The following is a 54,392-nucleotide window of genomic DNA, read 5'->3' as shown; positions in this document are numbered from 1 at the left end:
GCACCAGCCAAACATGAAGCGCCTGGCCCGCGAGCCGGACGACGCCAAGGTGTTCGACGCAGCGCTCAAGATCATCAACCGGGTGTGCGACCTGCTCGACATCGGGCCGGGCACCACCTTCGTGCGCAATGGAGGCGATGATGGCTCTGACGCAGCAGCAGCGTGATGAGAAACGCAGGGCCAAAGAATCGCGCGCCAAGGTTGAAGATCTGCGGATGAAGGCCGGCCAGGGCACCCGCCAGGCCCTGGCCGAGATCATGAAGTGGGCCGAAGTCGAGGAAAACGGCGAGGCCATGACCCTGCTGATCCACCGCATCCATGAATTAGGGCCTGAAGCGGCCCGACACTTCCTCAGTGCGCCGCGCCACGAAATCGTTGTGTCTGATTTTGTGGCGCGCCGGCTCGATCAGTTCCGCATTGGTCGTGAGCTGCGAGCGGCTGACCTGCTCCTGGGCGATGACCCTGACGATACAGGCGTGCTGCTTCTCTCAAGTCGGAGTGAATATGCAGGGCATCGGCGCCGGAGAGTTTAGCACCGTCTAGTCGCTCCTTAGATTCGGTCGGACCTGTTCATTGTATTTTCTTGAACATCAAAAACTCCAACCACGGACATGGCCATTGCATGATGATGACGAAGCTGATCTAGCGTTCTAGCAAGCTCTAGCTTTTTTTTAACATCCCGCAAATAGTAATCACAAACTCTCTTGGCATACTCTGCGCCCGCCTTGAGCTCGTTAATCATTATTAGATTGCAACGAGCCTGCTCGACAACAGAGAAATCATTAAAAGTGTATAAATTGCTCTCCCAATGCAGGTTAAGCCCTAGTGAAAAATATTCCCTCATAGGCTCAGGACTGCCAGTAACTTCAGTAATTTGCATTTTTTCACAAAGAAATTTTAGCTGATTGCATTGGCTTTCTGCGGCCTTTCTGAATATAGCCCTAATGCGCGCAACGTGCTCGGCCTCCTCTTTCTCTTTAGCCAATCGCTCGTGCACTCTCTGAGAGTGGCTAACATACAACGCACCCAAGATAGCCGCTATCGAGCCAAAGGCTTGAATCCATGAAGCAAATTCTGAGCTGCTAGTTGGAACCACTCCTTTAACACTCGTCATTAGCACCCATGCGGTCGGGGCAATGATTAAGCATAACCAAAGTACCTTGATTGCAAACGGAGCGCTTTCCCTCACCAGTCGCGAAATATCCATCCATAACCCCGAGAATAAAGCTCGGAAATTTACTCGCAAATAAACCAAATTGCCACCATGCCGCATCCGGCCACGGAGGGCGGCGCATGCTAGGGAGATAATCCATGCATCCAGAATGGAGGCCGATTCCCGGCTTCGAGTCAGCCTACCTGGTCAGCTCCGAAGGCCAGGTCAAATCGGTGGCCCAGGGCGCAGGGCGAGTGCCTGAGCGTCTGCTGAAGCAGTTTGCCGACCGGGGCGGATACATGAAGTTGGTGCTCTGCACCAAGGGCCAAAGGACCAATGTCTATGTCCACCGCCTCGTGGCAGAGGCGTTCCTGCCAAACCCTGATGGCCTTGCTCACGTCAACCACATTGATGGCGCCAAGGACAACAACTGCCGTGAGAACCTCGAATGGACCTCATCCGGCGAGAACAACATCCATGCTTGCCGAGTGCTGCTGAAGCGCGTGCGCCCAGTGGTGGCTGAAAGCACCAGCGGCCCGGTATCGCTCTGCTACCCGAGCATTCGCCAGGCCCTGGAAGATGGCTTCCATCGCGGCTCAATTCAGCGATGCATTGAAGGTCGGCGCCGCCGTCATGGCGGGTACCGCTGGCATGACTGCCTGCCATTCAGGCCTGAACAAGGAATGATCATGAGCAACTACAACTGCGACTACGTTCGCCGACACTACGACGTGCCTGCGGAGATCGGGCGCCGCGTGATCGCCAACGGTGAGCCAGGCGTCATCATGGCCGACCGTGGACACTACATCGGCGTCATCCTCAACAGCGACCCGAAGAAGCGCATTCGCAACTACCACCCAACTTGGGAGATGCAGTACGGCGAAATGGCCGAGAAACTGCCGCTCAAGCAGTGGGAAGTGCTCACCAACGGCATGTATGACTGGGATGACGTCCGGTACATGCTGGGCGATGCGCGCCATTACGTGCAGCGCGTGTGGGCGGCCACTCGAAGCCAGGCCAAGTACCGGGCCTATCAAGAGCTGGCCGAGTGCTTCAACGACGACGCCACCGCCATGCTGTCGTTCAAGGTCCGAGCTGCCGCCTGACCCTCCGGCGCTGCCCGCTAGCGCCTTCCCCTATTCAACGATAACGACTCACGCCACCCCGGCGAGGACCGCCCATGTCTGCATTCCAGAAAAAGAACCCGCTCGACTTCAAAACCCAGTACGGCCTTGGCTTCGATCCGCAAGACGATGAGATCGTGGTGGACTTCTTCTGCGGTGGCGGCGGCGCCGGTACCGGGCTGGAAATGGGCCTGGGCCGCCCAGTGACCGTGGCCAAGAACCACAGCCCGGCGGCAATCAGCATGCACACCGCCAATCACCCAGCGGCGCGCCACTTCACCACCGACGTGTTCGAGGGTGATCCGGATGAAGAGTGCCAGGGCCGGGCCGTGGGCTGGTTCCACATGAGCCCCGACTGCACGCATCACAGCCAGGCAGCCGGCGGACAGCCGCGCAAGCGCGAGATCCGCAACCTGTCGTGGATCGGCCTCAAGTGGGCCGGCAAGAAGAAGCCTCGGGTCATCAGCCTGGAGAACGTGAAGCAGATTTTGCAGTGGGGCCCGCTGATCGCGAAGCGCGACAAGGCCACTGGCCGGGTGATAAAGCTGGATGGCACCGTGGCCACCGCCGGCGAGCGCGTGCCAGTGCAGCAGCAGTTCCTGGTGCCCGACCCGAAACGCCGCGGCATCACCTGGCGCCGGTTCGTGCACCTGCTGGAGGACATGGGCTACCAGGTGGAATGGCAGATCATCAAGGCCTGTGACTTCGGAGCTCCAACCAGCCGGGAGCGCCTGTTCATGATCGCCCGCTGCGACGGGCAGCCTATCGTGTGGCCAGAGCCGACCCACGCCAAACACCCAGCCAAGGGCCAGCAGAAGTGGCGCACCGCCGCCGACTGCATCGACTGGAGCGTGCCGAGCAAGAGCATATTCGGTCGCAAGAAGGCGTTGGCTGATGCCACGCTGCGCCGTGTAGCAAAGGGCATGAAGAAGTTCGTGCTGGACAACCCGCAGCCCTTCATCGTCCCGATCGCGAACTGGTCGGGCGAGCTGGCCCAGTCGGCGCACGAGCCACTTCGCACGGTGACCTCCTGGCCGCGCGGCGGATCCTTCGCCATGGCAAGCCCGGTGATTCTTCCAGCAACGCACCAAGGCGCCGACCGAGTGAATAACCCGGGCGATCCCCTGCCAACAGTAACTGCCGCCAACCGCGGCGAATTGATGATGGCCAGCCCAGTAATGGTTGGGGCCGGCGGCCCGGTGTATGCCGGTAAGCCAGTAGCAGCTGACCAGCCAATGGGTACCCTGATGACCCAGAGCCACCGGGCGCTGGCATCGGCGCATCTGGTCAAGTTCAGGTTCAACAGCGAGGGAGCAGCTATCACCGATCCGGTGCCGACCATCACGAGCGGCGGCAACTACAAGCGCCCTGCGGGTGCAGCCCATGCCATGGGCGTGTGCACAGCCTTCATTGAGCAGGCGAACGGCGGGTTCAACACCACACCAGCCAAGGGCGCGGATGAGCCACTGACCACGGTCACCAACACTGGCAGCCAGCAGCGCCTAGTGACGGCCAGCTTGGCCACGTTGCGTCGCAATTGCGTAGGGCGTGCGGTAGATGAGCAGGTGCCAACCATGACCGCCGGCGCAGAGCACCACGCCCTGGTCGAATACAAGCTATCGCCGGAGCACGAGGAAGGCGCCCTGCGCGTCGCCGCGTTCCTGATCAGCTACTACGGGACGGAGAACATCAGCGGCTGCGACTCGCCAGCGCCTACGGTGACCACCAAGGACCGCCTGGGCCTGGTCACGGTCTTCGTGAAGGGTACGCCCTACGTCATCGTCGACATCTGCCTGCGTATGCTGCAGCCGCATGAGCTCTACCGCGCCCAAGGCTTCCCGGCCAGCTACATCATCGACAAAGGTGCCGACGGTAAGCCGTTCACCAAGACCGAGCAGGTGCACATGTGCGGCAACAGTGTGAGTCCACCACCTATGGCTGCATTGGCGAGAGCCAATGATCCCTGGCTGCGTCAGCGCTATCAGTCCGCAGCAGCTTAAGTCCTGTAACTAAATCTAAAATTGAAGCATTATGCTTTCGCCAACAAACCTTGCAGGACTAGAGCATGGACAACTCTCTTGATTCATTTTTGAGTTCCCAGAACATCAGTACGAACGATTGGGGTATGGCTCGTATTGATTGGGATTTACTCTACGCCATCGCTATCGACCACATTGATCGCTCTGAGGATCTGCGAGCAACAGCGAGTTACTTCGCATCTGCATTCCAAGCAACGCCAGGGGTGCATTCCGTACGCTGGCGCATTAAAGACCCTGAGCACCTTCTGGCAAAAATCATTAGAAAACGAATTGAAAAGTCAGAAAAGTACGAGAATATCAGCCTAGAAAATTATAACAGCATCATAACCGACCTAATCGGAGTCCGCGTACTACATTTGTTCAAGCATGAATATGAGGGCATAGACCAGGCAATTCGTGCAAAATGGAACCTGCATGAATCTCCGCCTATCCACTACATCCGCACCGGAGACACAACTCCAGATAATTTCAAAAAAGACTTATTTGACGAAAAGCCCCATCCAGCTGGCTACAGGTCCATTCACTATGTCTTGAGGACGCAACCAACAATTCGTGAAAACCTGGTAGAGGTTCAGGTACGAACTATATTTGAAGAAGGCTGGAGCGAAATAGACCACAAGATCAGATACCCTAATTTTTCAGACAATCCGTTAGTTGTATATTTTCTGACTATATTTAACAGAATGGCTGGAAGCGCTGATGAGATGGGAACCTTCGTAAAAAATCTATCTGTAGCCATGAGCATCAACGATCTGCAGGTCGTAAAGCTCACTGAAGAGCGCGATCAGACCCTTCTGAAGATGAGCCTTCTAGTCGAAGAGCTTGCTCAAGCCAAAGACACAGGCGAAAGCTACAAAGAAACAATTGCAAAACTTCAAAGCGATTTACAACAACTCAAAACAAACTCGGACCGAGATGCCACCTCTAAGTCATCAAAATGGTCCTCCAGCCTTATCGACATAAACTCGATGGCCGAGGATATTCGGAAAAGCACGATGTTATTCCCCTCTCTGTCAGACATACAACTTAGTTCTAACGAGGAACTTGTTAAGCTTGCGCAAGAGTTCAGCAAAAGCACCAAACATCACAATGAAATAATAGCCAACACACTTAAGCATACCAAAAATTATACTGTTAAAAAAACCTCCAAAGAAGATGATTCCGAGGATAAAGACAGCTGATCAAGTTATAGCTTACCATACAATTTTAACTGACCGACCAGTTCAGAAACTTATCATGAATGGCGACCCGCAGTGGTGCGGGTCGCCGAAGCGTGAATTAATCAAAATCCCTGGAGTCACTCCGATTTCACTTTGACACCATAGTTAAGCGGGCACTCTCCTCAATATCGGCCCGGCTACAGCGACGTCCTCCCTTCTCAGCTAACAAAACCTCACTATTCACTGCCGCGATATGGCGGCCAAGGACGAAGTCATGTCTGAAGGAAAGCAACTGATTCAGCCGGTAGCCATTGAGCGTGATGAGCACGGCTTCTGGACTGACCCTGCGTGGCCATCCACGGACGAGGAGTTGATTCCCTATGCCTGGTTCTATGATCGCGGCATGGACGTAAAGCAGGTTGAGTTTGAGTACGACGCCTCGGAAACCCTGCAGGCAACCTGGCACCACGACGGTATCGCAGACTGCACCAGCTGGAACCCAAGCAAGCCGGCAGGTGATGGCTGGTTCATCTTCTCCATCCATGACACAGAGGACGGCCCAATCTGCGTTTGGGTACGTCAGAAGGTGCAGTCATGAGGCTGAAAAAGTATCCGCTCGACGTTCAGAGCGTGGGCAGCAACACCTATATCGCCATGAGCAAAGGCCATCACGACCTCGAGGTATTCATGGCTGAAGCCGTGAAGGAATGTCCGGGCTGGTTCCTGGGTGGGCCGCAGCACAAATGGTGCAAGACCGTGCCGTATCGCTCGGGCGAGTTTGCGCACCGATACGTGTTCGTGGAGGAAGGTACACCAGGCGCCTGGCCGGCGACCTACTGCTGTGAGTTCGGCGAGGATTACAAGCGCTACAACGCTGAGATGCAGCCATGACCCGCCTCGCCCTCTGCCTCCTGCTGCTGGCCACCGGCGCCAGCGCAACCGAGAACGTCATCGACGTGCAGCACGACAGCCAGCGCGGCGTCACCTGCTACCTGCTGAATGGGGTCGGCATCAGCTGCATCCCCGACAGCCAGCTGCAGGCCGGCAACCAGCGCCAGCTCTCCCCGCACGAAACCCAACCCGAACCTACACCCGCTCTGGCGCCTGGGCGCTGGATTGATGAGAGGTATCAGCTGTGACGGAACTCGAAGAATTGCTGCTGGCCGCCAAGGCCGCCGGGCTTGAAGTTGAGCCCTGCACCTGCAGCGATCCGAAATGGCCGCTGCGTATCAAGGGGCAGTCGGGCACCCGGGCGCATTGGAACCCCAACATCAACGATGGCGACGCTTTCAAGCTGGCCATTGACCTAGGAATGCAAGTCAACGTCGAAGGCTCTGGCGAGGATGAGGCCGTCTGGGCTGACGACACCATGCTCTGGGTGAACAGCGAGTACGCCCAGGGTGATCGCCGGAAGGCTGCGCGCACGGCCATTGTCAGCGTTGCCGCCCAGCGCGGGGAGAAGATGCCATGACCGACCTGATCGAAGTGAGGGTATCCAACCTGACTGGCCTTGCTCTGGACTGGGCCACAGGCATTGCAGATGGGCGCGAACTGGAGTTGCCCGGAGCAGTGAGAGGGCGGAATAACGTGGTCTGGTGTGATCCGTTCGTGGTTAAGCGGGATGGTCGCCCAGATTTCCATGACAAAACGCGCCGCAAGTGGCAACCGTCCACTGATTGGAGTGCCGGCGGTCCGCTGATCGACAAGCACCTCGGCAGCATCCATCACAACCCGCACCTGGAGGACAGCAGTTGCCGGTACAGCGCCGGCCCGGCAGGTGCCGGCATCTGGCTCTACGGGCCAACAGCATTGATCGCTTTCTGCCGCACCCTCGTCCTCACCAAGCTCGGCGATACCGTCCAGGTGCCGAAGGAGCTGATCACATGCCCAGCCTGATAAAGGTGCAAACCTGCGACCTCGCAGGCAAGGCGCTGCTCTGGGCCGTCGAGCTGGTGGACGGTCCGGTGCCGGCGGCGGCCGGCCAGCTGCAACTGTCACTGGGCGACCAGGTCATCGACGACGCAACCGGCGAGCACCTGATCCAGAAGCATGGCATGTGGATTGAGCGCGGGTACAGCTGGCCATGGTTGGCCTGTGTGTCAGGTCACCCACTGGACAGACAACCCGGCGATACCCGGGCAGAAGCTGCAGCCAGGGCGGTCGTGCACCACGCCCGTGGCGAAACCATAAACGTGCCGAAGGAGTTATGCCAATGATCCTGCCCCTGATGTACATGGCCTACCTAATATGGAAGGCGCCAAGATGAGCAAGAACTGCAACACCTGCAAATGGCTGGAGTGGGTAGACGGCGAGCACGAATCGGACACCGGATTCACCTGCAACAAGCGCCATAACCAGATGTGGGCCGCCGGCCGCGAGCAAGAACTGCACGCCAACCTTGATCGCGAGGAATACCGGTCCCGCTACAAACGCTGCTTCGAGCCAGAAGCCTAACCCCTCCCCATACAATTCAAGCTCGCCGACATGCGCGGGCATGGAGAGCTATTGCCATGACGAAAGAAGAACTGGCCGGCCTGCCGGCGAAGGTGCGCATTGCCATAGAAGCTGGAAAGGCCGCAGCAGCTGCCTGCACCGATGACGGCGGCAGCGCAAACCTGGATCGGGTTGTTATTCCGGTACCGGGCCTGCGCCCTAACCAGCTGCCCGGCCTACCGGGCTATGTGCAGAAGAAAAGCCGCTACCACCAGCAGGGCATCCATCTGGACACGCCTTGGCCGGGACAGGGCAATCAGCACAGTGCCGGTGTACAAGCCATGCACAAGTCGCTCAAGGACCAAGGCGTCAACTGCTACGTCTACTACCAGGTCGACTGACCACCAACCTGCCGCCACCGGCGGCGTGGAGACCATCCATGAACCTGATCGACTGCTACGTGACGAAGATCCTCGGCGAGCCGTACCGCAAGTTCGGCGCCTGGTGGGTCGATGTCGAATACAACAGCTGGGGCAGCGTCAGTACCACCCGACTCATGTTCCGCACCGAGGAAGCCGCCAAGGCGGCGAAGGTCGGGCACCACTTCTTGGCCTGATCGGCCGCAGGAGAACCCCATGGCAAACGCCACTGCAGCTGCACCGACAGCCTTGCAGCCAAGATTCCTGCGCGCGAAAGACGCGCCGGGCTACCTCGGCATGTGCAAGGACGAATTCAAGAACACCGTCAGGCCGCATGTCCGTGAATTCCCTATCGGGAAGCAGGGCGTCGGCTTCGACCGCCTCGAGCTGGATGCCTGGGCTGACGCCTACATCGAGGCCATGGCCGTTGAAAAGGCCAGCAATCAGGACAACAATCGACCCCGCAGCGGAAGTACGGCCGGGGAATCCAAGGAGACTCCATGGCCAAAAAGGCAATCACAGGGCTCCAGAAAATGCCAAACGGCATCTGGAAAATCGACAAAGTCTACAGGGGGGAGCGAATTCAAGAGAGCACTGGCACAACTGACAGGGTAGAGGCCGAGCAGTACCTGATCCACATCCTGGAGAAGATGCGGCTGCGCAAGGTGTATGGCGTGCGCGAGATCAAGACCTTCAGTGCCGCTGCAGCGCGGTACCTGATTGAGCACAAGGACCAGCCGTCATTCAACGTCACTGCCACCTACCTAAATCAGCTGGATGACTACATCGGCCACCTGCCTCTGACGCATATCGATGATGAGGCACTGGCGCCATTCATCCGGGACCGAAAGGCGGACAGCGTTCTGCCGGACGGGACGATAAAGAAGGGCGTGAGCAACCGGACGATCAACATCGCGATCGAGCGTGCGATTCGCGTGTTGTCGCTGGCTTGCAGGAAGTGGCGGGATGAAGAGCGCAGGCCTTGGCTCGATAGCGTACCGCTGCTGACCAAGCTGGAAGAGAAGAAGGCGAGCCGAAAGCCCTACCCCATGACTTGGGAGGAGCAGTCGATTCTCTTCGGGGAGTTGCCGGACCACCTGCAGCGCATGGCCCTGTTCAAGGTGAACACGGGCTGCCGCGAGCAAGAGGTCTGCAAGCTGAGATGGGATTGGGAAATCTTCGTACCTGAGCTTGGCACTAGCGTGTTTCTGATACCGGCTGAGTTTGGCGGCCGACATGAAAACTCGGGGGTAAAGAACCGGGACGAGCGCCTGGTAGTGCTGAACAGCGTGGCGAAGTCGGTAATCGATAGTCAGCGAGGCATCAGTCGGGAATGGGTATTCCCCTACAACGGTACGGCGATGCATCGCATGAACGACTCAGCCTGGAAGAAAGCTCGGGTGCGCGCGGCGAAGCTCTGGCAGGAGCAACACTTGCGGCCGGCACACACTGGGTTCGCATCCATACGCATTCATGACCTCAAGCACACTTTCGGCAGGAGGCTGAAAGCAGCAGGCGTTAGTGAAGAGGACCGCAAATCGCTATTGGGCCATAAGAACGGCAGCGTGACCAGTCACTACTCCGGCGCGGAGCTTGGTCAGCTGATAGAAGCAGCAAACAAGGTATCGGCGACCGACTCGCGCGGACCGGTGCTGACAATTTTGAAGAGGAGGATCGGATGATGAAAAAAGGCGAAGTCACTCGAAAAGTCACTAGCCCCAGAAACAACGAAGCCACCCGAAGGTGGCTTAGTCGTTTAAATAATGGTCGGGACGGAGTGATTCGAACACTCGACCCCTTGCACCCCATGCAAGTGCGCTACCGGGCTGCGCTACGCCCCGACTGGGCTTGAAGCATGTTCTCAATCCTACCGAGAACGTTGAAGAATGTACCCTAACCTCCTGATAAATGAAAGCTTTTTCGCAAAAATTTTCACTCATCAAAACCCCAGGTCACTTCTTCAACACCACCAACACATCCTCCAATTCAACAATCATCTGCCGAATCAGCTGCTTGTACTGGCTAGACTCATCCTTGGCCTCATCACTGGAAAGCCGCAACCGAGCCCCACCAATGGTGAACCCCTGGTCATAAAGCAGCGCGCGAATCTGGCGAATCATCAGCACATCCTGCCGCTGATAATACCGCCGGTTCCCCCGCCGCTTCACGGGATTGAGCTGATCGAACTCCTGCTCCCAATACCGCAGCACGTGCGGTTTTACCGCACAAAGCTCACTCACCTCACCAATGGTGAAGTACCTTTTGCCCGGTATGGGGGGCAGTTCGTCGTTATGGCTTGGTTCCAGCATAGGCCTCAACCCGGGCCTTCAACTTCTGCCCTGGACGAAAGGTGACGACGCGCCGTGCGGTGATCGGGATTTCTTCCCCTGTCTTGGGGTTGCGGCCCGGCCGCTGGCGTTTGTCGCGAAGGTCGAAGTTGCCGAAACCGGACAGCTTGACCTGCTCGTTCTCTTCAAGTGCGTGCCGAATTTCTTCAAAAAACAGCTCGACCAGCTCCTTGGCCTCACGCTTGTTAAGCCCCAGCTCCTCGTACAGCCTTTCGGCCATCTCAGCTTTCGTCAGAGCACCCATGCCGTTATTTCCTTAACGTGGTGTTCAACCTTTGTTCGAGCGAGGTGAGGATGTTTTGCAGGGTAGTGTTCACCTCATCGTCGTTAAGAGTGCGCGATGGATGCTGCCAGGTCAAGCCAACGGCAAGGCTTTTTCTATCAGGATCAATACCTTTACCTTGGTAGACGTCAAACAGCCTGAGGTCTGTAAGCCATTCGCCTGCATTGTCACGAATTACTTCAAGCACCGCGCTAGAAGCTACATCACGACCTGCGATCAAAGCCAGGTCACGACGGGTTTCCGGGAACTTGGACAGCTCGCTGAATTTCGGCAGGCGGCCTTCGACCACATCGCCCAGCACCAGCTCGAACAGGAACACCGGGCGGTCCAGGCCTAGGGCTTTGGCCAGCTCTGGGTGGATGGCGCCGAGGTAGCCGACCAGCTTGCCGTCACGCTCGATGGCGGCGGTCTGGCCTGGATGCAGGGCTGGGTGCTTGCCGGCGCTGAAGGTGAAGTCGCTCAGGGCGCCGGAGTAGCCCAGCAGGGCTTCCACATCGGCTTTGACGTCGAAGAAGTCGATGCCGTCGCGGCCGTTGGCCCAGCCTTCTGGCAGGCGGCTGCCGGTGACAACGCCGGCGATCATCGGCTGCTGCTGCAGGTCGCCGAGCTGGCCGACGAAGCGCAGGCCGCTTTCGAACAGGCGTACGCGGTCTTGCTGGCGGTTCAGGTTGTGCTGCAGTGCCTTGACCAGGCCCGGCCACAGGGACGCGCGCATGGCGGCCATGTCGCTGGAGATGGGGTTGGCCAGCAGCAGCGGCTCTACGCCCGGGCTGAACAGTTCGAACAGTTTCGGGTCGATGAAGCTGTAGGTGATGGCTTCCTGGTAGCCGCGGGCAACCAGCAGGCGGCGCAGGGTCGGCAGGTCACCGCGGGTTTCTGGCTTGCCTTTCGGCGCCAGGCGGGCTTGCGGGTAGCGTACCGGCAGGTTGTTGTAGCCGTACAGGCGGGCCAGCTCTTCGATCAGGTCCACTTCCAGGCTGATGTCGAAGCGGTGGCTCGGCACGTTGACCGTCCACTGCCCTTCCCCACTGTTGGTGGTGGTCAGCTCCAAGGCGTTGAGCAGCTGCTCGACCTGGGCGGGGTCCATTTCCATGCCGAGCATCTGGGTGATGCGTTCGGCGCGCAGGGTGACCGGGGCCACTTGCGGCAGGTGCTGTTCACTGACGGCTTCGACCACCGGGCCGGCTTCGCCGCCGACGATGTCCAGCAGCAGCTGGGTGGCGCGCTCCATGGCTTCGCGGGCCAGCTGCGAGTCTACGCCGCGCTCGTAGCGGTGCGAGGCGTCGGTGTGCAGGCCGTAGGAACGGGCTTTACCGGCAACGGAAATCGGCTCGAAGAAGGCGCTTTCCAGGAACAGGTCGCGGGTTTTCTCGGTGTTCACACCGCTGTGCTCGCCACCCATGACGCCGGCGATGGCCAGGGCGCGGGTGTGGTCGGCGATGACCAGGGTGTCGGCGCGCAGGGCCACTTCCTGGCCGTCGAGCAGAACGAGCTTCTCGCCCTCTTCAGCCATGCGTACGCGGATGCCGCCGTTGATTTCTGCCAGGTCGAAGGCGTGCATCGGCTGGCCGAGTTCGAGCATCACGTAGTTGGTGATGTCGACGGCGGCGTCGATGCTGCGCACGTCGCTGCGGCGCAGGCGCTCGACCATCCACAGTGGGGTCGGCTTGCTCAGGTCGACGTTGCGGATGACGCGGCCCAGGTAGCGTGGGCAGGCAGCCGGGGCGCTGACTTCGACCGGGCGCACTTCGTCGTGGGCAGCCGGTACGGCTGGCACTACCGGGCGGGTGACCGGGGTGTCGTACAGGGCGCTGACGTCGCGGGCCAGGCCGGCGATGGACAGGCAGTCGCCGCGGTTAGGGGTGAGGCCGATTTCGATGCTGGCGTCGTCCAGGCTCAGGTACTGGCGAATGTCTTCGCCAACCGGGGCGTCGGCAGCCAGTTCCAGCAGGCCGTCGTTCTCTTCGCTGATCTGCAGCTCGGCAGCCGAGCACAGCATGCCGAAGGACTCGACGCCGCGCAGCTTGGCCTTCTTGATCTTGAAGTCGCCTGGCAGTTCGGCGCCGATCATGGCGAACGGAATCTTGATGCCTGGGCGGGCGTTAGGGGCGCCGCACACGACCTGGAAGGTTTCCTGGCCGTTGCTTACCTGACACACGCGCAGCTTGTCGGCGTCCGGGTGTTGTTCGGTGGCGAGGATTTCGCCCACGACGATGCCGCTGAACTGGCCGGCAGCGGGGGTAACGCTGTCGACTTCGAGGCCGGCCATGGACAGGCGGGCGACCAGTTCGTCACGGGAGACTTGCGGGTTTACCCAACCGCGCAGCCACTGTTCACTGAATTTCATGCTGTTCTCCTAGAATGTGCGTCGATTGGGCCTAGCGGAATTGGGCAAGGAACCGCAGGTCGTTATCGAAGAACAGACGCAAATCGTTGACGCCGTAGCGCAGCATGGCCAGGCGCTCGGCGCCCATGCCGAAGGCGAAGCCCTGGAACTCTTCAGGGTCGATGCCGGACATGCGCAGCACGTTCGGGTGCACCATGCCGCAGCCCATCACTTCCAGCCAGCCGGTCTGCTTGCACACGCGGCAGCCTTTGCCGGAACACATCACGCACTGGATGTCGACTTCGGCAGACGGCTCGGTGAAGGGGAAGAACGATGGGCGGAAACGTACCGCCAGTTCTTTTTCGAAGAACACGCGCAGGAATTCTTCGATGGTGCCCTTGAGGTCGGCGAAGTTGATATCGCGGTCGATCAGCAGGCCTTCGACCTGGTGGAACATCGGCGAGTGGGTAATGTCCGAGTCGCAGCGGTATACGCGGCCCGGGCAGACAATGCGGATTGGCGGCTGGCTGGACTCCATGGTCCGCACCTGCACCGGCGAGGTGTGGGTGCGCAGCAGCATGTTGGCATTGAAGTAGAAGGTGTCGTGCATCGCCCGGGCCGGGTGGTGGCCGGGGATGTTGAGCGCTTCGAAGTTGTGGTAGTCGTCTTCCACCTCTGGGCCTTCGGCAATGCCGTAGCCGATATGGGTGAAGAACTGCTCGATGCGCTCGAGTGTACGGGTGATCGGGTGCAGGCCACCGGTGGCCTGGCCGCGGCCTGGCAGGGTGACGTCAATGCATTCGGCAGCCAGGCGAGCGCTGAGCTCTGCTTCTTCGAAGGCGGCCTTGCGGGCATTGAGCACAACGGTGACGCGCTCTTTGGCGTCGTTGATCAGCGCGCCGACTTTCGGCCGCTCTTCGGCTGGCAGGTTGCCCAGGGTCTTCATCACCTGGGTCAGCTCGCCTTTCTTGCCGAGATAGTTAACCCGGATCTGTTCCAGGGTATTGATGTCTTCAGCGCGCTCCACGGCCTCTAGGGCTTGGGAGACCAACGCATCCAGGTTTTCCATGTACAGACTCCAGATACGAAAATAGGGGAAGAGCTTTGAAGGCTCTTCCCCTATCGATGACGTTCAATGCCCGACGACGCTAGCGCCGCCGGGTGATTGTCGCGGGTACTTAAGCCAGAACGGCTTTAGCTTTCTCGACAATCGCAGCAAACGCCGCTTTTTCGTTCACTGCCAGATCGGCCAGAACCTTACGGTCGATTTCGATCGAAGCCTTTTTCAGGCCAGCAATCAGACGGCTGTAGGACAGACCGTTGGTGCGGGCACCGGCGTTGATACGAGCGATCCACAGTGCGCGGAACTGACGCTTCTTCTGACGACGGTCACGGTAGGCATATTGACCTGCCTTGATGACAGCCTGCTTGGCAACGCGGAATACGCGCGAGCGTGCACCGTAGTAGCCTTTAGCCAGTTTCAGAATTTTCTTGTGACGCTTACGAGCGATGACGCCACGCTTAACACGAGCCATGAGTAACTTCCTCTATCTAAACCAGAATTAACGTACGCGCAGCATGCGCTCGACTTTTGCCACGTCAGACGGGTGCAGCAGGCTGGCACCGCGCAGTTGACGCTTACGCTTGGTCGACATTTTGGTCAGGATGTGGCTCTTGAAAGCGTGCTTGTGCTTGAAGCCGGAAGCGGTCTTCAGGAAGCGCTTCGCAGCACCGCTCTTGGTTTTCATTTTTGGCATGTTGGAACTCCGCATTCGATAAAATTACACAATAATCATCAGGCCTGCCGTGCCCGGGAGATTACTTCTTCTTTTTGGGGGCGATGACCATCATAAGCTGGCGTCCTTCCATCTTCGGATGCTGCTCAACGGAGCCGTATTCGGCGAGGTCGGCTTCGACCCGCTTCAACAGCTCCATGCCCAGCTCCTGGTGGGCCATCTCACGGCCGCGGAATCTCAGAGAGATCTTGGCCTTGTCCCCATCGGTAAGGAAACGTACCAGGTTGCGTAGTTTTACCTGGTAATCCCCTTCTTCCGTCCCTGGACGAAACTTGATTTCTTTGATCTGGATCTGCTTCTGGTTCTTCTTGGCTTCGTTGGCCTGCTTCTTCTTCTCGAAGAGGTGCTTGCCGTAGTCCATCACCTTGCAGACAGGCGGTACCGCGTCTGCAGAGATCTCCACCAGATCCAGCTTCGCTTCTTCAGCGATACGAAGCGCTTCATCAATCGAGACGATGCCAACCTGCTCGCCATCAGCGCCAATTAACCGAACCTCGCGGGCCGAGATATTCTCGTTGATCGGGGCCTTCGGTACAGCACGCTTATCGTTTCTCATTTCACGCTTAATAGTCATTACTCCGATTCTTGGCGTCCACGCCGGGAAACCGCTTGTGTCAGGAGCTCAGCGAACTGGGCGACGGGCATGGAGCCCAGGTCTGCGCCTTCGCGAGTACGCACAGCAACGGTTCGTGTTTCGACTTCGCGATCCCCTATAACCAAAAGGTACGGGACCTTGAGCAAAGTATGCTCGCGGATTTTAAAGCCGATCTTCTCATTTCTCAAGTCCGACTTGGCACGGAAACCGCTACCGTTCAGGGTATTTTCCACCTCGAGGGCGAAATCGGCCTGCTTGTCGGTGATGTTCATGATCACTGCCTGGGTAGGTGCCAGCCAGGCCGGGAACACGCCGGCGTAGTGCTCGATCAGCATGCCGATGAAGCGCTCGAACGAGCCGAGGATGGCGCGGTGCAGCATGACCGGGCGAACACGGCTGTTATCTTCGGCGATATAGCTGGCATCCAGGCGTTCTGGCAGGTTCGGGTCGTACTGCAGGGTACCGCACTGCCAGTTACGGCCGAGGCAGTCGCGCAGGGTGAACTCGATCTTCGGGCCGTAGAAGGCGCCCTCGCCCGGCTGGTACTCCCACTCCAGGCCCGATTCGTTCAAGGCGTCGGCCAGCGCGCCTTCGGCACGGTCCCACAGCTCTTCGGAACCCACGCGCTTGGCCGGGCGGGTCGACAGCTTCATGGCGATGTCGGTGAAGCCGAAGTCCTTGTACACATCCAGGGTCAGCTTGATGAAGTCGGCGGCTTCTTTCTTCACCTGTTCTTCGGTGCAGAAGATGTGCGCGTCGTCCTGCACGAAGCCACGCACGCGCATGATGCCGTGCAGGGCGCCGGATGGCTCGTTACGGTGGCAGGCACCGAACTCGGCCAGGCGCAGCGGCAGGTCGCGGTAGCTCTTCAGGCCCTGGTTGAACACCTGCACGTGGCACGGGCAGTTCATCGGTTTTACCGCGTAGTCACGGCTTTCCGACGAAGTGGTGAACATGTTCTCGGCGTAGTTGGACCAGTGGCCGGAACGCTCCCAGAGAATACGGTCGACAACCTGTGGGGTCTTGATTTCCTGGTAGCCGTTGACCCGCTGGACCTGGCGCATGTACTGCTCGAGTACCTGGTACACGGTCCAGCCGTTGGCGTGCCAGAACACCATGCCCGGGGCTTCTTCCTGCAGGTGGAACAGGTCGAGCTGCTTGCCGATCTTGCGGTGGTCGCGTTTTTCGGCTTCTTCGATGCGCTGGATGTACGCAGCCAGCTGCTTCTTGTCGGCCCAGGCGGTGCCGTACACGCGTTGCAGCTGTTCGTTCTTGGCATCACCGCGCCAGTAGGCGCCGGACAGCTTGGTCAGCTTGAATGCCTTGAGGAAGCGGGTGTTCGGCACGTGCGGGCCACGGCACATGTCGACGTATTCTTCGTGGTAGTACAGGCCCATGGCCTGCTCGTCCGGCATGTCTTCGACCAGGCGCAGCTTGTAGTCTTCGCCACGGGCCTTGAACACATCGATGACTTCGGCGCGCGGGGTCACCTTCTTGATGACGTCGTAGTCCTTGTCGATCAGCTCCATCATGCGCTTTTCGATGGCGGCCATGTCTTCAGGGGTGAAGGGGCGCTCGTAGGCGATGTCGTAATAGAAGCCTTCGTCGATGACCGGGCCGATCACCATCTTGGCGGTCGGGTACAGCTGCTTCACCGCGTGGCCGACCAGGTGGGCGCACGAGTGACGGATGATCTCCAGTCCCTCTTCATCTTTAGGGGTGATGATCTGCAGGGTGGCGTCGTTGCTGATCAGGTCGCAGGCATCGACCAGTTTGCCGTCGACCTTGCCGGCCACGGTGGCCTTGGCCAGGCCGGCGCCGATGGAAGCGGCGACTTCGGCTACGGATACGGCATGATCGAACGAACGTTGACTGCCATCGGGAAGAGTAATAACGGGCATGGCGCCTCCTCTCCTAGTGGTGACCCCTACCAAAGGTCACGTGGGTTGGGATGAGCCAGTACAAGATCCGACCTGCCTTCCCGCAAAGGAAGCCTGCCTCACAGTGGCAGAAGCCTTTCGGCTTGCGAGGGACGAACCAGAGTGACTGGGGAGAAAAAAGATAGCTGCGGAGCGCAACGGCGCAACCGCAAGCCGAGCATGCTAGCACGCAGGGTGCGCGGGCGCAGAAATATTTGGAAATTACAGCCTTTGGGTGAACTAACGCGGAAAAATTCCTATCAGACCTTGGGAAGCAACCTACTCTTGATGAGACCTGACCCAAGGAGTAACTGGTTATGCGAGTTCCGTCTCTTCTGGCCCTGGCGGCCGCTGGCGCCCTGCTGCTGCCTGTAGCTGCGAACGCTGGCAACTTCCCAGCCGGGAAGGAGGCCGCCTACATGACCCAGTGCACCCAGGTGGCCAGCGGCCAAGGCGTTGACGCCGCGACCGCGAAAAAGCACTGCGATTGCGGTGCCCAAGCCATCAAAAAGAATTTCACCGATGCGGAGATCGCCGACCTGGACAGCAACGATGGCGTTGACGCCAAGCTGATGCAGAAGGCGCAAAGCGTGGTGAAGAAAGCCTGCGCACCGAAAAGCTGAAACGTTGAAGCCGACGCGGGCTAGCCATTCTTTGAGATGGATCAATATCCTGCGAAGGTAAAAGGCGCTAGATGCGCAGAATTAGACTATGATGTGTTCCGTGCTCCGTAGCCTCGGCCGCATTGCACCACTGAAAAAACTAAATGTTCTGGAGATTCACCCATGTCCAATCGCCAACAAGGCACCGTCAAATGGTTCAATGATGAGAAAGGCTACGGCTTCATCACCCCAGCAGGCGGCGGCGACGACCTGTTCGTTCACTTCAAGGCCATCGAATCCGACGGCTTCAAGAGCCTGAAAGAAGGCCAGACTGTTTCCTTCGTCGCCGAGCGCGGCCAGAAGGGCATGCAGGCTGCACAGGTTCGTCCGGAGTAATTCGGATAGCTGTAAAAAAACCCGCCCTTGTGGCGGGTTTTTTTATGGGTGTGAACTTGCTCTGGCAGATATGCCCAGCCTGTGCTGGCCTCTTCGCGGGTAAACCCGCTCCCACAGGGGACGGCGCAGACCTGGAGGCTAACGCTATCCCTGTGGGAGCGGGTTCACCCGCGAAGAGGCCGGCAAGGCATCAACCGCAGTTGACGCGAACCACCTTGCCCTGCTCGTCCACATTCAGGTTCAAGCGCTCGGAACGGTACTCCAGGGTAACCACGTCGTGCGGCTTGAGAATGCGGGCCATCTGCGAGCCACTGGCCTTGCGCGCCTGCTCCAGCAGTTCGGCGCTGGCCGGCTTGCCAATGGCGAAATCGGCGCCGCTGGCTTCGCAGCGGCCATCGTTGCCTGCCGGCGTGGCTGGCGCAGCGCCACCCGCAGAATTGCCACCAGTGCTGCAACCAGCCAGGACAGCAGCCACCGCCAGGGTTGCCAGGTAAGCACGGGTACGGAACATGAAGCCTCCTAAATCGGTACGGGAACTGTCTGATCCGACAGTTCCACTCATCATTTGTTGCAAAACCGGTCAAGTCTGCCTGAACTGGCCGGCAGAGGCGAAAACGCAATCGTGACCGGATTTTGCACAACCCGCTGCGTTTGCCATATGCTTAAGCCACAAGGTCACTGACGCAAAGTCATGATTCAGTGCAAGAAGTGGAGCGCACCCCGCCTCCATCGAACACCAGGGTCAGGTGTTCGCCCCTTCGTCCCGGGCCCCAAGCGAGAGCTTTTCATGAGCAGCCACAGCATCGATGCCGATATCAAGGTCAAATGGGCCGAGGGCCAGAGCGCGTACAGCCCTGGCACACCAGAAGAGTTGCTGTTGATTGCCATCGACCTGCTGGTGCGCGATCGCGGCGCCGAGGCGGCACGCAGCTTCATCGACCAGGTGTTCGAGCGCTTCGCGCCGCACACGGCTATTCCAATCGCGCCAAACGGGCGCTGAGCAGGTCGAACAGGCCCTGGGCATCGCCCTCCTCCACCCACATCACGTTGGCAGGCTGCTTGAGCACGCCGTACCAGTCGGCAATGGTCTGGCCGAAGCCGGGGCCTTCGCGGCTGTCGATGCTCATGTGAATGCGCCGGCCGCTGAACAGCTCGGGCTCGAGCAGGTAGGCGATGACGCTGGCGTCGTGCACCGGGCCGCCGGGCATGCCGTACAGGTCCATGTCGTGGGTGATGTAGGCGTTGAGGATATCCACTACCCGTTTGCTGGCCTGGTTGTTCACCGCCGCCAGTTGCTTGAGTCGGGCGTCGCTGGTCAGCAGCTTGTGGGTGACGTCCAGCGGCAGGTAGGTAAGTTGCACGCCGCTGGCCAACACCACTTCAGCGGCATGCGGGTCGGCATACAGGTTGAATTCTGCCGCCGGGGTGATGTTGCCGCCGTTGAAGTGGGCACCGCCCATGACCACCACTTCTTTGATGCCTTTTGCGATCTCGGGTTGCTGGATCAGCGCCAGGGCCAGGTTGGTTTGTGGGCCGAGCATGGCGATGGTGATGCTGTGGGGCTTGGCGCTTGCCAGGGTGTCGACCAGGTATTGCACGGCATTGCCTTGGGCCAGCGGCGCTTTCGGTTCGTGAACCTGGATGCCGGTAAGGCCTTCTTCGCCGTGCACGTCGGCGGCGTAGATCGGCTTGCGCACTAGCGGGCGCGCGGCGCCGGCGTACACGGGGATGTCTTCGCGACCAGCCCATTCGCGGGCCAGGCGGGCGTTGCGCGAGGTTTTTTCCAGGCGCACGTTGCCGGCCACGGTGGTGATGGCGCGAATGTTCAGTTCGTCGGGCGAGGCCATGGCCAGGAACAGCGCGACCACGTCGTCGGCGCCGGGGTCGGTGTCGATGATCAGGTCGATGGGGGCGGCCTGGAGGGTGGTGGCTGCGGCCATGAGGGCGATTCCTTGTAGCAGGGGTTTGAGCATGGGTGGCACTCCTGTTGCCTGGGTTGGTATTCCTGAAACACCGCAAATCCCTGTGGGAGCGGGTTTACCCGCGAAGAAGGCAGCGCGGTGGATGGCACCGGCTTCGCCGGTGTTCGCGGGTGAACCCGCTCCCACAGGGGGCCTGCGGTGAATGGCACCGGCTTCGCCGGTGTTCGCGGGTGAACCCGCTCCCACAGGGGCCTGCGGTGGATGGCACCGGCGCTGCCGGTGTTCGCGGGCATGCCCGCTCCCACAGGGGATCTGCGTTGGGCAAGATGGCGAGTTAGAAGGTCACGCCGGAGATCAGCGCAATGTTGCTGTAGGGCTGGCACTCGCCAGTACGCACTACCGCACGGGCATTGCGTGACAATTCCTTGAAATCTTCATGGCTCAGCCATTCGCGCTTGCCCAGCTTGCCCTTCAGCCGCTCGATCTCGACCAGCGCCGGCGGCACCACTTTCTGCATCTCTTCGGCCAGCACGTGGCGCTCTACCTGCAACTCGCTCAGCACAACCCGCAACACGCTGGCGAAATCCGGCAGGCCAGGCGTGACGGCCAGGTCGATCAGTTCTACCCCCGGTGGCACCGGCAGCCCGGCATCGCCGATTATCAGGATGTCGCCATGCCCCATGCCGGCAATGGTCCGCGACAGGGCGACGTTCAGCAGTGGGGTTTTCTTCATGGCGCAAGCTCCGCCAGGTAGGGAATCGACGGCTGGGCGCCGGCGCGGGTAACCGACAGGGCCGCGGCGCGCTGGCCGAAGGCGATGGCTTCGCCCTCATCCAGGCCGCGCACCAGGCCAGCGGCAAAGCCGCCGATGAAGGTGTCGCCGGCTGCCGTGGTGTCCAGCGGCTGGACCACCGGCGCGGGGAAGTGCTGGTGGCCCTCGGGGGTGACCAGCAAGGCCCCTTGCGCGCCCAGGGTGATGATCACTTTGCCCGCGCCCAGCTGCAGCAAGCGCTCGCCGGCACGCCGGGCACTGTCCAGGTCCGCAACCGCCACGCCGGTCAGGGCTTCGGCCTCGCTTTCGTTGGGCGTCAGGTAGTCGATGTGGGGGAACCAGTCCGCCGGCAAGGGGCCGGTCGCCGGCGCCGGGTTCAGGATCACCTGCTTGCCCAGCTCGCGCCCCCTGGCCAGGGTCCAGGCCACGGTGTCGGTGGGTACCTCCAGCTGGCAGATGATCACCTCGGCCGCCTGCAGCAGCGCATCGAACCGCTGCACCGACTGCGGGGTCAGCAGGCCGTTGCCACCCGGGATGATGACAATGCAGTTCTGGCTGGCGGCATCCACGGTGATCAGCGCCACACCGCTGGACACGCCCTGGCAGGTGATGACGCCCTGGCAGTCGATGCCTTCCACATACAACGCCCGGTGCAGTTGCCGACCATAATCATCGTCGCCGACGTTGCCGATCATCGCCACGCTGCCGCCCAGGCGCGCCACGGCCACCGCCTGGTTGGCCCCCTTGCCGCCCGGCACGGTGAAAAAGCTTTCGCCGGGGAGTGTTTCGCCGGCCCGGGGCAGGCGCTGGGCGCGGGCCACCAGGTCCATGTTGAGGCTACCGACTACCACGACCTTGGCATTCATGACATTTCCTTAGCGTTAGCGGTAATCGTTGAACAGGTCCGGGCGCGGCCCGGTGGACTCGCGCAGCACGATGCGCGGGGCGACGATGCGTTGCTCTGCCGCGCCCTGGCGGGGTGTGCCGATACGCGTCAGCAACAGTGACGCGGCGCTCTCGCCCAGCTCGCGGATCGACTGGCCCACCGTGGTCAACGGCGGGTACACATAGCGGCTGAGTTCGATGTCGTCGAAACCGATCACCGACAGCTCGCCGGGCACGTTGATATTGCGTTCGGCCGCGGCACGCAGCACGCCGAAGCCGATCATGTCGTTGCCGGCGAAAATCGCCGTGGGCCGCCTGCCCTCCAGCAACCGGCTTGCCACCGCATGGCCACCCGGGCTGGTGAAGTCGCAGTGCAGCACGCGGTCGCCCAGCACCACCACACCGGCCTCGGCCATGGCGCGGCGGAAGCCGCTCAGGCGCAGCTGGGTGACCCCGGTTTCGGCGGGGCCGCCGATGTAGGCGATGTCACGGTGGCCAAGCTCCAGCAGATGCCGAGTGGCCAGGAAGGCGCCCTGCTCGTGGTCGATGCGCACCAGGTCGGCATCCACGCCATCCAGTTCGCGGTCGACGATCACCATTGGCGTACGCACGCCAGCCAGGCTTTGCAGCAGGTCGCTGTCCTGGCCTACCGAAGCCACCACCAGGCCGTCGATGCGTTTTTCCAGCAGTACGCGCAGGTAGCTGCGCTGCTTTTGCGGGTTGTCGTCGGAGTTGCACAGGATCACGCAGTAGCCGTTGCGCTCGCAGGCATCTTCAATGCCCCGCGCCAGTTCGGCGAAGTACGGGTTGACGCTGTTGGGCACCAGCAAGCCAATGGTGGCCGTGCTGCGTGCCTTTAGCGAGCGCGCCACGGCGCTGGGCACGTAGTCGAGCTCGGCGATGGCGGCTTCGACTTTCAGCCGCACTTGCTCGCTGACCGGTCGGGTCTTGTTCAGCACATGGGACACAGTGGTGTAGGAAATGCCCGCCAGTGCCGCGACGTCTTTGATGGTTGCCATGTTCTCAGTTCCGCCGGCCTGCACGCCGGCTACGGTAAGTGTCGAGCACCACGGCGATGACGATCACCGCCCCGGTGATGATGCGCTTGGTCGGTTCGCTGGCACCGATCTGCGCCAGCCCTGCGGCCAGCACCGAAATGATCAGCACGCCAAAGAAGGTGCTGATGACCGAGCCTCGCCCGCCCATCAGGCTGGTGCCGCCAATCACCACGGCGGCGATCACCTGCAGCTCCAGGCCGGAGCCGGCATTGGGGTCTGCCGCTTCCAGGCGCGAGATCTGGAACAGCGCGGCCAGGCCGGCAAGCAGGCCCATCAGGGCGAACACCAGCACCTTGTACGGACGCGGGTCGATGCCGGCCAGGCGCACGGCCTCTTCGTTGGTGCCGATGCCGATCAGGTAGCGGCCGAACACCGTGCGGGTCAGCACCAGCTGGGCCAGCACGATCACCAGCAAGGCGATGATGAACGCCGGCGAGATGCCGAATGCAATGGGGTTGGAGAACCAGGCATAGGCATCGCCGATATAGGCAGTGCGCGAATCGGTGAACTGGTAGGCCAGGCCGCGGGCCATTTCCAGCACGCCGAGCGAGACGATGAACGACGGAATGCGCCAGGCCACGGTGACGCCGCCGGTGATGCTGCCGGCCAGCGCGGCCACGGCCATGCCCAGCAAGGCAGAAGGCAGCGCACCCCAACCCCAGCCGAGGATCGCCACGCTGACCGTCGAAGCCGCCAGCGCCAGCACCGAGCCCACCGACAGGTCGATGCCGCCGATGATCAGCACGAAGGTCATGCCCACCGCCAGCACCATCAGGTCGGGAATCTGGTTGGCCAGGGTACTGAAGGTGTTGTACGACCAGAAGTGGCTGCTGAGGAACGAGAACAGCACGATCATCGCCAGCAAGGCGCCGGCCAGGCCCAGGTAGGTACCCAGGCCAAGATAGGTGCCACTGCGGCGCACCGGTACGGCGCCTTGGCTGTCGAGCGGGGTGGTTTTCATGCATCCATCCTGGGAGCTGCGTCATGCAGCAGTGCGTCACGTTTCTGATAACCGGCAAAGGCTGCAGCCAGCAGCTGGTCCTGGCTCCAATGGTCACGCTCGAAGGTGTCGATCAGGCGGCCGGCAGACAGCACGGCGATGCGGTCGCAGATCAGCATCAGCTCGCGCAGGTCGCTGGACACCACCACCAGGGCCTTGCCCTGGCGCGCCAGTTCGGCCAGCAGGCCGTAAATGTCGAACTTGGCGCCGACGTCGATACCACGGGTGGGCTCGTCGAACAGCAGCACCTGGCAGTCGCGCTCGAGCCAGCGGCCGATCACCACCTTCTGCTGGTTGCCACCAGACAGCTCGCCTACCACTTGCTGCGGGCCGGCACTGCGAATGCGCATGGCCTGGATCTGGCGCTCGGCCAATGCCGCTTCGGCCTCGCCATCGAGCACCCCGGCCCGGGATACCGCGCCGAGGTTGCCCAGGGCGATATTGGCGCTGATCGACTGTGTCAGCAGCAGGCCCTCGCCCTTGCGGTCTTCGGTGATCAGCGCGATACCGGCCTGCACGGCAGCCTTGGGCGAGTCGATGGTGACCACCTGCGGCGGCTGGCCGAGGGCGACGCTGCCGCTGTCGGCACGGTCGGCGCCGTAGATCAGGCGCAACAGTTCGGTACGGCCGGCACCGATCAGGCCAGAGATGCCGAAAATCTCCCCTGCCCTGACCTCGAACGTCACTTCACGCACCTTGTCGGCACGGCTGAGCTTGTCGACCTTGAGCAGCGGCGCGCCGATCTGCCGGCGGCCCAGGTCGATATGCTCGCCCAACTCGCGGCCGACCATCAGGTTGACCAGTTCGGCGCTGCTGTAGCGCTGGATCGGTTCGTCGCACACCAGCTTGCCGTCGCGCAGCACGACGATGCGCTGGGCCACGCGCTGCAGTTCTTCCAGGCGATGGGAGATGTAGACGATGGCCACGCCACGTTGGCGCAGGCGTTCGATCTGGGTGAACAGCAGCTCTACCTCGCGCGCGGTGAGCATGGCGGTGGGCTCGTCGAAGATCAGCACATGGCAGTCGCCGATCAGGTTGCGGGCGATCTCGACCATCTGCTGGTGGCCGATGCCCAGTTCGCCAACCGGGGTGTCCGGGTCGATGGCGTCGAGGCCGACCTGGGCCATGGCCGCCGTGGCCAGCTGGCGCAGGCGCTTCTGGCTGATCCAGCCAAAGCGGCCGGGCAGGTTGTCGAGGAACAGGTTTTCCGCCACGGTCAGCGTGGGCAGCAGGTTCAGCTCCTGCATCACCATGCGCACGCCAAGGCGCTCGGCCTCGCTGCGGCTGCCGGGTGCGTAGGCCTGGCCGCGGTAGCGCATGTGCCCGGTGGTGGGGGTTTCCAGGCCACTGATGAGCTTGGACAGGGTGCTCTTGCCCGCGCCGTTCTCACCCGTCAGCGCCAGCACTTCGCCGGCCCGCAGGTTCAGGCTGACCTCGCCGAGCACGGGCTGGGCATAGGTCTTGCCCAGGCCGCTGGCGGCGAGCACCACTTCATTGGCCGATGCAGGCATGGCCGTATCTCCTGCCAGCAATCAGGGCTTGGTGATGAGTTGGACCGGGGTCTGGATGACGTTGTCGGCATCCACGTCGGGTTTCTCGCCCTTGACCATTTTCAGCGCCGCCTGGATGCCGTACACCGCCTGCTGGCTGGCCGCCTGGTCGAGGGTGGCGAGCACACGGCCATCGGCGAGCATCGGCTTGATGGCGTTGATGTTGTCGTAGCCCACCACTTGCACCTGCCCGGTCTTGCCGGCGGCACGCACGGCCGACACGGCGCCCAGGGCCATGCTGTCGTTACCGGCCAGCAGGGCTTTCAGGTCGGGGTATTCGTTGAGCATGGAGGCGGCGACGGCGTTGCCTTTGTCGATTTCCCAATTGCCGCTCTGCACCGAGACGATCTTGACCTGCGCGGCCTCCATGGCGTCCTTGAAACCGGCGGTACGCTGCTGGGCGTTGGTGGTGGTCGGCACGCCTTCGATGATGCCGACCTGGTCGCCGGCCTTGAGCTTTTTGTTGGCCAGGAAGTCGCCGACCAGGCGCGCGCCCTTGCGGTTGTCGGGGCCCACGAAGGGTACGCTGATGCCTTTGCTCTTGAGCAGCGCCGGGTCCAGACGGTTATCGATGTTGATCACCACCACGCCCTGGTCCATGGCCTTCTTCACCGCCGATACCAGCGCCTTGGAGTCGGCCGGGGCGATGACCAGGGCCTTGGCGCCTGCGTTGACCATTTGCTCGACGATGCGGATCTGCTCGCCGGTGTCGGTCTCGTTCTTGATGCCGTTGGCGATCAGCTCGAATTCATCGGCGTGGGCTTTCTGGTAGTCCTTGGCGCCGTCTTCCATGGTGCGGAAGAACTCGTTGGCCAGCGACTTCATGACCAGGGCGACCTTGGGCTTGTCTTCGGCGTGGGCGGTAGAAAACGGCAGGGCCAGGGAAAGCGAGGAAATGACCGCGAGGGCCAGCAGACGACCGGGGAACGGCAGCTTCATGGACGATGACTCCGAATCTTGTGTTTTTTGTCGGATCGCAAACGTTTGCGTTGCCTAACTATGGAAACAGGACCGGGGTTTGTCAAATCCGTTTGGCTGTCGGAGGTCAAGTCGAGCCCGGGGCAGTTTATCCGGATTTTTTCCGAAAAGCCGAACGTCTTTTCCTACGTTTGTTCGGAATCTCGAATGGCCCCCCTTCATGTGGGAGCGGCCTTGTGTCGCGAAAGGGCCGCAAGGCGGCCCCGGCAATGTGTGCTGTTGCGCCGGAACCCGGGGCCGCTGCGCGCCCCTTTCGCGACACAAGGCCGCTCCCACAAAGGCCGTGCGCGCAAGTGGTACGAAACCTGCCTTGCACCCTGTGCGACAAAACAACCATCTCATTAGGAAGAGAGAGAACAATAACGATGAATGCCGCACTGAAAACCTTCGCCCCCACCGCCCTCGCCCTGCTGCTGGCTCTGCCTACCACCGTCTCGGCCAAAGAAGCCGAAACCCAGCAGAAGCTGGCCAACGTGGTCATTCTCGCCACCGGCGGCACCATTGCCGGTGCTGGCGCCAGCGCCGCCAACAGCGCCACCTACCAGGCCGCCAAGGTGGGCGTCGACAAGCTGATCGCCGGCGTGCCGGAACTGGCCGACCTGGCCAACGTACGCGGCGAGCAGGTCATGCAGATCGCCTCTGAAAGCATCTCCAACGACGACCTGCTCAAGTTGGGCAAACGCGTTGCCGAACTGGCCGAAAGCAAGGATGTGGACGGTATCGTCATCACCCACGGCACCGACACCCTGGAAGAAACCGCCTACTTCCTCAACCTGGTGGAAAAGACCGACAAGCCGATCGTGGTGGTCGGTTCGATGCGCCCGGGCACCGCCATGTCCGCCGACGGCATGCTCAACCTGTACAACGCCGTGGCCGTGGCCAGCGACAAGCAGTCGCGCGGCAAGGGCGTGCTGGTGACCATGAATGACGAGATCCAGTCCGGCCGCGATGTGAGCAAGTCGGTCAACATCAAGACTGAAGCCTTCAAGAGCGCCTGGGGCCCGATGGGCATGGTGGTGGAAGGCAAGTCCTACTGGTTCCGCCTGCCGGCCAAGCGCCACACGGTAAACTCCGAGTTCGACATCAAGCAGATCAGCAGCCTGCCGCAGGTGGACATCGCTTATGGCTATGGCAACGTCACCGACACCGCCTACAAGGCGCTGGCGCAGAACGGCGCCAAGGCACTGATCCATGCCGGGACCGGCAACGGTTCGGTGTCGTCACGGGTGGTGCCGGCGCTGCAGGAACTGCGCAAGAACGGCGTGCAGATCATTCGCTCGTCGCATGTGAACCAGGGTGGTTTCGTGCTGCGCAACGCCGAACAGCCGGATGACAAGAACGACTGGGTCGTGGCCCATGACCTGAACCCGCAGAAGGCGCGGATCCTGGCGATGGTGGCGATGACCAGGACCCAGGACAGCAAGGAGCTGCAGCGGATCTTCTGGGAGTACTGATCACTACTGCCCCCTGAAATGCAAACAGCCCGCTGCCACCCTGTGGGAGCGGGTTCCCCCGCGAACACCGGCAAAGCCGGTGCCATACACCGCCTCGCATTTTTCGCGGGTAAACGCGCTCCCACAGGGAAAAGGCATGAGAATGCGGTTAACTACCTGAACCTCCAGCCAACACGACACATCTGCGTGCCAGGATCATCGTGGGGTCTACCAGAGCAACCGTCCTGCCACTGAGTTCATAAGCATCACAGTGGCTGAGCACCAGCGGCAGTTCCGTACAGCCCAGAATCAGCACCGTCGCCCCCACTTCCGTAAGATGCTCGGCCGCAATCAACAGCTGGTCTCGACACAGTCCTTCAGTGAAGCCAGCCTTGACGCCCCGCTCACCATAGATGGCCTCCATGACCAGCTTCTGGTAATCCGGCGCCGGCACAACAATCTCAAGCCCGGCGCGGCTGGCTGCCTGGTGATAGACCTGGCTGGCGACGGTGCCTGACGTCGCCAGCAGGCCGACCGTCCTGTCGCGGCCGTATGTTTGTCTTATCCAGTCGATCGTCTCGGTGAGCATGTTGACGATTGGCACGCGCAGGTGCTCCTGGATGCGTTCAACAAACGCGTGAGCGGTATTGCACGGGATTGCAATTGCATTGGCACCGGCGCTTTCCAGGCGTTTGCAGGTCGCATACAGGGCCATCGTCGGGTCGGTTTCATCATTCAGCAGACTGGCTGTGCGATCCGGAATTTGCGGGTTCTGCTCGACCACCATCTTGATGTGGTCCTGATCCCGGCCTGCTGGCGTACCGGCAACCACCTTGCCCATGAAGTCCACCGTAGCTGCGGGGCCGACCCCACCCACGATACCCAGCTTGAATGGCAGTTCACGGGGCGCACTTGAGCCTTGGGTCGCGAACGTGGCGTAGAGCTCGTTGATATCCAGTGCGGCAATGCCGCGGCGCTGCAGGTCGGCGCACACCAGCGAAAGCTCGGTCATGCCCGGCACGACCAAGCTGGCACCCTGTGCCTGCACTGACAGGCATGCCTGGTACACGGACTCCAGAGGCATGCCATCCAGGTGCCCATCCTTGATGCCGTTGACGCCATACATGGCCTCCATCAGCGCGACCTGCGCTTGTGCATCGGGGTACACCACATCGTACTGGTGGCCCAACGCTTGTTCGAAGAGCCCGGAATGACGCACATAATCCGAAGCAAGCACGCCGAGTGTACTGCCTGGCTCCGCGACCTGACGGATGTGTTGCACCAAGGCTTCCATCATGTCCAGCACCGGAGTCCCCAGCTCTTCCTGGATCTGCGTGCGGAACGTCTGGCTGGCGAAGCAAGGCAGCATGATTGCATCCACACCGCTAGCTTCAAATGACCTGCACACCTCGAAAACATAGAACTTTCGCGAGGTCATGCTCGCGCTTGCATCCAAAGGCAGCATTACATCCTTGAAGGGATGTTGCTCGAGCAGGAAATGAAAACGCCCCTGGTCCTCCAGCACCGCCCGCGACTTCAAAAGCTTGTAGAAAAGGTCGCCCCCCGCGAGCGAACCAAGCCCGCCGACAATTCCGATCGTGTGGGCAAAAGCTTGTGGAACTGCTGCCTTCTTCGACTTCATGAGCAAACTCCTCAGGCGGCCGATACCGGGCGGTCGAGGGTGGGCGCCTCGCTTGCCGCTTGCGGCTCGGTCTGTGGCTCTGATCTGGCGATCACAGCCGTGGCAATGCTGTTGCCCACGACATTGGTAGCGGTACGTGCCATGTCGAGGAACTGATCGATACCGATGATCAACAGCAGGCCAGCCTCAGGCAGGTTGAACATCGGCAAAGTCGCAGCGACCACCACCACCGAGGCCCGCGCCACGCCCGCCATGCCCTTGCTGGTAATCATCAGGGTCAAAAGGATCAACACCTGCTGGGTGAAGCTGAGGTCGATGTTGTATGCCTGGGCGATGAACATGATGGCGAACGCCTGGTACATCATCGAACCGTCGAGGTTGAATGAGTAGCCCAACGGCAGGACGAAGCTGGACACGCGTTTCGGCGCACCGAACTTCTCGAGCGCTTCCATCGTTTTCGGGTAGGCCGCCTCGCTGCTGGCCGTGGAGAACGCCAGCAGCACAGGCTCGCGAATCAGTTTGCCGAGCGTGAAAACAGACTTGCCCAGGCACAAGTAACCCGCACCGAACAGCACTGCCCACAGCAGCAGGATGCCCAGATAGAACTCGACAATGAGTTTGCCATAGTCGGTCAGCAGCCCCAGGCCTTGAGTAGTGATTGCAGAAGCGATCGCTGCAAAAACCCCGATCGGTGCAAACGCCATGACATAGTCAGTGATGCGAAACATCACTTTCGCAAGTTCATTGATGCAGTCCACAATCTTTGTATGGCCGGCTCGGTTGACACCTGCCAAGGCGAAGCCAAAGAACAAAGAGAAGACCACAATTTGAAGTATTTCATTATTGGCCATGGCCTCGGCAATACTGCGAGGGAATACATGACTGATAAATACCTTGAGGCTGAAGTCGCCTGTATTCACCGGGGTTGTAACGGCATCAGCGTGATGCGCGACCTGCAAGTTGATGCCAGCGCCTGGCTCGAACAGGTTGACCAGCGCCATGCCGATCGCCAGTGAAATGGCCGAAGCGCAGACGAACCAGGCCATGGCACGAAAGCCGATGCGGCCGACCGAGCGCGAATTGCCCATGCTTGCGATCCCGCCGACAAGCGTGGCGAACACCAACGGCGCGATGATCATCTTAATCAAACGCAGAAAGATATCCGTCACCATTGAGAAGTAGCCAGCTATCTGCCTGGCGTCCTGTTCGCTGCCTGCGAAATGATGACATGCCCAGCCGACGACTACGCCCAAGGCGATACCTATCGCAATCCGGCGCGGAAGTTTATTGTTTTTCACGATGTATTCCTCAAGTTATTTTCTATTTTTTCTACTTGGCAGGATCTGGATAAAGACAGGAACAGCAACTCGCCGAGCGAGTGCTGGGGACAAGTTTATCGCCGCGAAAAAACAAGTTGATGAGTAATAGGGCTGACCCTATGCGTTTTTGGAATAGTTTACAGGCATCGCTGTCGAGGCTTATGCGAACACGCTTACACTGAGCGCCTGGCGAAGGAGATCAGCGATGCAAATCAAGTGGCTGGACGACCTCATGGCAATCGCCGAGTGGAAGAATTTTTCTCGCGCCGCCGAGGTGCGTTGCGTTACACAGTCCGCGCTTTCCAGGAGAATCCGCTCGCTCGAAGAGTGGGTGGGTGTCGAACTGGTTGATCGTGCAACCTACCCGGTACAGCTTACGCCCGCCGGCCAGACCTTCTGCGCTGAAGCCCGCCAGGCGCTCGCTGCCTTGATGGCGCTGCGCGCCGACCTGAGGGACGTGAAACGGATGCCAGGGCGCTCGATCCAGATCACGGCAGCCCACAGCCTGTCCATGACGTTCCTGCCGAAATGGCTCAGCCAGTTCCAGCAGCAAAACGAGCGCTTCAATGCCCGGGTAGTGGCGGCCAACATCAATGACGCCGTCATCGCCCTTGAAGAAGGCAGCTGCGACCTGATGATTGTCTACCATCATCCGCTCACCCCCATCTCCCTGGACCCTGAGCGCTTCGGTAGCCTGGCGCTCGGCCACGATGCATTCATCCCCGTGTGTGCGCCCGACGCGCAGGGCAAGCCGATGTTCCGGCTTTGCGCAGGCAACAAGCCTATTCCGCACCTGGCGTACACGGCTACGACATTTCTGGGGAAAGTGGCAGACGTCGTCATTCGCAACGCACCTGAAGTCGCCCCTCTGGAACGGTGCTATGAGGCCGATATGGCGATGCTGCTGGTTCGCATGGCTGTCGAGGGCTATGGGGTAGCCTGGCTGCCCCACAGTGCAGTAAATGACGAACTGGAAAGAGGGTTGCTCGTGCAGGCCGGAGGCGCCGAATGGAGCACTCGGCTGGAGATCCGCTCGTACTGCTCGCTGTTGAATCAGAACCCTACGATGAGAAGCCTGTGGAATACCCTGGACAACACTGCGCATGGATCAGCCCAGGCTTGAGCACAGTTTCCGCCTGACAAGCTGTTGCGAAATTACTTACAGTGAAATACTGTATGTGCATACAGCAAAAACAAGGAAACACTTGTGTCCAGCACCGCCTCCGCCACCCCGAGCAGCTACGAACAACTGGGTATGCGCATCCAGAAGATCATCAACAGCCCCACGGCACAGCGCAGCCGTGCGGCGTTGATCTTTCGCCTGGAACAGGAAACCCCGGAAGACTGGGAAACCCTGCTCGGGGAAATCGCCGAAAACGACAATGTCACCCTCGCCCACCGCGACGATGGCGGTGTGCAGATTTTCTGGACAGTACCGAAGGAAGACTGACCGCGCATCAACCTCAAGCCAGTGCCTGCAGGTAGGCACTGGCTTCGCGGTAACGCGCCAGCCGCGCCAGGTCGGTGGGGCCTGGGCAGGGGATGCGCGAAAGGTCGCTGTTGTCGGCCAGGTCAGCCAGCTTGACGGTGCGCGCCAGCGGGTCACCGCCCAGGCGCACCACGAAGTCCTGGTAGGCCTCGCCCTCACGGCGGCTGAGCGCCAGCAAGGCGGCAAGGATTTTCAGCGCGAAACCCTCCCGCGCCAGGTCGGACAGGGTCAGCGGGGTGTCTTCGATCACATCGTGAAGCACCGCGACAATCCGTTGTTCGGTTGTGCCAACCCGCATCATCACGCGTAGCGGGTGGAGGATATATGCAGCCCCACCCTTGTCGTATTGCCCTTCATGCGCCCTGGCGGCCACGGCAATGGCCCGCTCCAGTGTAGACATGAGGCCCTCCCCGTTCAGCTTCCTCCTGCCAAGCATAGCCAAAACTGTGCGGACAATGTCTAGCACGCGTGTGACTGCTCGAAATCCGGAAGCTGGCGCACGCCCTGTAGGAGCGGCCTTGCGTCGCGACGGGCTGCGAAGCAGCCCCGGGATTTCGGCATCACAGCGGATTCTGTGGGGCTGCTTCGCAGCCCGTCGCGACGCAAGGCCGCTCCTACAGGCCCCACGCACACAGGGTTTTCAGCGCGCTGCACCGTGCTGGATGACCACCGAATCGGTACCCAGCTTGGCCATTACCTCGGCCTTGCGTGCTTCGGCTTCCTCACGGCTGGGGAACGGCCCCATCAGCACCACCGGTTTGCCGTCGCGGTACTCTACCGAGGACGGGATGCCCTTTTCGATCAGGCGTGCGGTCATGTCACTGAGCGCCCCCATGTTGGCGCCCTGGATCACTTCCACATCCCAGCCTTGCGGGGCTGGCTGGCCAGCCAGGGCTTCGGCACGGCGCTGCAGCTCGGCGCCACCGCACATCTCGCGGATGCGCAGGTTGTTGCCGTTGTCGTCGACGATGATTTCGTACTGGCCATCGCGCTTGATCGCCACGTAGCTGCGGTAGGCTTCGTACTGCCCGGCATCATCCTTGCCACGGACCTGGCCGCAGATGGTGCCCTGGGTGTCGATCCGCACGTTGCCGAACTTGGCGGTCTTGGGGTTGTGCAGGTGTTCGGCCACCTGTTTGTGCACGCCTTCGACCTCGTTCTCACAGCCCGCCAGGGCGAGCACTGCCATTACCACAGCCAGTTTGCGCACGCGTGTACCTCCAGATTCGAAGGCGCGGATTCTACCACGCCCGCCCTGGGCGAGGACCGCGAACATACGTTACACCGTGCGACCAGTGGCCCTGCACCTCAGGCAGTCATGGCATGCCACGCCTCGTCATGACGGCAGCAGATCCAAGGTCCGTTCGAGTTCATCGAGGTCGATACGGAAGCCGATGCCATTGGGTATCCCGACGACAAAGCCGAAATGCTGTTGATCGCGATCAGTCAGGTACTTGTAGAAGCAGACAAAGCGATCAGGTGGCTGCAGTGTCAGCACCGAAGCGCCGGGCGATAGCACATTGATACCGTGGATCAGCTGGCTGCCCTCGACGCCCGCCACTACCCTCGCCCCGGCACAAGTTTGCACGATGGTTGCCAGGTCGCACTTCAAAGGATTAAGGATGCGAAAGCCGCGATGTTTATGCAGATGCTCGGCAATTTCCAGTTCGTTGTGCAGCAGGCGCGGATCTCCGTCACAGCCCCGCAGGATGAAAACCCCCGGGTGGGGCTGGTAATTCACCCGCGACAACAACTTCTGGCCCATGGCGCGGAATCGCTCGGACTGGTTTGTGTTGTGGCTGAAGTCATCGAACAGCACCAACTCTCGAAAAAAGGCAGTGCGCAGCCGCAGCGGATGCATGCAAAGCCATTCTTCGTACTGCGGAGCCTGGGAAAAAAGCGGGAACCTGCCCGAAGGCGCCGTGGTCACCGGCACCCCTTCGTTACGGGCCAAAGCATAGGTGACGCAATCCTCGGCCAGCCATGTTCCAAACCAACGGTTGCCGTAACGTGAACAATAAGCGGCCCCACGCTCGACCTCTTGCTCCACGACAACCCGTGGCAACCCGTTGGGTCGGTCAGACAGCCAGAAGCTGGCATTGTTCTTGTACAGAGCACCATCGATCAGAATGACATCCTTGATCAGATAGCCCCTGGTAGGAGCCTGTTCGACGCTGCCCAACCCCTCCATGGTTCGCCGCGGATGCTCGAAGGGAAAGAAACGTTTTGCTTCCCAGCCGGTCACTCGCTCCAACTGATTCGGCAGGAAGAAAGCGGGAGGCGCCGGGGTGACCTCGGCCGGCGCGATATCCCAGGTCTTGACTGCAAGGCTCTTGAGGTTCTCCGACGGCTTTCGTACCAACCGCTTTCTTGCCAGGTACGTGTATGCGGCCAAGCTCCAGCTTTTACGGTCCGATCCCTTCGTCTCTACATTCGAAATATCGTTCATCATGCAGCACTCTCATTGAAGGCAATCTTTCACGCTCAGTTGGACGCTACTCTTTCCAGAATGGGGGGAGACTGGAAGTGGGCATACCGATCTCGCAAGTTCTCCAGCAATAGTTCACCAGGCGCTTTCGCACAGTAAATGTATATCTTGAACAAACCACCGAAGACCATTTCACGATAGCGGTCGACAACTTCCTGGTCACTTGGCCCATCCGGCAGCCCCAGATGCAGTGTGAGCTTGCTGTCCTCGACGGCGAATAACGGGAACTCCCAGAGGAACTTGGCGATGCCGGCCTTGGGTAGCCGGACGAACATATAGGCCTGGTTGCCCAAGGTATCCACATCACCGCCGCGCCGGCGCTTCCATTTCAAAAGCCCATCGTCCGGACGTGCCAGGCATTGGCCGATATCGTAATAATCGAAACCCTGCTCGATGGCCCACTCCAGGGCCATGAAAGTAGTGATGGAGTTGACCTCGCGCAGTCGTTTGGGGTCGCTGAAGACAGCCTCCGGGTAGCCAAAGCGAAGCGTGCTCCAATAGCGCTTGCCGGCCCGGGTTATTACACAACCGAAATGACAGGCGACAACCTCGTCGCCTTTCATTATCAGGTCGAGTCGGCCAACGGTCTGGGCGATGCGCACCACTTCCTGCGAGTCGAATTGTTTGGCATACAGGCCATGCCGCGCCTGAGCATAAGGCTGCAACATTTCCCGGTCGGCCTTGCCAATCGCCCCGTCCGTCAGCACCTGCTGCATACGGTACAGCGGCCGGCACTTGCGAATACTGCGGCGTAGTTCACCGTCGTAGCGGGCGATGATCTCCTCCAGCGGACGCCCCAGGGGGATGATGGCACTCAGGTAATGGGGCACGTACAGGGCCCCTGCACTGGGCATCTCGCTGATTAACAACCTATGGGACGCGGCGCCAGATTGTTGCGGGCCATCGCCAGGCTGGGTGTCGACCTCGGGCTTACCGCCGATGAGCAGCCTGGCCATTTCCCTGCGGCTCTTTCGCCCGACATACAAGACCTCGTAGTCGTTACTTTTCTGTAGCCGGAACCTGGCGATTTCCCAGCGCCACAAACACGCGCGCCCCATTATATCCTGGGTCCAAATCAAGAGCTTTCTTATTTCGAAGCGCATCGACGGCGTTATGAGCTTTCGTATGTGCTCTCTCATTTTAGTTTACCCGGATAACAGGTTATATGCTGTCGAATAAACACCCAATCACCTTTGGCACTTAAACGCCATAGGCTGCCAGATACAAAAATATTAAAGATCCGCGAAAAAGATCTGTCAAACACGCTTAATCATTGAATATTCAATGGTTAGCCAGTGAAAACAGTATGTTTTATGGCGCCATTTTTTCTTGTGGAACATCTTCACGGCCCAATCAGGTGAACAGGCTGGTAATCATTTCACCGAAAAGGACGCCGATCAGCAGGGCGGGCAGCACTACAAGCTCGCGCTTCAGGTCCAGCAGGCCCAGCTTGCGGTTGACCGGAAAAATCAGGAAAAGCGTGAAGAAGGTATGCAGCGCCACACCCCAGATGGCATAGGTCACGCCACCGATGGCCATGAGGACCGGCAGCAGGATAAACAGCGAAACGACCCGGATGATGTTGTCCATCGCCACGTATTTGGTCAGCCCCAGGGCCAACCAGAGCTGGTGTGCCAGCGTGAAGCGCAAGGTGAAAAGCGAGAGCGAGAGAATGGCCATGGTATTGCCGGCGCCGGCATAACGGTCGTCGTAAAGCCAACTGATCATCAGTGGGCTGGCAGTCAGCAAAAAACCGCAAGCAAACAGCGAGGTCAGGTCGAACAGCGCCCTGGAGCGGTAGTAAAGGCTGCGCACCCGCTCTTTGTCGCCACTTCTCGTCGCCTCACTGAAGGCCGGCAGGGCAACTGCCCCCGCCAGCCGCAGCAGGACCGACTGAATGGCCCCGAGGATGGCGACAGCGATGGAATAGACCCCTAGTTCCGCGACCGACATACTACCGCCGAACCAGATCCGGTCACCCTGCATTGCCAGGACCCCTACGGAGGACGACAACAATATCCAGCGTCCGTAATCGAACACCTCGCGCAGCGCAGCCGGTTCCAATCGCAGGCGGTTGCGCGGCCCCTGGAAGATCAGGTGACTGAGTACGGTGAAAACCAGTGTGCTCAGCAGGCCTGCGGCCACCAATGACCAGATGGAGCGGGTGAGATAGCCTGCCACGAGCATGGCTATCAAACCGACAAACTGCGCAATCAGCTCGGCGATCACCACCTTCTTCTGCTGGAAGACACGGATGGCCACATCGACCTTGGGCGACTGGAAGCCATAGATGATTGCGGCGACCCCAGACAAAGCCAGTACCATCGGTAGCTCTGGAGCGGCGTAGGTGGAATGGGCCGGCCACAGCTCGATGTGTTGCGTGAATTGTGCCCCCAGGGCCAACAGCAACGTGAGAAGGAACAGCACAAACCCACGGATGACTTGCACAGTCCACACGGTATCGAGAAACAGCGGTTCGTCGCCGCGCGAACTCTGAATGACGTTCGGCCGCAGCCCGACATCGGAAAGCATTTGCAGCAGCACGGATACAGTGGTCGCAATGGCCATCACGCCGAACATTTCCGGCACGAGCAAGCGGGTAATAACCAGATTGCCGCCCAGGCGCATGACCTGGGAAGCAAAGACAGCGACAAGGTTCAACGCACTGGCCCACATGGCCCGTTTGCGCAGGCTCAACGGAAGCGACACATCTATCGAAGGCATAGCCGCATCTCTGAACCCATCGCTAGAGACTCACTATAGTCACAATTCGCCATGGGGCTATCCGAGCAGGCTGTAGCGCGTGAAATCGCCCTCCGCCGGGCACAACAAAAACAAAAGGGCGACCCCTTGGGGTCGCCCTTTTGATGCCCGGAAACCGGGACTTTTATTTGGTAGGCACAATTGGACTCGAACCAACGACCCCCACCATGTCAAGGTGGTGCTCTAACCAACTGAGCTATGTGCCTGTCGTGTGGGGCGCATATTAGTGATCGAAAGCGTAGCTGTAAAGCGTTTTTTTCAGAAAAATCAAAAACTTTCGAAACCGAACGCATCGCGCTTGTTGTAGGAGCAGCCTCGTGCTGCGAAAGGACCGGCATGGGCGACTCAATACCGGCGGCAGGACTGGCGTCTGCGCAGCACAAGGCTGCCCCTACAATTCAACGACTACCTACAAAATCGGGCAATGAAAAAAGGGATGACCCTTGCGGATCACCCCTTCTTCGATTTGGTAGGCACAATTGGACTCGAACCAACGACCCCCACCATGTCAAGGTGGTGCTCTAACCAACTGAGCTATGTGCCTGTCGTGTGGTGCGCATTCTACTCATTCCAAAAACCGTGTCAACACTTTTTTTCGCGCTAACCTACTGAATCTTAAACTCTTTATAGAAAGGCGCGCTGGCAGGACCGAGTAAAGGATTTTCACCGGACGACTAGCGGGTGTTTATTATTATTGATAGCATCGGTACATTCGTTAAAAATATAAAACACGAGGTTCCTGCAGCATGGCTAACACCCCCTACCCCCAGTCCTACTACGCCGCCTCGGCCAACCCGGTGCCGCCACGTCCGGCGCTGCAGGGTGAGGTGGAAACCGATGTGTGCATCATCGGCGCCGGTTACACCGGCCTGTCCAGCGCCCTGTTCCTGCTGGAGAACGGCTTCAAGGTGAGCATCGTCGAAGCGGCCAAGGTCGGCTTCGGCGCATCGGGCCGCAACGGTGGCCAGATCGTCAACAGCTACAGCCGCGATATCGACGTCATCGAACGCACCGTCGGCCCCAAGCAGGCCCAGCTGCTGGGCCATATGGCCTTCGAAGGTGGGCGCATCATTCGTGAGCGCGTGGCCAAGTACAACATCCAGTGCGACCTGAAGGACGGTGGCGTGTTCGCTGCCCTCACCAGCAAGCAGATGGGCCACCTGGAGTCGCAAAAGCGCCTGTGGGAACGCTTCGGCCACAACCAGCTGGAGCTGATGGACCAGAAGCGCATCCGCGAAGTGGTCGCCTGCGACAACTATGTGGGCGGCATGCTGGACATGAGCGGCGGCCACATCCACCCGCTGAACCTGGCCCTGGGCGAAGCCGCCGCGGTCGAGTCGCTGGGCGGCATCATCTATGAGCAAACCCCGGCCGTACGCATCGAGCGTGGCGCCAACCCGGTGGTGCATACCCCGCAGGGCAAGGTCCGCGCCAAGTTCATCATCGTTGCCGGCAACGCTTACCTGGGCAATCTGGTGCCGGAGCTGGCCAGCAAGTCCATGCCATGCGGCACCCAGGTGATCACCACCGAGCCGCTGGGCGACGAACTGGCGCGCACCTTGCTGCCGCAGGACTACTGCGTCGAAGACTGCAACTACCTGCTCGACTACTACCGCCTGACCAGCGACAAGCGCCTGATCTTCGGTGGCGGCGTGGTGTACGGCGCGCGTGACCCGGCCAACATCGAGGCGATCATCCGCCCGAAGATGCTCAAGGCTTTCCCGCAGCTGAAGAACGTGAAGATCGACTACGCCTGGACCGGCAACTTCCTGCTGACCTTGTCGCGTCTGCCACAGGTTGGCCGTATCGGCGACAACATCTACTACTCCCAGGGCTGCTCGGGTCACGGCGTGACCTACACCCACCTGGCGGGCAAGGTGCTGGCCGAGGCCATGCGTGGCCAGGCCGAGCGTTTCGACGCCTTCGCCGGCCTGCCGCACTACCCGTTCCCGGGTGGCCAGATGCTGCGCGTGCCGTTCAGCGCCCTTGGCGCCTGGTACTACAGCCTGCGTGATCGCCTGGGCTTCTGATGTAAGCAGGCTTGGCCTCTTCGCGGGTGAACCCGCTCCCACAGGTACAGCACAGGATTTGAATATTGTGCAGTACCTGTGGGAGCGGGCATGCCCGCGAAAGGGCTTGAACAGGCAGAAGCTACTTGTTCAGGCTACTCACAGCCTGCCTGGCCGCAATCTCCTGCCCCGCCCGGGCCAGTTCATCCGCAGCCTGCAACCAGCGCTGGCGGTCCACCTGGGCCGGCAGTTGCCGCGGTGGCTGCACCAGCACCGCCCAACTCCCAAGCTTCGCCCACGCCGAGGCAAAGTCATCGAACGCCATCAGCTGCCGCCGGTGCATGCCCGAGCGCAACAGCACCCGCTGCTTGTAGCGGTCGTAGCCGATCAGCACGGCATAGCGTGGCTCGCTCCACCAGGCCGAACCATCCTCGTAACGCAGCAGCACTGGGTTGCCCGCCGCCACCTGGGTCAACAGCGCGTCCAGTTGCTTGTCCAGCGGATACACCACCATGCCGTAGTCGCGCGCTACCCGGGGGATGCCCGTGTCCAACGCCTCGGCGCCCTGCGGCAGGTTCAGCGGTTTGTCCAGCAGCCCCGGCGTGATCGGAGCCCCCTGTTGCGACAGCACCGCCGCCAATGCCATGGCCCCGCTGTGGTTGGCGTTGCCACGGTAGAACGGCACGCTGCTGATCTCGACCCGCTGTGGCAGGCCTTTGAGGTTGGCGGAGGGTCCGCCGGCACAGCCGGCCAGGCTGGCCGCTACCAGGCAGGCAGCCAGCAGCCGACGAGGGATGGTCTTGAAGGAAAGTTGCTGCATGGACACTCGCTTGCTTCAACGCCAGGCAGGCAGCGCCCGGCTCTGGCCAACGATCATAGGTCGGACAGCGGCGCGGGTATAGTCCGACACCGGCTAGTGCCAAATCGGACCAAGCGATAGACCTTTGGTCAATGGAACGTCACAGGCGAAGGGCTAGACTAAAGCAGTGTCTGGAGGGCCAGCGTCGGCGACCGAGCGCGGCCCATAGAGATGGAGGCACAAATGAGCCTGACCATGGCAATCCTCATGCTGGTGGGCATGTGGCTGAGCGTTGCAGCCGCCATGCTGTGGGGTGTACTGCGTATCGTGCGGCGTCATTCCCACCACCTGCCACCGCAGGCCCCCGCCAAGCCACAGCCTGTGCGCCGGGCGCGGCGGCATGCCGGGGTGCACTGATTTCAGAAGTTTCGAGGCCCATTCGCGGGTGAACCCGCTCCCACAAGATCCTCCACTGCCTTCAGAAGCGGCGAATTACCTGTGGGAGCGGGCAAGCCCGCGAACGGGGCGCAAGCGCCCCGCTTTTTAACATCAACCTTCTGCGGCTTCGCGCTTCAACCGCGCCCGACGGGCGAGGATGTTGAGGATCTCGATCGCCGTCGAGAAGGCCATGGCTGCGTACACATAACCCTTCGGTACATGGGCGCCAAAACCTTCGGCGATCAGCGTCATGCCGATCATGATCAGGAAGCCCAGGGCCAGCATCACCACGGTCGGGTTGTCGTTGATGAAGTTGGCCAACGGGTCGGCGGCCACCATCATGACGATCACGGCAGTGATAACGGCGATGATCATGATCGGCAGGTGCTCGGTCATGCCCACGGCGGTGATGATGCTGTCAACCGAGAACACGATGTCCAGCAACAGGATCTGGAAGATCGCCGCAGCAAAGCCCAGGGTAACCGTCGACGATACCTTGGCTTCTTCCTTGGCACCGTGCGGGTCGACGTTCTCGTGGATTTCCTTGGTCGCCTTCCACAGCAGGAACAGGCCACCGGCAATCAGGATCACGTCCTTCCAGGAGAAGGCATTGCCGAACACCTCGAACACCGGGTCGGTCAGCTGGACGATCCAGGCCACCGTGCTGAGCAAGGCCAGGCGCATGACCAAGGCCATGCTGATACCGATACGGCGCGCCTTGGAGCGATACTCCAGCGGCAGCTTGTTGGTCAGGATGGAGATGAAGATCAGGTTGTCGATGCCCAGCACGACTTCCATGGCCACCAGCGTAGCCAAGGCAACCCAGGCGGTAGGGCTAGCGACGAGTTCCAGCAAATATTCCATTGTTCAAATCCTGCAGAAGCGGTTGGGGGTCAGATTTCCTGGGTATCTTCTTTCTTGTCGGCGTCCTTGGGCTTGTGCCCTTCGTTGCCGATGGCCTCGCTCAACGCCTGCTGTGCAGCCTTGTTGGTGTCGTCGATGGCCTGCTTGGCCGACTGTGCGGCCTGGTCGAGCATCTGCTGGGCGGATTTCTCGGCCTGCTCGCAACCGGCCAGGGTGAACAGGGCCAAGGCCAGCACCAGCGGCGTGCCGATGGATTTGAGTTGCAGCATGGGTTCCTCGCTTTCATATTCCGGCGGCGCGCACGGCGCCTGATGGAGCCGCATTCTAAAGAGCGTAATACATCAGGAAAATTCGTTTTTTCAGCGGTTATACTTCGGGTTTTACGAATCCGGAAACATACCGATGCTCAACTATCGGCAGTTGCACTACTTCTGGGCCGTGGCCAAGACCGGCAGCATCGCCCGCGCCAGCGAACAGTTGAACCTCACCCCGCAAACCATCAGCGGGCAGATCAGCCTGTTCGAACAGACCTACGGCCTGGAGTTGTTCCAGCGCGTGGGGCGCCAGCTGGAGCTGACCGAAACAGGGCGCCAGACGCTGATCTATGCCGAGCAGATGTTCCAGCTGGGTAGCGAGCTGGAGGCCATGCTGCGGGCCGGTCCGCAGGAACAGATCCTGTTCCGCGTGGGTGTGGCGGACGTGGTGCCCAAGTCCATCGTCTACCGCCTGCTGGCACCGACCATGGAGCTGGACGAGGTGCTGCGCATCAACTGCCGCGAAGACAAGCTCGAACGGCTGCTGGCCGACTTGGCGATCCAGCGCCTGGACCTGGTGATTTCCGACAGCCCCATGCCCAGCCACCTGGACATCAAAGGTTATAGCCAGAAACTGGGCGAATGCGGCCTGAGCTTTTTCGCCACCCCGGCGCTGGCACAACGCCTGGAAGGCCCCTTCCCCGCCTGCCTGCAAGATGCGCCATTACTTATCCCAGGGCAGGAAACCGTGGTACGCAGCCGCCTGCTGCGCTGGCTGGGTGAACAGCAGGTGCAGCCACGGATCGTGGGCGAGTTCGATGACAGTGCCTTGATGCAGGCATTCGGGCAGTCGGGCAGCGGCATCTTCGTCGCGCCCAGCGTGATCGCAGAGGAAGTGTGCCGCCAGTACGGCGTGGAGCTGATCGGGCAGACCGAGGCGGTGCACGAGTCGTTCTATGCCATTTCGGTGGAGCGCAAGGTCAAGCACCCGGGGATCGTGGCGATTACCGAGGGGGCGCGACGGGAGTTGTTTCATTGGTAGAGGGCAGATTTGACGCCCCCGCGTTTCAATGGTCATATGCCTGCCAGTTTCAGGTGCCCTGCGCCGCCGCGCGCAGGGTGAAACGGGAAGCCGGTGCGTCGTGTTACCCCACGACAAGTCCGGCGCTGCCCCCGCAACGGTAAGCGAGCGAACCCTTCGAGATACCACTGTGCACCTGCATGGGAAGGTGAAGGTTTCATGCCCCTCGCAAGCCCGGAGACCGGCCTGGAGCTTCACTTGGCAACCCGCGGTGGGCGGGCGCAGGCCGGTATCGGTGCGCGCGCCTGCGTGCACGGTGTGCCTTTGCGTGTTTTCCACCGGGATCCATTCATTCCTGCAGTAGTGGAACGACATGTCCCGTATCTTCAAGCTTCACCCCTTGGCGGCCTGCCTGGCCGTTTCCCTGCCGGCCCTGGCCGATGACCTCGACCGACAACCATTGGCCCTGCCCTCAACGGCCATCACCGACACCTTCGACAGCCACGCCATCGACCTGGCCACCCCGACCCAGGCTGGCTCGCGCCTGGGCCTGAGCGCCCTGGAGACACCGGCCAGCACCAGTAGCATCAGCGCCGAGGAGATCCAGCAGCGCAACAACCTCACCGTGCAGGACGCGGTGACCCGCTCACCGGGCATCAGCTACATCGGCTCCCCGGGCGACGGCGGCACGGGCCTGTCCGCCCGCGGCTTTACCGGGCACAACTCGGTGATGACCTTGTTCGACGGCGCACGCCTGTACACTGGTGCCGGCACCCAGACGTTCCCGATCGACCCGTGGATGGTCGAGCGCATCGATGTGATTCGCGGCCCGGCCTCGGTGCTGTATGGCGAAGGGGCCACCGGTGCGGTGGTCAACGTGGTCCCGAAAAAGCCGTTTGCCGGCGAGGTGCGCAACCACCTGCGCCTGGGCTACGGTTCGTGGGACCGCCAGCAGCTCGGCCTGGACAGCGGCGGCAGCCTTGGCGAGCGCCTGAGCTACCGCCTGGCCCTGAACCAGCAAGCCGGTAACGGCTGGGTCGACCGCACGCCGTCGCGCAGCCTGGCGTTGAGCGCCGCACTGCGCTTCGATGCCAGCGACGACCTCAGCTTCACCCTCGCCCACGACCGTGGCGATGCGCAGCCTGCCAACTATTACGGCACCCCGCTGATCGACGGCCGCTACCGCAGCAGCCTGCGCGACAAGAACTACAACGTGCAGAACGACGTGCAGCATTACGTCGATGAATGGACCCGCCTGAACACCGACTGGACGTTGAACGACCACCTCAGCGCCAGCAACCAGCTGTACTACATCAAGAGCCGCCGTCACTGGCGCAATGCCGAGGACTACAGCTGGGATGCAGGGCGCCAGCAACTGCTGCGTGGCAGCTACCTGCAGATCAAGCACAACCAGGAACAGTTCGGCGATCGCCAGGCCTTCACCCTCGACCACACACTGTTCGGCCTGGCCAGCAAGACCGTGGTCGGCGCCGAGTACAACAAGGTCCGCTTCAACGTCGACAGCAACGCGCCCTACAACGATGTGGGCGGTGACTATGTCGACCCGTGGCAGCCGCAACCGGGTTGGTTCCACAGCGCCTCGCCACTGCGCCCGCAAACCCTGTCCAGCACCCACACCTTTGCCCTGTTCGCCGAAAACCGTCTGCAGTTGAGCGATCGCCTGTCACTGGTCACCGGTGTACGCCGCGACCAGAACCACATCGTCCAGGAGAGGCTGACCACCGACAGCCACAGCGACCGTAGCCTGCGAGGGGGCAACTGGCGCGCAGGGCTGGTGTTTGCGGTCAGCGAAGACCTGTCGCTGTATGGCCAGTACTCCACCAGCGAGGACGGGGTCGACAACCTCATCAGCCTCAGTGCCAACCAGATGCACTACGACCTGACCGAGGCCAGGCAGACCGAGGTGGGCCTCAAGCAGCGCTTCTGGGAGGGGCGTGGCGAATGGACATTGGCGGCCTACCACATCGTCAAGAAGAAGCTGCTGGTGGATGACCCGCTCACCCACGAGAAGCAACAGGCTGGCCAGCAGACCTCCGACGGCCTGGAGGCAACCCTGGAACTGGCGCTGGCGCACCAGTGGCAGGTATCGGCAAACGCGGCGATCGTGCGCGCCAGGTATGACGACTTCGAGGAAATGGTCGGCGGCGTGGCTCAGGACCGTGCGGGCAATCGCCCGGCAAATGTGCCGCGGCGTACCGCCAACCTGTGGCTGAGCAAAGGCTTCGGCCAGTGGCTGGAGGCCGGCATAGGCGCGCGTTATGTGGATGAGCGCTATGCCAACACCGCCAACACCCAGAGCGCCCCCGGCTACACCGTGGTCGATGCCAACATCGGCTGGCAGGTGTTGCCGGACGTGCGGCTGGGGTTGCAGTTGAACAACCTGTTCGACCGTGAGTATGTGCAGTCGGCGTTCAGTGGGCAGCAGTGGCTGATGGGGATGCCACGGTCGTACTTTGCGACGGTGGATTACAGCTTCTGATCTGAACTGCCTGCACCGGCCTCTTCGCGGGTGAACCCGCTCCCACAGGGATATCACAGAATTCGAATACGGTGACGTACCTGTGGGAGCGGGTTTACCCGCGAAGAGGCCGGCACAGGCAGCACAAAAACATCTACCTCTCCGGGATAACTTAGTTATAAGATAACGTTTCAGTTGACATCGATTCCTAACAGCGACCTCCCATGACAAGCGCCAGCGCCACCCCCACCCTGCTCACCCAGCGCCTGCAGAGCATCGATGCCCTGCGCGGCCTGGTGATCCTGTTCATGCTCCTGGACCACGTCCGTGAAACCTTCTTTCTGCACCGCCAGGTCAGCGACCCGATGGCCATCGACGCCACCGAGCCGTCGCTGTTCTTCAGCCGCACCCTGGCCCACCTGTGCGCGCCGGTGTTCGTCATGCTGACCGGCCTGTCGGCCTGGCTGTACGGCGAGAAACACCAGGGCCGCAGCGATGTCGCGGCGTTCCTGTTCAAGCGCGGGCTGTTCCTGGTGGCGCTGGAATTCACCCTGGTCAACTTCGCCTGGACCTTCCAGCTGCCACCCAGCGTCATCTACCTGCAAGTGATCTGGGCCATCGGCGTGAGCATGATCGCCCTGTCGCTGCTGGTGTGGTTGCCACGTGCCGCCCTGATCGCCCTGGGCGCAATCATCATCGCCGGCCACAACCTGCTCGATGGCCTGCACTTTGGCGCCGAATCCGCCCTGCATGTGCCGTGGGCAATCCTGCATGACCGGGGCTGGCTGGAGTTCTCCGAAAGCCTGCGCCTGCGCACCTCCTACCCAGTGCTGCCGTGGATCGGTGTCATCGCCCTGGGCTACGGCCTGGGCCCCTGGTTCGCCCGTGGCAGCGAGGCCGGCCAACGCCAGCATCGCCTGCTGCTGGCCGGGCTGATCGCGCTGCTGGGCTTTGTCGTGCTGCGCCTGGTCAACGGCTACGGTGAGGCGCCGTGGAGCACTTATCCGACCGTCACGCAAACCCTGATGAGCTTCTTCAACATCACCAAGTACCCGCCGTCGCTGCTGTTCCTGGCGCTGACCCTGGGCTGTGGCCTGCTGTTGCTGCGCGCCTTCGAACGTGCCGGCCAGGCCCGCTGGATCAGTGCCCTGGCGGTGTTCGGCGCGGCACCGATGTTCTTCTACCTGCTGCACCTGTATGTGCTGAAGCTGCTGTATCTGGCCAGCCTGGCGCTGTTCGGCCGCAACCATGGCGACTACTTCGGTTTCGACGGCATTGCCGCAGTGTGGCTGGCGGCAGTGCTGCTCGCGGTTTCGCTGTACCTGCCGGTGCGCTGGTTCGCCCGCCTGAAGGCGCGGCGGCGCGACATCAACTGGCTGAAGTACTTCTGAAAAGCGTTTTCACCCGGCGGCACGATGGTCTACCATGCCGGCCGCCGGTTTCCACCACGGAAACAATAGGGAATCCCAGGCTCGCCAATTCGGGCCAAACGGAACTGCCCCCGCAACTGTAGGTGCCGAGCCTGCTCCATCGATGCCACTGGGCCACGAACCCGGGAAGGCCGGAGCCAGGCGATGACGCACCAGTCAGGAGACCTGCCGGCCTACATTCACCAACCGGCGGGGTGTCCGGGATTGGCCATCAGTGTTGCCCCTGCCACCAGCGGGGGCTCGGCGATGCCTGTCCGTGCGTTCCTCACCCGAACTGTCCGATAGGAGATCGCCCAGCATGCTGCCCCGTTTTGCCACCCTGCTCGCCGGCCTGGGCCTCACCGGCCTGGCCCAGGCTGCTGCCACCCACTACCCGCTGACGCTGGACAACTGCGGCAAGCCGCAAACCTTCGCCCAGGCGCCGCAACGCACGGTCACCATTGGCCAGGCCAGTACCGAGCTGCTCTACGCGCTGGGGCTGGGCGACAAACTGGCTGCCACCTCGCTGTGGTTCAACAACGTGCTGCCCGAGTACCAGGTGCAGAACGCCAAGGTGCCGCGCCTGGCCGACAACGAGCCCAGCTTCGAGGCGGTAGTGGGCAAGCGCCCGCAGCTGGTGACGGTGCAGTTCGAATGGATGGTCGGCGCCCAGGGCGTGGTCGGCACCCGCGAGCAGTTCGATGAACTGGGTATCCCCACCTACCTGCTGCCGTCAGACTGCGAAGGCAAGGACAACCTGGTGGGCGCCGATGGCACCCGCCTGCAGGCGTTCCAGGTCGACACCATCTACAAGAGCGTCAGCCAGCTGGCGGCAATCTTCGACGTGCAGGACCGTGGCTCGGCCCTGAATGCCGAGCTCCAAGGCCGCCTGGACAGTGCCAGGGCGCAACTGGCCGGCAAGGACCTGTCCGCCACCTCGGCGCTGTTCTGGTTCTCCAGCGCCGACCTGCACATCGACCCCTATGTGGCGGGCCGCCAGGGGGTCGCCGACTTCATGCTGCGTACCCTCGGCGTGCGCAACGTGGTCGAATCCAGCGAAGAATGGCCGACCGTAGGCTGGGAAACCCTGGCCAAGGCCAACCCCACGTGGCTGATCATTGCCCGCATGGACCGCCGCCGCTACCCCGCCGATGACTACCAGAAGAAGCTGGCATTCCTGCGTAGCGACCCGGTAACGCGCAACATGGACGCGGTGAAGCACGATCGCATCGTCATCCTCGACGCCGACGCCATGCAGGCCGGCATTCGCTTGTTCAGCGGCGTGCAGACGCTGGCCGCCGCCTTCGCCAGCGGCAAAGCAGCCCAATGATGATGCGCCTGCTACCCTGCATCGCCGTTGCCCTGGCCGCCCTGTTGGCAGCCCTGCTGGCCGGCACTGCCATCGGTGAAACCAACCTGGCGCCCGGCGTGGTCGGCCAGGTGCTGGCCAACCACCTGTGGCAGGCCGGCTATCCGGTCGACCTGATCGACGCCGGCATCGTCTGGAACTACCGCCTGCCCCGCACCCTGGTCGCTGCGGCCTGCGGCGCAGGCCTTGCCACCTGCGGCGTGATCCTGCAGGCACTGTTGCGCAATCCGTTGGCCGAGCCTTACCTGCTGGGGTTGTCTGCAGGCGCCTCGACCGGTGCGGTGCTGGTCGGCCTGCTGGGCTTCGGCAGCCTGGCGCTGAGCATGTCCGGCGGCGCCTTCATCGGCGCCCTGGCAGCGTTCGCCCTGGTCCTGGTGCTGGCCAGGGCAGCCGGCCCCAGCAACAACAACGCCCAGGTGATCCTTGCCGGGATCGCCGGCTCGCAACTGTTCAACGCCCTTACCGCCTTCCTCATCACCATGTCGGCTACTGCCGAGCAGGCGCGCGGCATCCTGTTCTGGCTGCTGGGCAACCTCAGTGGCGTACGTTGGCCTTCGGTGTGGCTGGCCGTGCCAGTTGTACTGTTCGGGCTGTTGGTGTGCCTGTGGCATCGCCGTGCCCTGGATGCCTTCACCTTCGGTGCCGACTCGGCGGCGTCGCTTGGCATCCCGGTGCGGCGTACCCAGTTGCTGCTGATCAGCTGCGCGGCGCTGGTGACCGCCGTGATGGTGTCCATCGTCGGCGCCATCGGTTTTGTCGGGCTGGTGATCCCCCATGCCCTGCGCCTGCTGCTCGGCCCCGGGCACAGCCGCCTGCTGCCCGCCAGCGCACTGGGCGGGGCCCTGTTCCTGATTGCCGCCGACATCCTGTCGCGCACCTTGATCCCTGGCCAGGTGGTCCCCGTTGGCGTGGTCACCGCGCTGCTTGGCGCACCGGTCTTCGCGCTGATCCTGGTCAGCCGCCGGGGGCACCCATGACGGTCATGACGGCGCTACGGATGGCCCCCTTGAGTTGCCACGACCTGGGGCTGCAACTGGCCGGCAACACCGTGCTCAGCGCTATCGAGCTGAGCGTTGTCGCCGGTGAAACCCTGGGCATCGTCGGCCCCAACGGCTCGGGCAAATCCTCGCTGCTGAAAGTGCTGGCCGGGCTGCGCAAGCCAGGCAGCGGCAGCGTGCAGTTGCAGGGCGAACCGCTGGCACGGTTGCCCCGCCGCCGTGTCGCCCAGGCCCTGGCGCTGGTCGAACAGCAGGCCGACACCCTCGATGCGATCAGCGTGTTCGACGCCGTTGCCCTGGGCCGCACACCCTGGCTGTCGGCGCTGGCGCCATTCTCCCGGGAAGACCACGCAATCGTCGAGCAGGCCCTGGCCGACCTCGATGCCCTGCACCTGCGCGCACGCCTGTGGGGGTCGCTGTCCGGTGGCGAGCGCCAGCGCGTGCACATCGCCCGTGCCCTGGCACAGCGGCCGCAGGTGCTGCTGCTGGACGAGCCGACCAACCACCTGGATATCCAGCACCAGCTGAGCCTGTTGCAACAGGTGCAGGCCCTGCCGGTGACCAGCCTGGTGGCCCTGCACGACCTCAACCAGGCGCTCACCTGCGACCGCGTGGCGGTGCTCGACAAGGGCCGCCTGGTCGCCTTGGGCAAACCGCTCGAGGTGCTCACCCCCGAGCGCCTGCTGAACACCTTCGGCGTGCACGCCCACTACCTCATCGACCCCTTCGACGGCGCGCGCATCCTGCGTTTTCGCGCCCCCTGAACAGGAAGTTCTGCCCATGCCGCGCCCTGTCGCCCTGCTGCTTGCCAGCGCCCTGCTCGCGCCCCCAGCGCTGGCCGACTCCGCCCAGTCGCAAAGCAACGGCTTCATCGAAGATAGCCGCTGGAGCCTGCTCAACCGCAGCGTATTCGACCAACGCGACTACAAGCATGGCGGGCGCAACAGTGCCGGGCGCAACGCTTACAAGCCGCGCAATGAACGCAGCGGCAAGGCCGAGGAATGGGCCTATGGCCTTATGGGTACCTTCCGGTCCGGTTTCACCCAGGGGCTGATCGGTGTCGGGGTCGACGCCCACGCCTACCTGGGTGTGCAACTCGACAGCGGCGGCGGGCGCGTGGGCAAGGCACGCTTGCTCGGGGTGGATAACGAGGGGCACCCGAAAAACGAATACAGCCGTGCCGGCGCGGCAGTGAAACTGCGCATGTCCGATACCGTGCTGTCCTACGGTGAGCAACGGGTCAAGACCCCGGTGTTCAGCTCCTCCGACAGCCGCCTGCTGCCCGAGACCGCAACCGGGTTCTTCCTTGACAGCACCGAGTTCGACAACCTCAGGCTGGTTGCCGGGCACTTCAACGAGAGCGCCGACCGCAACGCTTCCAGCCATGACCAGGGCTTCGTGGTGAACTACTCCAATGGCCGCCAGGGCAACAGCTTCGACCTGGCCGGCGTGGTGTGGAACCCCGGCGCCGCCTTCAGCGGCAGCCTGTACACCTCACGCTACCAGGACAGCTGGAACCAGCATTACCTGGGCAGCACCCTAAGCCATGCACTCGATGAGCGCCGCAGCCTCACCCTCGACCTCAACCTGTACCGCACCACCGACACCGGCAAAGCGCTGTCCGGGCGCATCGACAACACCACCTGGAGCCTGGTCTCGCGTTACGACCACGGGCCGCACGGTTTCAGCCTGGGCTGGCAGCAGGTGGACGGCAACACGCCGTTCGACTACGTGACGCGAGGGGCGATCTTCATTGCCAACGCGGTGCAGATGTCGGACTTCAACGCACCGAACGAGAAGTCGTGGCAGGCGCGCTATGACCTGAACATGGGCGCCTACGGCGTACCGGGGTTGAACCTGACGGCGTTGTACGTGCGCGGGTTCGATATCGACGGCACCCATGTCGACCCTGCGGGCGGCTACGCGTACCTGGGGTATGGCAAGGGGGGCAAGCATTGGGAGCGCGACCTCGAGGCACGGTATGTGGTGCAGGGTGGCAAGGCCAGGGGCACCGTGTTTTCGTTGCGGCATAACGTGCATCGGGGCAATACGGCGCAGGCGGAGCTGGATGGGGACCAGATACGGTTGGCGGTGGAATGGCCCTTGGGGGGTGGGTTCTGATGTTTCGCGTGACCTGAAAAAATTCTGGGGCAGCTGCGCGCCCCTTTCGCGACACAAGGCCGCACAGCGGCCCCCAAAATCCATCAGGCAACCCAACTGCCGTATAATCGCCAGCACCCACTGCCCAACCAGGCCACGCCATGCCTCGCCTCCAGAAGTTGCTGTTACCCCTGCTGCTGGCTGCAGCCCTCACCGCCTGCGATCAGAAACCCTCCCGCGAAGAACAGATCCTGGCCCAACTGCCGCTGCAGGATGCCTACACGCACAACATCGAGCGCATGGCCGCGCTGCTCGGCCGCACGCACCCGCAGCTGTCGCAGGCGACGATCCAGGGCGTGCTGCGCAAGCACCTGACGGTCGAGGACCAGCGCCAGGACCTGTTCCGCCTGTACAGCGAAAAGAACTTCAGCGATGCCGAGTTCGCCACCATCGTCGAGGCCACCCAGGACCCGGCCAAGGCTCGCGCCCTGGAAGACACCGAGGCAGGCAAGCGCCTGAGCGAGAAGCTCACCGCCCTGATGCGCGAATCGGCCCGCGACGCGAAGGTGCAGGCCCTGGCCGAGCAGCGCATGCAACAGGTTGAAGACGAGCTGGACGCGCTGGAAGACGCAGGCTCCTGAACGCGGTTCCCCACTGCGCTCACAAGGCGTAAGGTTGTTCCCATTTCGTAGCTGTTTTTCGATCACTCGAGGTCAGGATTGCCACACACCAAGCACGGACTGCGTCTGGATCTACGCACACTCATTCTGGTGCTTTGCGCCCTTACCGCCGTGGTCATGCTGTGCGCCAGCTATTTCGCCAGCTACCGGGTGCAACGCCAGCTGCTGATCGACCATGCCCTGGAAGCCAACCGGGTGTATGCGATGAAGCTGGCCAGCATCACCGAGACCTTTATCGGCAACGCCTTGCAGCAGCTGTCGTTCAGCGCCGGCGTGCAAGGCCGACAGCTGGGTGACGCCGTCGCCCTGCAGGCGGAGACCGAGCGCGTCCTGAGCCAGAGCATGGCTTTCAACTCCACGTTCGTGATCGATGCCGACGGAGTACTGCTCGCGATTTCCCCCCCGCCCTTGCGGCACCTGGTCGGCAGCCACATGCACTCGCCCGGTGTCCAGGAGGCGCTACAGGCGCGCCGCCCACTGGTGTCGACGCCCTACATGTCGGCGGCCAACAACCTGGTGGTGGCGCTGTCGCAACCCATTTTCGACAGCAACGGCCGCTACCTGGGGTATGTCGGCGGCAGCCTGTACCTGCGTGAACGCAACATCCTCAACAGCCTGCTGGGCGAGCATTTCTACAAGGACGGTTCCTACCTGTACGTGGTCGACCGCAACCGCCGCCTGCTGTACCACCCCGACAGCCAGCGCGTGGGTACGGTGGTTGAAGGCAACGCATTGATCGACCAGCTGGCGACCCTGGGCAGTGGTACCCGGCAATTGTCCAACAGCCTCGGCGTGGAAATGCTCGCCGGGTTCGCCACCGTGCCCAGCGCCGGTTGGGGCGTGGTGGCGCAGCAGCCGCTGACCCAGACGGTGACGCCACTGAGCCACCTGATCCTCAGCGTGGTCGGCACCTCCGTGCCGTTGGCACTGGTGGGCAGCGTGCTGCTGTGGTGGTTGGCCATGACCATCGCCCGCCCGCTGTGGCAGCTGGCCGCCGGCGCCCGCTCGATGGACCGGGCCGGCACTGCCGAGCGCCTGCATCGGGTACCGGCCTGGTACTTCGAGGCGGCCGAGCTGAAGCGCGCGCTGCTATTCGGGCTGAACCTGCTGCATGAACGCATCGGCCGGCTCAACCGTGACGCCCAGACCGACCCGCTGACCGGCCTGGGCAACCGCCGTAGCCTGGAGTTCAGCCTGTCGTTGCTGGAAGCCGAGGGTCGGGCGTTTGCGGCGATCGTGCTGGATGTCGACCATTTCAAGCGAGTAAATGACGGCCACGGGCACGAGGTGGGAGACCAGGTGCTGCGTCGGCTGGCGGAACTGATGCGCCGCTGCTGCCGCGAGGGCGACTTGCTGTGCCGCACCGGCGGCGAGGAGTTCCTGATGCTGCTGCCGGGGGCCAGCCTGGACGTTGCGGCAGTGGTGGCCGAGCGGCTGCGGGTTACGGTGCAGGATACGCCGGTGGAACCGGTGGGGGCGGTGACGGTGTCGCTGGGAGTGGCGCATTGGGATGGCGAGGCAGAGAGCGAACCGGGGGATGCGTTGAGCGAGGCTGACCGGGCGCTTTACCGGGCCAAGCAGGAGGGGCGCAATCGGGTGGTGGTTGCCTGAGCGCCCTTGCCTGCCTGTTCCGGCCTCTTCGCGGGTAAACCCGCTCCCACAGGTCCCCCACTGCCCTCAAGGACGGTGCATAACCTGTGGGAGCGGGTTCACCCGCGAAAGGGCCCGAACAGACACTACACAGCTCAAGGCAAACCTATCGCCACATGAAGCAATGAGCTTGGCAGGTTGTAACATTCATTGTCATAAAACTGTCTTGTTCCGGTCATAGGATTGACCCCAGCCTGACATTTTCACTTCATGGATGAGCGTCTCATGCGTCGTGTGGTTTTCAATCAGAAAGGTGGCGTCGGAAAGTCCAGCATCGCCTGCAACCTTGCCGCCGCCAGTGCCGCCGAAGGCTACCGGACCTTGCTGGTCGACCTTGACCCGCAGGCCAATGCCACCTATTACCTGACCGGCCTGGTCAATGACGCCATTCCTTCCGGCATCGCCGATTTCTTCCGCCAGACCTTGTCGC

General features: G+C 61.6%; 61 protein-coding genes, 3 tRNA genes, 1 pseudogene and 2 riboswitches (1 of these 67 only partly in view). Of the genes and pseudogenes, 35 read left to right on the top strand and 30 right to left on the bottom strand.

Going from position 1 to position 54,392, the window contains the following annotated elements; all coding sequences use genetic code 11:
* Positions 1-13 precede the first annotated feature (13 nt).
* Both J5M58_RS13610 and J5M58_RS13605 read left to right on the top strand, forming a co-directional pair.
* Entirely contained in the window at positions 14-166 is a 153-nt protein-coding gene (locus tag J5M58_RS13610) for a hypothetical protein (RefSeq protein WP_207878426.1), read from the top strand.
* Positions 141-533, top strand: coding sequence for a hypothetical protein (locus J5M58_RS13605; RefSeq protein ID WP_207878424.1), 393 nt, complete (start codon positions 141-143; stop codon positions 531-533). Before J5M58_RS13610 ends, J5M58_RS13605 begins: the two co-directional genes overlap by 26 nt.
* Positions 534-550: 17 nt before the next feature.
* Here J5M58_RS13605 and J5M58_RS13600 read toward each other — a convergent pair whose 3' ends face one another.
* Complete coding sequence (locus J5M58_RS13600; RefSeq protein WP_207878422.1) at positions 551-1,207, bottom strand: hypothetical protein; 657 nt, start codon at positions 1,205-1,207, stop codon at positions 551-553.
* 104 nt (positions 1,208-1,311) lie between these two features.
* Between J5M58_RS13600 and J5M58_RS27950 the strand changes: the two are divergent.
* The 15 genes and pseudogenes from J5M58_RS27950 to J5M58_RS13520 form a co-directional block, all read left to right on the top strand.
* Positions 1,312-1,614, top strand: a pseudogene (locus tag J5M58_RS27950) (NUMOD4 domain-containing protein); the annotation flags it as partial.
* Between the two features lie 228 nt (positions 1,615-1,842).
* Entirely contained in the window at positions 1,843-2,259 is a 417-nt protein-coding gene (locus tag J5M58_RS13585) for a hypothetical protein (protein ID WP_207878428.1), read from the top strand.
* 74 nt (positions 2,260-2,333) lie between these two features.
* Positions 2,334-4,277 carry a DNA cytosine methyltransferase gene (locus J5M58_RS13580; protein WP_207878420.1) on the top strand — a complete coding sequence of 648 codons (1,944 nt, stop codon included), beginning with the start codon at positions 2,334-2,336 and terminating at the stop codon, positions 4,275-4,277.
* 65 nt (positions 4,278-4,342) lie between these two features.
* Positions 4,343-5,497: a RelA/SpoT domain-containing protein gene (locus tag J5M58_RS13575; protein ID WP_207878418.1), complete on the top strand. Its 1,155-nt coding sequence runs from the start codon at positions 4,343-4,345 to the stop codon at positions 5,495-5,497.
* Between the two features lie 253 nt (positions 5,498-5,750).
* Positions 5,751-6,074 carry a hypothetical protein gene (locus J5M58_RS13570; RefSeq protein WP_243432337.1) on the top strand — a complete coding sequence of 108 codons (324 nt, stop codon included), beginning with the start codon at positions 5,751-5,753 and terminating at the stop codon, positions 6,072-6,074.
* On the top strand, positions 6,071-6,367 hold the full coding sequence (locus J5M58_RS13565) for a hypothetical protein (RefSeq protein WP_207878414.1): 297 nt from the start codon (positions 6,071-6,073) through the stop codon (positions 6,365-6,367). Before J5M58_RS13570 ends, J5M58_RS13565 begins: the two co-directional genes overlap by 4 nt.
* On the top strand, positions 6,364-6,615 hold the full coding sequence (locus tag J5M58_RS13560) for a hypothetical protein (RefSeq protein WP_014591205.1): 252 nt from the start codon (positions 6,364-6,366) through the stop codon (positions 6,613-6,615). Before J5M58_RS13565 ends, J5M58_RS13560 begins: the two co-directional genes overlap by 4 nt.
* Positions 6,612-6,947, top strand: a complete 336-nt coding sequence (locus tag J5M58_RS13555) for a hypothetical protein (RefSeq protein ID WP_207878412.1) — start codon at positions 6,612-6,614, stop codon at positions 6,945-6,947. The genes J5M58_RS13560 and J5M58_RS13555 overlap by 4 nt, the downstream gene beginning before the upstream one ends.
* The gene (locus J5M58_RS13550) at positions 6,944-7,372 is read left to right on the top strand and encodes a phage protein NinX family protein (RefSeq protein ID WP_207878410.1); all 429 of its coding nucleotides are present in this window, start codon (positions 6,944-6,946) and stop codon (positions 7,370-7,372) included. Before J5M58_RS13555 ends, J5M58_RS13550 begins: the two co-directional genes overlap by 4 nt.
* Complete coding sequence (locus tag J5M58_RS13545) at positions 7,360-7,692, top strand: hypothetical protein (RefSeq protein ID WP_207878408.1); 333 nt, start codon at positions 7,360-7,362, stop codon at positions 7,690-7,692. The genes J5M58_RS13550 and J5M58_RS13545 overlap by 13 nt, the downstream gene beginning before the upstream one ends.
* Positions 7,693-7,738: 46 nt before the next feature.
* Positions 7,739-7,930, top strand: a complete 192-nt coding sequence (locus J5M58_RS13540) for a hypothetical protein (protein WP_128573910.1) — start codon at positions 7,739-7,741, stop codon at positions 7,928-7,930.
* Between the two features lie 56 nt (positions 7,931-7,986).
* Positions 7,987-8,310: a hypothetical protein gene (locus tag J5M58_RS13535; RefSeq protein WP_207878399.1), complete on the top strand. Its 324-nt coding sequence runs from the start codon at positions 7,987-7,989 to the stop codon at positions 8,308-8,310.
* Positions 8,311-8,348: 38 nt separating this feature from the next.
* Complete coding sequence (locus tag J5M58_RS13530; RefSeq protein WP_207878396.1) at positions 8,349-8,525, top strand: hypothetical protein; 177 nt, start codon at positions 8,349-8,351, stop codon at positions 8,523-8,525.
* Positions 8,526-8,544: 19 nt separating this feature from the next.
* Positions 8,545-8,943, top strand: a complete 399-nt coding sequence (locus J5M58_RS13525) for a hypothetical protein (RefSeq protein WP_207878394.1) — start codon at positions 8,545-8,547, stop codon at positions 8,941-8,943.
* Positions 8,829-10,010 carry a tyrosine-type recombinase/integrase gene (locus J5M58_RS13520; RefSeq protein ID WP_207878392.1) on the top strand — a complete coding sequence of 394 codons (1,182 nt, stop codon included), beginning with the start codon at positions 8,829-8,831 and terminating at the stop codon, positions 10,008-10,010. The genes J5M58_RS13525 and J5M58_RS13520 overlap by 115 nt, the downstream gene beginning before the upstream one ends.
* A gap of 82 nt (positions 10,011-10,092) precedes the next feature.
* Here J5M58_RS13520 and J5M58_RS13515 read toward each other — a convergent pair.
* From J5M58_RS13515 to thrS, 9 genes are all read right to left on the bottom strand, one after another.
* Positions 10,093-10,169, bottom strand: a tRNA-Pro gene (locus J5M58_RS13515).
* A 111-nt stretch (positions 10,170-10,280) separates the two neighbouring features.
* Complete coding sequence (locus J5M58_RS13510; protein ID WP_003250681.1) at positions 10,281-10,637, bottom strand: MerR family transcriptional regulator; 357 nt, start codon at positions 10,635-10,637, stop codon at positions 10,281-10,283.
* Positions 10,618-10,920 (bottom strand): integration host factor subunit alpha, encoded by a 303-nt coding sequence (gene ihfA, locus J5M58_RS13505; protein WP_003250679.1) that lies wholly within the window; start codon positions 10,918-10,920, stop codon positions 10,618-10,620. The genes J5M58_RS13510 and ihfA overlap by 20 nt, the downstream gene beginning before the upstream one ends.
* 4 nt (positions 10,921-10,924) lie before the next feature.
* On the bottom strand, positions 10,925-13,306 hold the full coding sequence (gene pheT / locus J5M58_RS13500; protein WP_207878390.1) for a phenylalanine--tRNA ligase subunit beta: 2,382 nt from the start codon (positions 13,304-13,306) through the stop codon (positions 10,925-10,927).
* A 31-nt stretch (positions 13,307-13,337) separates the two neighbouring features.
* Positions 13,338-14,354, bottom strand: coding sequence for a phenylalanine--tRNA ligase subunit alpha (gene pheS / locus J5M58_RS13495; protein WP_112252431.1), 1,017 nt, complete (start codon positions 14,352-14,354; stop codon positions 13,338-13,340).
* A 109-nt stretch (positions 14,355-14,463) separates the two neighbouring features.
* A complete protein-coding gene (gene rplT / locus J5M58_RS13490; RefSeq protein ID WP_003250671.1) occupies positions 14,464-14,820 on the bottom strand; it encodes a 50S ribosomal protein L20 in 357 nt (118 codons plus the stop codon).
* 27 nt (positions 14,821-14,847) lie between these two features.
* Positions 14,848-15,042: a 50S ribosomal protein L35 gene (gene rpmI, locus J5M58_RS13485; RefSeq protein WP_003250667.1), complete on the bottom strand. Its 195-nt coding sequence runs from the start codon at positions 15,040-15,042 to the stop codon at positions 14,848-14,850.
* 61 nt (positions 15,043-15,103) lie between these two features.
* Positions 15,104-15,655, bottom strand: coding sequence for a translation initiation factor IF-3 (infC, locus tag J5M58_RS13480; protein WP_177328455.1), 552 nt, complete (start codon positions 15,653-15,655; stop codon positions 15,104-15,106).
* Positions 15,655-17,577, bottom strand: a complete 1,923-nt coding sequence (gene thrS / locus J5M58_RS13475) for a threonine--tRNA ligase (protein WP_085622146.1) — start codon at positions 17,575-17,577, stop codon at positions 15,655-15,657. The genes infC and thrS overlap by 1 nt, the downstream gene beginning before the upstream one ends.
* A gap of 335 nt (positions 17,578-17,912) precedes the next feature.
* Here thrS and J5M58_RS13470 point away from each other — a divergent pair, with 335 nt between their 5' ends.
* Positions 17,913-18,218 (top strand): hypothetical protein, encoded by a 306-nt coding sequence (locus tag J5M58_RS13470; RefSeq protein ID WP_207878388.1) that lies wholly within the window; start codon positions 17,913-17,915, stop codon positions 18,216-18,218.
* 162 nt (positions 18,219-18,380) lie between these two features.
* Positions 18,381-18,593 (top strand): cold-shock protein, encoded by a 213-nt coding sequence (locus J5M58_RS13465; protein ID WP_003250656.1) that lies wholly within the window; start codon positions 18,381-18,383, stop codon positions 18,591-18,593.
* Between the two features lie 190 nt (positions 18,594-18,783).
* Here the strand turns inward: J5M58_RS13465 and J5M58_RS13460 are convergent, their stop codons facing one another.
* A complete protein-coding gene (locus J5M58_RS13460; protein WP_003260961.1) occupies positions 18,784-19,104 on the bottom strand; it encodes an I78 family peptidase inhibitor in 321 nt (106 codons plus the stop codon).
* A gap of 276 nt (positions 19,105-19,380) precedes the next feature.
* Between J5M58_RS13460 and J5M58_RS13455 the strand changes: the two genes are divergently transcribed.
* The gene (locus tag J5M58_RS13455; RefSeq protein ID WP_063912423.1) at positions 19,381-19,593 is read left to right on the top strand and encodes a hypothetical protein; all 213 of its coding nucleotides are present in this window, start codon (positions 19,381-19,383) and stop codon (positions 19,591-19,593) included.
* On the opposite strand, the gene J5M58_RS13450 is transcribed toward J5M58_RS13455, so the two are convergent.
* From J5M58_RS13450 to J5M58_RS13420, 7 genes are all read right to left on the bottom strand, one after another.
* Positions 19,565-20,566, bottom strand: coding sequence for a nucleoside hydrolase (locus J5M58_RS13450; RefSeq protein ID WP_207878386.1), 1,002 nt, complete (start codon positions 20,564-20,566; stop codon positions 19,565-19,567). The two genes, J5M58_RS13455 and J5M58_RS13450, sit on opposite strands and share 29 nt — an antisense overlap.
* 283 nt (positions 20,567-20,849) lie before the next feature.
* Positions 20,850-21,248 carry a D-ribose pyranase gene (gene rbsD / locus J5M58_RS13445; protein WP_112252429.1) on the bottom strand — a complete coding sequence of 133 codons (399 nt, stop codon included), beginning with the start codon at positions 21,246-21,248 and terminating at the stop codon, positions 20,850-20,852.
* Complete coding sequence (gene rbsK, locus J5M58_RS13440) at positions 21,245-22,153, bottom strand: ribokinase (RefSeq protein ID WP_112252428.1); 909 nt, start codon at positions 22,151-22,153, stop codon at positions 21,245-21,247. The genes rbsD and rbsK overlap by 4 nt, the downstream gene beginning before the upstream one ends.
* Before the next feature lie 15 nt (positions 22,154-22,168).
* Positions 22,169-23,191, bottom strand: coding sequence for a LacI family DNA-binding transcriptional regulator (locus J5M58_RS13435; RefSeq protein WP_207878384.1), 1,023 nt, complete (start codon positions 23,189-23,191; stop codon positions 22,169-22,171).
* Between the two features lie 4 nt (positions 23,192-23,195).
* Positions 23,196-24,191 carry an ABC transporter permease gene (locus tag J5M58_RS13430; RefSeq protein WP_133971200.1) on the bottom strand — a complete coding sequence of 332 codons (996 nt, stop codon included), beginning with the start codon at positions 24,189-24,191 and terminating at the stop codon, positions 23,196-23,198.
* Positions 24,188-25,741 (bottom strand): sugar ABC transporter ATP-binding protein, encoded by a 1,554-nt coding sequence (locus tag J5M58_RS13425; RefSeq protein ID WP_112252425.1) that lies wholly within the window; start codon positions 25,739-25,741, stop codon positions 24,188-24,190. The genes J5M58_RS13430 and J5M58_RS13425 overlap by 4 nt, the downstream gene beginning before the upstream one ends.
* Positions 25,742-25,762: 21 nt before the next feature.
* Positions 25,763-26,719 (bottom strand): sugar ABC transporter substrate-binding protein, encoded by a 957-nt coding sequence (locus J5M58_RS13420; RefSeq protein ID WP_112252424.1) that lies wholly within the window; start codon positions 26,717-26,719, stop codon positions 25,763-25,765.
* Positions 26,720-27,123: 404 nt separating this feature from the next.
* On the opposite strand from J5M58_RS13420, the gene J5M58_RS13415 reads away from it, so the two are divergent.
* A complete protein-coding gene (locus J5M58_RS13415; RefSeq protein ID WP_112252423.1) occupies positions 27,124-28,212 on the top strand; it encodes an asparaginase in 1,089 nt (362 codons plus the stop codon).
* Between the two features lie 148 nt (positions 28,213-28,360).
* Here J5M58_RS13415 and J5M58_RS13410 read toward each other — a convergent pair whose 3' ends face one another.
* Together J5M58_RS13410 and J5M58_RS13405 are read right to left on the bottom strand one after the other, a co-directional pair.
* Positions 28,361-29,833, bottom strand: a complete 1,473-nt coding sequence (locus J5M58_RS13410; RefSeq protein ID WP_112252421.1) for an amino acid racemase — start codon at positions 29,831-29,833, stop codon at positions 28,361-28,363.
* An 11-nt stretch (positions 29,834-29,844) separates the two neighbouring features.
* Positions 29,845-31,131, bottom strand: a complete 1,287-nt coding sequence (locus J5M58_RS13405; protein ID WP_207878382.1) for a dicarboxylate/amino acid:cation symporter — start codon at positions 31,129-31,131, stop codon at positions 29,845-29,847.
* Between the two features lie 226 nt (positions 31,132-31,357).
* Between J5M58_RS13405 and J5M58_RS13400 the strand changes: the two genes are divergently transcribed.
* Together J5M58_RS13400 and J5M58_RS13395 are read left to right on the top strand one after the other, a co-directional pair.
* Entirely contained in the window at positions 31,358-32,275 is a 918-nt protein-coding gene (locus J5M58_RS13400; protein WP_112252419.1) for a LysR substrate-binding domain-containing protein, read from the top strand.
* Between the two features lie 84 nt (positions 32,276-32,359).
* A complete protein-coding gene (locus J5M58_RS13395; protein WP_112252418.1) occupies positions 32,360-32,602 on the top strand; it encodes a DUF1654 domain-containing protein in 243 nt (80 codons plus the stop codon).
* Positions 32,603-32,615: 13 nt separating this feature from the next.
* Here J5M58_RS13395 and J5M58_RS13390 read toward each other — a convergent pair whose 3' ends face one another.
* The 7 genes from J5M58_RS13390 to J5M58_RS13360 form a co-directional block, all read right to left on the bottom strand.
* On the bottom strand, positions 32,616-33,041 hold the full coding sequence (locus J5M58_RS13390) for a GTP pyrophosphokinase (protein WP_112252417.1): 426 nt from the start codon (positions 33,039-33,041) through the stop codon (positions 32,616-32,618).
* Between the two features lie 240 nt (positions 33,042-33,281).
* Positions 33,282-33,851 (bottom strand): SPOR domain-containing protein, encoded by a 570-nt coding sequence (locus J5M58_RS13385; RefSeq protein ID WP_112252416.1) that lies wholly within the window; start codon positions 33,849-33,851, stop codon positions 33,282-33,284.
* Between the two features lie 126 nt (positions 33,852-33,977).
* Positions 33,978-35,093 carry a glycosyltransferase family 61 protein gene (locus tag J5M58_RS13380; protein WP_112252415.1) on the bottom strand — a complete coding sequence of 372 codons (1,116 nt, stop codon included), beginning with the start codon at positions 35,091-35,093 and terminating at the stop codon, positions 33,978-33,980.
* Positions 35,094-35,125: 32 nt separating this feature from the next.
* On the bottom strand, positions 35,126-36,268 hold the full coding sequence (locus J5M58_RS13375) for a hypothetical protein (protein WP_207878380.1): 1,143 nt from the start codon (positions 36,266-36,268) through the stop codon (positions 35,126-35,128).
* Positions 36,269-36,482: 214 nt separating this feature from the next.
* Complete coding sequence (locus J5M58_RS13370) at positions 36,483-37,853, bottom strand: oligosaccharide flippase family protein (RefSeq protein WP_112252413.1); 1,371 nt, start codon at positions 37,851-37,853, stop codon at positions 36,483-36,485.
* Between the two features lie 168 nt (positions 37,854-38,021).
* Positions 38,022-38,098, bottom strand: a tRNA-Val gene (locus J5M58_RS13365).
* 261 nt (positions 38,099-38,359) lie between these two features.
* Positions 38,360-38,436, bottom strand: a tRNA-Val gene (locus J5M58_RS13360).
* 202 nt (positions 38,437-38,638) lie between these two features.
* Here J5M58_RS13360 and J5M58_RS13355 point away from each other — a divergent pair.
* On the top strand, positions 38,639-39,922 hold the full coding sequence (locus J5M58_RS13355; RefSeq protein WP_112252412.1) for an FAD-binding oxidoreductase: 1,284 nt from the start codon (positions 38,639-38,641) through the stop codon (positions 39,920-39,922).
* A gap of 121 nt (positions 39,923-40,043) precedes the next feature.
* On the opposite strand, the gene J5M58_RS13350 is transcribed toward J5M58_RS13355, so the two are convergent.
* Positions 40,044-40,721 (bottom strand): peptidase C39 family protein, encoded by a 678-nt coding sequence (locus J5M58_RS13350; RefSeq protein ID WP_207878378.1) that lies wholly within the window; start codon positions 40,719-40,721, stop codon positions 40,044-40,046.
* A 222-nt stretch (positions 40,722-40,943) separates the two neighbouring features.
* Here J5M58_RS13350 and J5M58_RS13345 point away from each other — a divergent pair, with 222 nt between their 5' ends.
* Complete coding sequence (locus J5M58_RS13345) at positions 40,944-41,117, top strand: hypothetical protein (RefSeq protein ID WP_181457341.1); 174 nt, start codon at positions 40,944-40,946, stop codon at positions 41,115-41,117.
* 132 nt (positions 41,118-41,249) lie between these two features.
* Here the strand turns inward: J5M58_RS13345 and J5M58_RS13340 are convergent, their stop codons facing one another.
* Both J5M58_RS13340 and J5M58_RS13335 read right to left on the bottom strand, forming a co-directional pair.
* Positions 41,250-42,002, bottom strand: coding sequence for a TerC family protein (locus tag J5M58_RS13340; protein WP_112252410.1), 753 nt, complete (start codon positions 42,000-42,002; stop codon positions 41,250-41,252).
* Between the two features lie 29 nt (positions 42,003-42,031).
* A complete protein-coding gene (locus J5M58_RS13335) occupies positions 42,032-42,271 on the bottom strand; it encodes a hypothetical protein (protein WP_112252409.1) in 240 nt (79 codons plus the stop codon).
* A 133-nt stretch (positions 42,272-42,404) separates the two neighbouring features.
* Between J5M58_RS13335 and nhaR the strand changes: the two genes are divergently transcribed.
* The 10 genes from nhaR to J5M58_RS13285 form a co-directional block, all read left to right on the top strand.
* On the top strand, positions 42,405-43,298 hold the full coding sequence (gene nhaR / locus J5M58_RS13330) for a transcriptional activator NhaR (RefSeq protein WP_207878376.1): 894 nt from the start codon (positions 42,405-42,407) through the stop codon (positions 43,296-43,298).
* 34 nt (positions 43,299-43,332) lie between these two features.
* Positions 43,333-43,542, top strand: a riboswitch (cobalamin riboswitch).
* Between the two features lie 108 nt (positions 43,543-43,650).
* Entirely contained in the window at positions 43,651-45,777 is a 2,127-nt protein-coding gene (locus J5M58_RS13325) for a TonB-dependent siderophore receptor (RefSeq protein WP_207878374.1), read from the top strand.
* A gap of 203 nt (positions 45,778-45,980) precedes the next feature.
* Positions 45,981-47,147, top strand: coding sequence for a DUF1624 domain-containing protein (locus J5M58_RS13320; RefSeq protein WP_207878372.1), 1,167 nt, complete (start codon positions 45,981-45,983; stop codon positions 47,145-47,147).
* Positions 47,148-47,175: 28 nt separating this feature from the next.
* Positions 47,176-47,374: riboswitch (cobalamin riboswitch) on the top strand.
* A 110-nt stretch (positions 47,375-47,484) separates the two neighbouring features.
* Positions 47,485-48,495: an ABC transporter substrate-binding protein gene (locus tag J5M58_RS13315; protein WP_207878370.1), complete on the top strand. Its 1,011-nt coding sequence runs from the start codon at positions 47,485-47,487 to the stop codon at positions 48,493-48,495.
* Complete coding sequence (locus J5M58_RS13310; protein WP_207878368.1) at positions 48,495-49,511, top strand: iron ABC transporter permease; 1,017 nt, start codon at positions 48,495-48,497, stop codon at positions 49,509-49,511. Before J5M58_RS13315 ends, J5M58_RS13310 begins: the two co-directional genes overlap by 1 nt.
* Positions 49,508-50,296: an ABC transporter ATP-binding protein gene (locus J5M58_RS13305; RefSeq protein ID WP_207878366.1), complete on the top strand. Its 789-nt coding sequence runs from the start codon at positions 49,508-49,510 to the stop codon at positions 50,294-50,296. Before J5M58_RS13310 ends, J5M58_RS13305 begins: the two co-directional genes overlap by 4 nt.
* A 16-nt stretch (positions 50,297-50,312) precedes the next feature.
* Positions 50,313-51,653: an OprD family porin gene (locus tag J5M58_RS13300; RefSeq protein WP_207878364.1), complete on the top strand. Its 1,341-nt coding sequence runs from the start codon at positions 50,313-50,315 to the stop codon at positions 51,651-51,653.
* A 140-nt stretch (positions 51,654-51,793) separates the two neighbouring features.
* Entirely contained in the window at positions 51,794-52,273 is a 480-nt protein-coding gene (locus tag J5M58_RS13295) for a hypothetical protein (RefSeq protein ID WP_112252401.1), read from the top strand.
* A 78-nt stretch (positions 52,274-52,351) separates the two neighbouring features.
* A complete protein-coding gene (locus J5M58_RS13290) occupies positions 52,352-53,923 on the top strand; it encodes a sensor domain-containing diguanylate cyclase (RefSeq protein ID WP_112252400.1) in 1,572 nt (523 codons plus the stop codon).
* Positions 53,924-54,187: 264 nt separating this feature from the next.
* Positions 54,188-54,392, top strand: partial view of a ParA family protein gene (locus tag J5M58_RS13285; RefSeq protein ID WP_112252399.1) — the beginning only. It continues 572 nt past the right edge of the window; only the first 205 of its 777 coding nucleotides appear in the window; it begins with the start codon at positions 54,188-54,190; its stop codon lies off the right edge, out of view.

Source organism: Pseudomonas sp. 32_A (assembly GCF_017490905.1).
GTDB classification, from domain to species: Bacteria; Pseudomonadota; Gammaproteobacteria; order Pseudomonadales; family Pseudomonadaceae; genus Aquipseudomonas; species Aquipseudomonas inefficax.
This window is presented reverse-complemented; position numbering and strand designations above follow the sequence as displayed.

What these genes read in the sequence shown, in the direction of transcription:
- pheS (WP_112252431.1), bottom strand. Translation starts at nt 14,354, where the DNA reads ATGGAAAACCTGGATGCGTTGGTCTCCCAAGCCCTAGAGGCCGTGGAG.
- J5M58_RS13535 (WP_207878399.1), top strand. Translation starts at nt 7,987, where the DNA reads ATGACGAAAGAAGAACTGGCCGGCCTGCCGGCGAAGGTGCGCATTGCC.
- J5M58_RS13460 (WP_003260961.1), bottom strand. Translation starts at nt 19,104, where the DNA reads ATGTTCCGTACCCGTGCTTACCTGGCAACCCTGGCGGTGGCTGCTGTC.
- J5M58_RS13355 (WP_112252412.1), top strand. Translation starts at nt 38,639, where the DNA reads ATGGCTAACACCCCCTACCCCCAGTCCTACTACGCCGCCTCGGCCAAC.
- J5M58_RS13610 (WP_207878426.1), top strand. Translation starts at nt 14, where the DNA reads ATGAAGCGCCTGGCCCGCGAGCCGGACGACGCCAAGGTGTTCGACGCA.
- thrS (WP_085622146.1), bottom strand. Translation starts at nt 17,577, where the DNA reads ATGCCCGTTATTACTCTTCCCGATGGCAGTCAACGTTCGTTCGATCAT.
- J5M58_RS13370 (WP_112252413.1), bottom strand. Translation starts at nt 37,853, where the DNA reads ATGCCTTCGATAGATGTGTCGCTTCCGTTGAGCCTGCGCAAACGGGCC.
- infC (WP_177328455.1), bottom strand. Translation starts at nt 15,655, where the DNA reads ATGACTATTAAGCGTGAAATGAGAAACGATAAGCGTGCTGTACCGAAG.
- J5M58_RS13380 (WP_112252415.1), bottom strand. Translation starts at nt 35,093, where the DNA reads ATGATGAACGATATTTCGAATGTAGAGACGAAGGGATCGGACCGTAAA.
- J5M58_RS13350 (WP_207878378.1), bottom strand. Translation starts at nt 40,721, where the DNA reads ATGCAGCAACTTTCCTTCAAGACCATCCCTCGTCGGCTGCTGGCTGCC.
- J5M58_RS13435 (WP_207878384.1), bottom strand. Translation starts at nt 23,191, where the DNA reads ATGGCAACCATCAAAGACGTCGCGGCACTGGCGGGCATTTCCTACACC.
- pheT (WP_207878390.1), bottom strand. Translation starts at nt 13,306, where the DNA reads ATGAAATTCAGTGAACAGTGGCTGCGCGGTTGGGTAAACCCGCAAGTC.
- J5M58_RS13375 (WP_207878380.1), bottom strand. Translation starts at nt 36,268, where the DNA reads ATGAGAGAGCACATACGAAAGCTCATAACGCCGTCGATGCGCTTCGAA.
- J5M58_RS13575 (WP_207878418.1), top strand. Translation starts at nt 4,343, where the DNA reads ATGGACAACTCTCTTGATTCATTTTTGAGTTCCCAGAACATCAGTACG.
- J5M58_RS13415 (WP_112252423.1), top strand. Translation starts at nt 27,124, where the DNA reads ATGAATGCCGCACTGAAAACCTTCGCCCCCACCGCCCTCGCCCTGCTG.
- J5M58_RS13580 (WP_207878420.1), top strand. Translation starts at nt 2,334, where the DNA reads ATGTCTGCATTCCAGAAAAAGAACCCGCTCGACTTCAAAACCCAGTAC.
- J5M58_RS13315 (WP_207878370.1), top strand. Translation starts at nt 47,485, where the DNA reads ATGCTGCCCCGTTTTGCCACCCTGCTCGCCGGCCTGGGCCTCACCGGC.
- J5M58_RS13540 (WP_128573910.1), top strand. Translation starts at nt 7,739, where the DNA reads ATGAGCAAGAACTGCAACACCTGCAAATGGCTGGAGTGGGTAGACGGC.
- rpmI (WP_003250667.1), bottom strand. Translation starts at nt 15,042, where the DNA reads ATGCCAAAAATGAAAACCAAGAGCGGTGCTGCGAAGCGCTTCCTGAAG.
- J5M58_RS13570 (WP_243432337.1), top strand. Translation starts at nt 5,751, where the DNA reads ATGTCTGAAGGAAAGCAACTGATTCAGCCGGTAGCCATTGAGCGTGAT.
- J5M58_RS13520 (WP_207878392.1), top strand. Translation starts at nt 8,829, where the DNA reads ATGGCCAAAAAGGCAATCACAGGGCTCCAGAAAATGCCAAACGGCATC.
- J5M58_RS13455 (WP_063912423.1), top strand. Translation starts at nt 19,381, where the DNA reads ATGAGCAGCCACAGCATCGATGCCGATATCAAGGTCAAATGGGCCGAG.
- nhaR (WP_207878376.1), top strand. Translation starts at nt 42,405, where the DNA reads ATGCTCAACTATCGGCAGTTGCACTACTTCTGGGCCGTGGCCAAGACC.
- J5M58_RS13510 (WP_003250681.1), bottom strand. Translation starts at nt 10,637, where the DNA reads ATGCTGGAACCAAGCCATAACGACGAACTGCCCCCCATACCGGGCAAA.
- J5M58_RS13335 (WP_112252409.1), bottom strand. Translation starts at nt 42,271, where the DNA reads ATGCTGCAACTCAAATCCATCGGCACGCCGCTGGTGCTGGCCTTGGCC.
- J5M58_RS13310 (WP_207878368.1), top strand. Translation starts at nt 48,495, where the DNA reads ATGATGCGCCTGCTACCCTGCATCGCCGTTGCCCTGGCCGCCCTGTTG.
- J5M58_RS13340 (WP_112252410.1), bottom strand. Translation starts at nt 42,002, where the DNA reads ATGGAATATTTGCTGGAACTCGTCGCTAGCCCTACCGCCTGGGTTGCC.
- J5M58_RS13450 (WP_207878386.1), bottom strand. Translation starts at nt 20,566, where the DNA reads ATGCTCAAACCCCTGCTACAAGGAATCGCCCTCATGGCCGCAGCCACC.
- J5M58_RS13465 (WP_003250656.1), top strand. Translation starts at nt 18,381, where the DNA reads ATGTCCAATCGCCAACAAGGCACCGTCAAATGGTTCAATGATGAGAAA.
- rplT (WP_003250671.1), bottom strand. Translation starts at nt 14,820, where the DNA reads ATGGCTCGTGTTAAGCGTGGCGTCATCGCTCGTAAGCGTCACAAGAAA.
- J5M58_RS13305 (WP_207878366.1), top strand. Translation starts at nt 49,508, where the DNA reads ATGACGGTCATGACGGCGCTACGGATGGCCCCCTTGAGTTGCCACGAC.
- J5M58_RS13550 (WP_207878410.1), top strand. Translation starts at nt 6,944, where the DNA reads ATGACCGACCTGATCGAAGTGAGGGTATCCAACCTGACTGGCCTTGCT.
- J5M58_RS13410 (WP_112252421.1), bottom strand. Translation starts at nt 29,833, where the DNA reads ATGAAGTCGAAGAAGGCAGCAGTTCCACAAGCTTTTGCCCACACGATC.
- J5M58_RS13420 (WP_112252424.1), bottom strand. Translation starts at nt 26,719, where the DNA reads ATGAAGCTGCCGTTCCCCGGTCGTCTGCTGGCCCTCGCGGTCATTTCC.
- J5M58_RS13565 (WP_207878414.1), top strand. Translation starts at nt 6,071, where the DNA reads ATGAGGCTGAAAAAGTATCCGCTCGACGTTCAGAGCGTGGGCAGCAAC.
- J5M58_RS13530 (WP_207878396.1), top strand. Translation starts at nt 8,349, where the DNA reads ATGAACCTGATCGACTGCTACGTGACGAAGATCCTCGGCGAGCCGTAC.
- J5M58_RS13525 (WP_207878394.1), top strand. Translation starts at nt 8,545, where the DNA reads ATGGCAAACGCCACTGCAGCTGCACCGACAGCCTTGCAGCCAAGATTC.
- J5M58_RS13425 (WP_112252425.1), bottom strand. Translation starts at nt 25,741, where the DNA reads ATGCCTGCATCGGCCAATGAAGTGGTGCTCGCCGCCAGCGGCCTGGGC.
- rbsD (WP_112252429.1), bottom strand. Translation starts at nt 21,248, where the DNA reads ATGAAGAAAACCCCACTGCTGAACGTCGCCCTGTCGCGGACCATTGCC.
- J5M58_RS13390 (WP_112252417.1), bottom strand. Translation starts at nt 33,041, where the DNA reads ATGTCTACACTGGAGCGGGCCATTGCCGTGGCCGCCAGGGCGCATGAA.
- J5M58_RS13600 (WP_207878422.1), bottom strand. Translation starts at nt 1,207, where the DNA reads ATGGATATTTCGCGACTGGTGAGGGAAAGCGCTCCGTTTGCAATCAAG.
- rbsK (WP_112252428.1), bottom strand. Translation starts at nt 22,153, where the DNA reads ATGAATGCCAAGGTCGTGGTAGTCGGTAGCCTCAACATGGACCTGGTG.
- J5M58_RS13605 (WP_207878424.1), top strand. Translation starts at nt 141, where the DNA reads ATGGCTCTGACGCAGCAGCAGCGTGATGAGAAACGCAGGGCCAAAGAA.
- J5M58_RS13300 (WP_207878364.1), top strand. Translation starts at nt 50,313, where the DNA reads ATGCCGCGCCCTGTCGCCCTGCTGCTTGCCAGCGCCCTGCTCGCGCCC.
- J5M58_RS13545 (WP_207878408.1), top strand. Translation starts at nt 7,360, where the DNA reads ATGCCCAGCCTGATAAAGGTGCAAACCTGCGACCTCGCAGGCAAGGCG.
- J5M58_RS13325 (WP_207878374.1), top strand. Translation starts at nt 43,651, where the DNA reads ATGTCCCGTATCTTCAAGCTTCACCCCTTGGCGGCCTGCCTGGCCGTT.
- J5M58_RS13320 (WP_207878372.1), top strand. Translation starts at nt 45,981, where the DNA reads ATGACAAGCGCCAGCGCCACCCCCACCCTGCTCACCCAGCGCCTGCAG.
- ihfA (WP_003250679.1), bottom strand. Translation starts at nt 10,920, where the DNA reads ATGGGTGCTCTGACGAAAGCTGAGATGGCCGAAAGGCTGTACGAGGAG.
- J5M58_RS13430 (WP_133971200.1), bottom strand. Translation starts at nt 24,191, where the DNA reads ATGAAAACCACCCCGCTCGACAGCCAAGGCGCCGTACCGGTGCGCCGC.
- J5M58_RS13400 (WP_112252419.1), top strand. Translation starts at nt 31,358, where the DNA reads ATGCAAATCAAGTGGCTGGACGACCTCATGGCAATCGCCGAGTGGAAG.
- J5M58_RS13585 (WP_207878428.1), top strand. Translation starts at nt 1,843, where the DNA reads ATGAGCAACTACAACTGCGACTACGTTCGCCGACACTACGACGTGCCT.
- J5M58_RS13345 (WP_181457341.1), top strand. Translation starts at nt 40,944, where the DNA reads ATGAGCCTGACCATGGCAATCCTCATGCTGGTGGGCATGTGGCTGAGC.
- J5M58_RS13295 (WP_112252401.1), top strand. Translation starts at nt 51,794, where the DNA reads ATGCCTCGCCTCCAGAAGTTGCTGTTACCCCTGCTGCTGGCTGCAGCC.
- J5M58_RS13470 (WP_207878388.1), top strand. Translation starts at nt 17,913, where the DNA reads ATGCGAGTTCCGTCTCTTCTGGCCCTGGCGGCCGCTGGCGCCCTGCTG.
- J5M58_RS13560 (WP_014591205.1), top strand. Translation starts at nt 6,364, where the DNA reads ATGACCCGCCTCGCCCTCTGCCTCCTGCTGCTGGCCACCGGCGCCAGC.